At 65.1% G+C, this 57,230-nt stretch carries 52 protein-coding genes and 2 pseudogenes (1 of these 54 running past the window's edge); 28 read left to right on the forward strand and 26 right to left on the reverse strand.

Annotation, left to right across the window (positions count from 1 at the left end):
* Positions 1-94: 94 nt before the first annotated feature.
* From soxA to AC24YW_RS26730, 7 genes are all read right to left on the reverse strand, one after another.
* Entirely contained in the window at positions 95-874 is a 780-nt protein-coding gene (soxA, locus tag AC24YW_RS26700) for a sulfur oxidation c-type cytochrome SoxA (protein ID WP_487485521.1), read from the reverse strand.
* On the reverse strand, positions 871-1,188 hold the full coding sequence (soxZ, locus tag AC24YW_RS26705) for a thiosulfate oxidation carrier complex protein SoxZ (RefSeq protein ID WP_487485522.1): 318 nt from the start codon (positions 1,186-1,188) through the stop codon (positions 871-873). The genes soxA and soxZ overlap by 4 nt, the downstream gene beginning before the upstream one ends.
* On the reverse strand, positions 1,188-1,655 hold the full coding sequence (locus AC24YW_RS26710; RefSeq protein ID WP_487485523.1) for a SoxY-related AACIE arm protein: 468 nt from the start codon (positions 1,653-1,655) through the stop codon (positions 1,188-1,190). The genes soxZ and AC24YW_RS26710 overlap by 1 nt, the downstream gene beginning before the upstream one ends.
* A gap of 4 nt (positions 1,656-1,659) precedes the next feature.
* Entirely contained in the window at positions 1,660-2,100 is a 441-nt protein-coding gene (gene soxX / locus AC24YW_RS26715) for a sulfur oxidation c-type cytochrome SoxX (RefSeq protein ID WP_487485686.1), read from the reverse strand.
* A gap of 196 nt (positions 2,101-2,296) precedes the next feature.
* Positions 2,297-3,568: an FCSD flavin-binding domain-containing protein gene (locus AC24YW_RS26720; protein WP_487485524.1), complete on the reverse strand. Its 1,272-nt coding sequence runs from the start codon at positions 3,566-3,568 to the stop codon at positions 2,297-2,299.
* Positions 3,569-3,672: 104 nt separating this feature from the next.
* Positions 3,673-5,859: a xanthine dehydrogenase family protein molybdopterin-binding subunit gene (locus AC24YW_RS26725; protein ID WP_487485525.1), complete on the reverse strand. Its 2,187-nt coding sequence runs from the start codon at positions 5,857-5,859 to the stop codon at positions 3,673-3,675.
* Between the two features lie 12 nt (positions 5,860-5,871).
* A complete protein-coding gene (locus AC24YW_RS26730; RefSeq protein WP_197947510.1) occupies positions 5,872-6,321 on the reverse strand; it encodes a (2Fe-2S)-binding protein in 450 nt (149 codons plus the stop codon).
* Between the two features lie 372 nt (positions 6,322-6,693).
* On the opposite strand from AC24YW_RS26730, the gene AC24YW_RS26735 reads away from it, so the two are divergent.
* Positions 6,694-8,298: a B12-binding domain-containing radical SAM protein gene (locus tag AC24YW_RS26735; RefSeq protein ID WP_487485526.1), complete on the forward strand. Its 1,605-nt coding sequence runs from the start codon at positions 6,694-6,696 to the stop codon at positions 8,296-8,298.
* Between the two features lie 4 nt (positions 8,299-8,302).
* Here the strand turns inward: AC24YW_RS26735 and AC24YW_RS26740 are convergent, their stop codons facing one another.
* Entirely contained in the window at positions 8,303-9,691 is a 1,389-nt protein-coding gene (locus AC24YW_RS26740) for an MFS transporter (RefSeq protein ID WP_487485527.1), read from the reverse strand.
* 414 nt (positions 9,692-10,105) lie between these two features.
* Here AC24YW_RS26740 and cax point away from each other — a divergent pair, with 414 nt between their 5' ends.
* Positions 10,106-11,206, forward strand: coding sequence for a calcium/proton exchanger (gene cax, locus AC24YW_RS26745; protein ID WP_487485528.1), 1,101 nt, complete (start codon positions 10,106-10,108; stop codon positions 11,204-11,206).
* 54 nt (positions 11,207-11,260) lie between these two features.
* On the opposite strand, the gene AC24YW_RS26750 is transcribed toward cax, so the two are convergent.
* The 4 genes from AC24YW_RS26750 to AC24YW_RS26765 form a co-directional block, all read right to left on the reverse strand.
* Positions 11,261-12,172, reverse strand: a complete 912-nt coding sequence (locus tag AC24YW_RS26750; protein WP_487485529.1) for an MBL fold metallo-hydrolase — start codon at positions 12,170-12,172, stop codon at positions 11,261-11,263.
* 32 nt (positions 12,173-12,204) lie between these two features.
* Positions 12,205-13,410 (reverse strand): NAD(P)/FAD-dependent oxidoreductase, encoded by a 1,206-nt coding sequence (locus tag AC24YW_RS26755; protein ID WP_487485530.1) that lies wholly within the window; start codon positions 13,408-13,410, stop codon positions 12,205-12,207.
* A gap of 42 nt (positions 13,411-13,452) precedes the next feature.
* Positions 13,453-14,442 (reverse strand): alpha/beta fold hydrolase, encoded by a 990-nt coding sequence (locus tag AC24YW_RS26760; RefSeq protein ID WP_487485531.1) that lies wholly within the window; start codon positions 14,440-14,442, stop codon positions 13,453-13,455.
* A gap of 99 nt (positions 14,443-14,541) precedes the next feature.
* On the reverse strand, positions 14,542-15,441 hold the full coding sequence (locus AC24YW_RS26765) for a helix-turn-helix transcriptional regulator (protein ID WP_487485687.1): 900 nt from the start codon (positions 15,439-15,441) through the stop codon (positions 14,542-14,544).
* A gap of 526 nt (positions 15,442-15,967) precedes the next feature.
* Here AC24YW_RS26765 and AC24YW_RS26770 point away from each other — a divergent pair.
* Positions 15,968-16,897 carry a helix-turn-helix domain-containing protein gene (locus AC24YW_RS26770; RefSeq protein WP_487485532.1) on the forward strand — a complete coding sequence of 310 codons (930 nt, stop codon included), beginning with the start codon at positions 15,968-15,970 and terminating at the stop codon, positions 16,895-16,897.
* Between the two features lie 54 nt (positions 16,898-16,951).
* Here the strand turns inward: AC24YW_RS26770 and AC24YW_RS26775 are convergent, their stop codons facing one another.
* From AC24YW_RS26775 to AC24YW_RS26785, 3 genes and pseudogenes are all read right to left on the reverse strand, one after another.
* Positions 16,952-17,227 carry a hypothetical protein gene (locus tag AC24YW_RS26775; protein WP_487485533.1) on the reverse strand — a complete coding sequence of 92 codons (276 nt, stop codon included), beginning with the start codon at positions 17,225-17,227 and terminating at the stop codon, positions 16,952-16,954.
* Positions 17,228-17,238: 11 nt separating this feature from the next.
* Positions 17,239-17,670 carry a pyridoxamine 5'-phosphate oxidase family protein gene (locus AC24YW_RS26780; protein WP_487485534.1) on the reverse strand — a complete coding sequence of 144 codons (432 nt, stop codon included), beginning with the start codon at positions 17,668-17,670 and terminating at the stop codon, positions 17,239-17,241.
* Between the two features lie 543 nt (positions 17,671-18,213).
* Positions 18,214-18,535: pseudogene (locus AC24YW_RS26785) on the reverse strand (MBL fold metallo-hydrolase); the annotation flags it as partial.
* 882 nt (positions 18,536-19,417) lie between these two features.
* On the opposite strand from AC24YW_RS26785, the gene AC24YW_RS26790 reads away from it, so the two are divergent.
* From AC24YW_RS26790 to AC24YW_RS26820, 7 genes and pseudogenes are all read left to right on the forward strand, one after another.
* Positions 19,418-21,049 (forward strand): coiled-coil domain-containing protein, encoded by a 1,632-nt coding sequence (locus AC24YW_RS26790; RefSeq protein ID WP_487485535.1) that lies wholly within the window; start codon positions 19,418-19,420, stop codon positions 21,047-21,049.
* A 63-nt stretch (positions 21,050-21,112) separates the two neighbouring features.
* Complete coding sequence (locus AC24YW_RS26795) at positions 21,113-22,156, forward strand: TAXI family TRAP transporter solute-binding subunit (RefSeq protein WP_487485688.1); 1,044 nt, start codon at positions 21,113-21,115, stop codon at positions 22,154-22,156.
* Entirely contained in the window at positions 22,153-22,782 is a 630-nt protein-coding gene (locus AC24YW_RS26800; RefSeq protein WP_487485536.1) for a hypothetical protein, read from the forward strand. Before AC24YW_RS26795 ends, AC24YW_RS26800 begins: the two co-directional genes overlap by 4 nt.
* 38 nt (positions 22,783-22,820) lie before the next feature.
* Positions 22,821-23,423, forward strand: coding sequence for a DsrE family protein (locus AC24YW_RS26805; protein WP_487485537.1), 603 nt, complete (start codon positions 22,821-22,823; stop codon positions 23,421-23,423).
* Positions 23,424-23,555: 132 nt separating this feature from the next.
* Positions 23,556-24,326, forward strand: a complete 771-nt coding sequence (locus AC24YW_RS26810) for a methyltransferase domain-containing protein (RefSeq protein WP_487485538.1) — start codon at positions 23,556-23,558, stop codon at positions 24,324-24,326.
* Positions 24,327-24,595: 269 nt separating this feature from the next.
* Positions 24,596-25,072: pseudogene (locus AC24YW_RS26815) on the forward strand (TRAP transporter small permease); the annotation flags it as partial.
* A gap of 219 nt (positions 25,073-25,291) precedes the next feature.
* Positions 25,292-26,572: a TRAP transporter large permease gene (locus AC24YW_RS26820; RefSeq protein WP_487485689.1), complete on the forward strand. Its 1,281-nt coding sequence runs from the start codon at positions 25,292-25,294 to the stop codon at positions 26,570-26,572.
* Between the two features lie 228 nt (positions 26,573-26,800).
* Here AC24YW_RS26820 and AC24YW_RS26825 read toward each other — a convergent pair whose 3' ends face one another.
* Positions 26,801-27,871: a glycosyltransferase family 4 protein gene (locus AC24YW_RS26825; protein WP_487485539.1), complete on the reverse strand. Its 1,071-nt coding sequence runs from the start codon at positions 27,869-27,871 to the stop codon at positions 26,801-26,803.
* Positions 27,872-28,143: 272 nt separating this feature from the next.
* On the opposite strand from AC24YW_RS26825, the gene AC24YW_RS26830 reads away from it, so the two are divergent.
* Genes AC24YW_RS26830 through AC24YW_RS26845 form a run of 4 tightly spaced genes read left to right on the forward strand, consistent with a single transcriptional unit; the run spans position 28,144 to position 34,045 of the window.
* Positions 28,144-29,907, forward strand: a complete 1,764-nt coding sequence (locus AC24YW_RS26830) for an ABC transporter ATP-binding protein (RefSeq protein WP_487485540.1) — start codon at positions 28,144-28,146, stop codon at positions 29,905-29,907.
* Between the two features lie 58 nt (positions 29,908-29,965).
* Complete coding sequence (locus AC24YW_RS26835) at positions 29,966-32,170, forward strand: amylo-alpha-1,6-glucosidase (RefSeq protein WP_487485541.1); 2,205 nt, start codon at positions 29,966-29,968, stop codon at positions 32,168-32,170.
* Positions 32,171-32,186: 16 nt separating this feature from the next.
* On the forward strand, positions 32,187-32,708 hold the full coding sequence (locus AC24YW_RS26840) for a PRC-barrel domain-containing protein (RefSeq protein WP_487485542.1): 522 nt from the start codon (positions 32,187-32,189) through the stop codon (positions 32,706-32,708).
* Positions 32,709-32,731: 23 nt separating this feature from the next.
* Entirely contained in the window at positions 32,732-34,045 is a 1,314-nt protein-coding gene (locus AC24YW_RS26845; RefSeq protein WP_487485543.1) for an MFS transporter, read from the forward strand.
* A 44-nt stretch (positions 34,046-34,089) separates the two neighbouring features.
* On the opposite strand, the gene AC24YW_RS26850 is transcribed toward AC24YW_RS26845, so the two are convergent.
* The 4 genes from AC24YW_RS26850 to fixL all read right to left on the reverse strand — a co-directional run bounded on the left by AC24YW_RS26850 (position 34,090) and on the right by fixL (position 37,490).
* Positions 34,090-34,788 (reverse strand): helix-turn-helix domain-containing protein, encoded by a 699-nt coding sequence (locus tag AC24YW_RS26850; protein WP_487485544.1) that lies wholly within the window; start codon positions 34,786-34,788, stop codon positions 34,090-34,092.
* 103 nt (positions 34,789-34,891) lie between these two features.
* Positions 34,892-35,308, reverse strand: coding sequence for a response regulator transcription factor (locus tag AC24YW_RS26855; RefSeq protein ID WP_487485545.1), 417 nt, complete (start codon positions 35,306-35,308; stop codon positions 34,892-34,894).
* A 43-nt stretch (positions 35,309-35,351) separates the two neighbouring features.
* Positions 35,352-35,969: a response regulator FixJ gene (fixJ, locus tag AC24YW_RS26860; RefSeq protein WP_487485546.1), complete on the reverse strand. Its 618-nt coding sequence runs from the start codon at positions 35,967-35,969 to the stop codon at positions 35,352-35,354.
* A gap of 3 nt (positions 35,970-35,972) precedes the next feature.
* Positions 35,973-37,490 (reverse strand): sensor protein FixL, encoded by a 1,518-nt coding sequence (gene fixL, locus AC24YW_RS26865; protein ID WP_487485547.1) that lies wholly within the window; start codon positions 37,488-37,490, stop codon positions 35,973-35,975.
* Positions 37,491-37,710: 220 nt separating this feature from the next.
* Here fixL and AC24YW_RS26870 point away from each other — a divergent pair, with 220 nt between their 5' ends.
* The 10 genes from AC24YW_RS26870 to ccoS all read left to right on the forward strand — a co-directional run bounded on the left by AC24YW_RS26870 (position 37,711) and on the right by ccoS (position 47,239).
* Positions 37,711-38,544: a universal stress protein gene (locus AC24YW_RS26870; protein ID WP_487485548.1), complete on the forward strand. Its 834-nt coding sequence runs from the start codon at positions 37,711-37,713 to the stop codon at positions 38,542-38,544.
* Between the two features lie 40 nt (positions 38,545-38,584).
* A complete protein-coding gene (locus AC24YW_RS26875) occupies positions 38,585-39,010 on the forward strand; it encodes a CBS domain-containing protein (protein WP_487485549.1) in 426 nt (141 codons plus the stop codon).
* Between the two features lie 314 nt (positions 39,011-39,324).
* Positions 39,325-40,974, forward strand: a complete 1,650-nt coding sequence (gene ccoN / locus AC24YW_RS26880; RefSeq protein WP_487485550.1) for a cytochrome-c oxidase, cbb3-type subunit I — start codon at positions 39,325-39,327, stop codon at positions 40,972-40,974.
* Positions 40,975-40,986: 12 nt separating this feature from the next.
* On the forward strand, positions 40,987-41,721 hold the full coding sequence (gene ccoO, locus AC24YW_RS26885; protein ID WP_487485551.1) for a cytochrome-c oxidase, cbb3-type subunit II: 735 nt from the start codon (positions 40,987-40,989) through the stop codon (positions 41,719-41,721).
* A 13-nt stretch (positions 41,722-41,734) separates the two neighbouring features.
* Positions 41,735-41,899 carry a cbb3-type cytochrome oxidase subunit 3 gene (locus tag AC24YW_RS26890; RefSeq protein ID WP_025034779.1) on the forward strand — a complete coding sequence of 55 codons (165 nt, stop codon included), beginning with the start codon at positions 41,735-41,737 and terminating at the stop codon, positions 41,897-41,899.
* Between the two features lie 6 nt (positions 41,900-41,905).
* Positions 41,906-42,781, forward strand: a complete 876-nt coding sequence (gene ccoP, locus AC24YW_RS26895) for a cytochrome-c oxidase, cbb3-type subunit III (protein WP_487485552.1) — start codon at positions 41,906-41,908, stop codon at positions 42,779-42,781.
* A 122-nt stretch (positions 42,782-42,903) separates the two neighbouring features.
* Positions 42,904-44,370: a cytochrome c oxidase accessory protein CcoG gene (gene ccoG, locus AC24YW_RS26900; protein ID WP_487485553.1), complete on the forward strand. Its 1,467-nt coding sequence runs from the start codon at positions 42,904-42,906 to the stop codon at positions 44,368-44,370.
* A gap of 15 nt (positions 44,371-44,385) precedes the next feature.
* Positions 44,386-44,871, forward strand: a complete 486-nt coding sequence (locus tag AC24YW_RS26905) for a FixH family protein (protein ID WP_487485554.1) — start codon at positions 44,386-44,388, stop codon at positions 44,869-44,871.
* An 11-nt stretch (positions 44,872-44,882) separates the two neighbouring features.
* Positions 44,883-47,072 (forward strand): cation-translocating P-type ATPase, encoded by a 2,190-nt coding sequence (locus AC24YW_RS26910; RefSeq protein WP_487485555.1) that lies wholly within the window; start codon positions 44,883-44,885, stop codon positions 47,070-47,072.
* Positions 47,072-47,239, forward strand: coding sequence for a cbb3-type cytochrome oxidase assembly protein CcoS (ccoS, locus tag AC24YW_RS26915; protein ID WP_008550618.1), 168 nt, complete (start codon positions 47,072-47,074; stop codon positions 47,237-47,239). Before AC24YW_RS26910 ends, ccoS begins: the two co-directional genes overlap by 1 nt.
* Here the strand turns inward: ccoS and AC24YW_RS26920 are convergent.
* From AC24YW_RS26920 to AC24YW_RS26935, 4 genes are all read right to left on the reverse strand, one after another.
* Positions 47,236-48,438, reverse strand: coding sequence for an MFS transporter (locus AC24YW_RS26920; protein WP_487485556.1), 1,203 nt, complete (start codon positions 48,436-48,438; stop codon positions 47,236-47,238). The genes ccoS and AC24YW_RS26920 overlap by 4 nt on opposite strands.
* Before the next feature lie 130 nt (positions 48,439-48,568).
* Positions 48,569-49,051, reverse strand: a complete 483-nt coding sequence (locus tag AC24YW_RS26925; protein ID WP_487485557.1) for a cupin domain-containing protein — start codon at positions 49,049-49,051, stop codon at positions 48,569-48,571.
* A 112-nt stretch (positions 49,052-49,163) separates the two neighbouring features.
* On the reverse strand, positions 49,164-50,525 hold the full coding sequence (locus AC24YW_RS26930; protein WP_487485558.1) for a dihydrolipoyl dehydrogenase family protein: 1,362 nt from the start codon (positions 50,523-50,525) through the stop codon (positions 49,164-49,166).
* 86 nt (positions 50,526-50,611) lie between these two features.
* Entirely contained in the window at positions 50,612-50,986 is a 375-nt protein-coding gene (locus AC24YW_RS26935) for a DUF302 domain-containing protein (RefSeq protein WP_487485559.1), read from the reverse strand.
* Positions 50,987-51,352: 366 nt separating this feature from the next.
* Between AC24YW_RS26935 and AC24YW_RS26940 the strand changes: the two genes are divergently transcribed.
* On the forward strand, positions 51,353-52,069 hold the full coding sequence (locus AC24YW_RS26940) for a peroxiredoxin-like family protein (RefSeq protein ID WP_487485560.1): 717 nt from the start codon (positions 51,353-51,355) through the stop codon (positions 52,067-52,069).
* A 124-nt stretch (positions 52,070-52,193) separates the two neighbouring features.
* Here AC24YW_RS26940 and AC24YW_RS26945 read toward each other — a convergent pair whose 3' ends face one another.
* Complete coding sequence (locus AC24YW_RS26945; protein ID WP_487485561.1) at positions 52,194-53,081, reverse strand: LysR family transcriptional regulator; 888 nt, start codon at positions 53,079-53,081, stop codon at positions 52,194-52,196.
* A 177-nt stretch (positions 53,082-53,258) separates the two neighbouring features.
* On the opposite strand from AC24YW_RS26945, the gene AC24YW_RS26950 reads away from it, so the two are divergent.
* The 3 genes from AC24YW_RS26950 (at position 53,259) to AC24YW_RS26960 (ending at position 56,300) form a co-directional block, all read left to right on the forward strand.
* On the forward strand, positions 53,259-54,083 hold the full coding sequence (locus AC24YW_RS26950) for a 3-hydroxybutyrate dehydrogenase (RefSeq protein ID WP_487485562.1): 825 nt from the start codon (positions 53,259-53,261) through the stop codon (positions 54,081-54,083).
* A gap of 58 nt (positions 54,084-54,141) precedes the next feature.
* Positions 54,142-55,287: a DUF3734 domain-containing protein gene (locus AC24YW_RS26955; RefSeq protein WP_487485563.1), complete on the forward strand. Its 1,146-nt coding sequence runs from the start codon at positions 54,142-54,144 to the stop codon at positions 55,285-55,287.
* A 77-nt stretch (positions 55,288-55,364) separates the two neighbouring features.
* Entirely contained in the window at positions 55,365-56,300 is a 936-nt protein-coding gene (locus AC24YW_RS26960; RefSeq protein WP_487485564.1) for an oxygenase MpaB family protein, read from the forward strand.
* A gap of 285 nt (positions 56,301-56,585) precedes the next feature.
* Here the strand turns inward: AC24YW_RS26960 and glgA are convergent, their stop codons facing one another.
* Positions 56,586-57,230, reverse strand: partial view of a glycogen synthase GlgA gene (gene glgA, locus AC24YW_RS26965; protein WP_487485565.1) — the 3' portion only. It continues 771 nt past the right edge of the window; only the last 645 of its 1,416 coding nucleotides appear in the window; its start codon lies beyond the right edge, outside the window — the gene reads right to left on this strand; it ends in the stop codon at positions 56,586-56,588.

Consider the following 57,230-nt stretch of genomic DNA (forward strand, 5'->3'; position numbering starts at 1 on the left):
GTTCTGGTGTGGGGGGGGTTTTCTCCGGGGTGGGGGGGTGTGTTGTTTTTTCGTTGCGGGGCTTCGCTCGCCCCCCCCCCCCCCCGCTTCTGTTTCAGGGGCGTACCGCCGGCGTTTCCATCGGCAGGCCACGCGCCCGCGACATCAGATAGAGCTCGAGCGCGACCAGCTCGGGGGAGCCGTAATCATAGGCCTGGGCGCGGACGCCGCTCAGGCAGCTGCGCAGCCGCCGCTCCAGCGACCCCAGCGTCTGCCATTCCAGTCGATACAGCGGATAGCCGGTCGGCTGTCCCTGCGTGATGGGAGCGCCCGCGAGGCGCTTGTCGAAATTGTCGTCATGGCAGTTGGTGCAGGCAAGGTTGAGCTGGCCTTCGCGCTGCATGAAGAGGTCGCGGCCCTGGTCGACAAACGGCTTGAGCTGCGGATCGTCGCCGGCGGTGATCGGAATGCTGCGTGACTGGTGGCCGACGAAGGCGGACAATGCGAGCAGGTCGCGGCTCTCGTAAGGTAGCGGCGTCGCCTGCTGGTGATTGGCGCGGCAGAGATTGATGCGCTGGTCGAGCGTGACGGGGCGCGCGAGCGCCTTGTCGAAGGCGGGATAACGCGCCGCGACGCCCTTCATGCTGGCGCGCGCATCGCCATGACAAGCGGCGCATGCCCTGTCGGCGCTGCCGGTCTTTTTGTTCCACAGCTGCTCGCCGTCGAGCACGAACAGCATGCCGGGATTGGCGGTGTCGTCATCCTGCATCGCCCGGGTGTCCGGGCCCATGAAGGCATAGCCGGAGCGGCGCGCATCGGACGGGATCTCTCCGGCGAGCAAGGCGGGACCCGTGACGAGCCATATCGCCGCCGCTATCGCACGCCAGGCGATCATCCGACGGTGATCGATGCCGATGCGGTGGACGAATAGCCGTTGTCGCCGATCCACTCGAACTCGAACCTGCCGCTCTCCTTGGCCACCGTGAAGAACGACAAATATGGGTTCGCGGCGATCGCCGGAAACAGATCGGCGCGAAAGATCTCGGTGCCGTTGTAGCGGCAGACGAAGCTCGTGATGATGTCGCGTGGCACGAGCTTGCCGTCCGCGGTGTGGCGGAAACCCGTTTCCATGATGTGCGAGGTCAGCGTGCGGATCTCGATGATCTCGCCGCGTTTGGCTTTTGAGGGAACGTTGATGAGGGCGGCCATCAGTTCATCTCCTCGGTGCAGGCCGCCAGCGTCACGACGACATCGGCGGCAACCTGCCAGAACGTGTCGTCGGACAGGTGCGCGATCGCGACCACCTTCTGGGTGTCGGCGAGCCTGATCCGGGTCGAGACCTGGGCTCGACCAGCGGAAGGATTAAGATAGAAATTGCCGATGTTCGGCTGCGGGTTCTTCTCGTTGAAGACGTGGATGCTCTTGACGTGGTCGTCCGCCGTCATCGGGCTCGCAACGCTGACCGTCAGCGGCACCGTGTTGCCGTTCTCGACCAGCGGCGGAATGTCGAGCCTGATCCTGCCGCTGCGAAGCTGGGCTTCGCCGACGAGGTTACGGATCGCAGCGTTGAGCATCGCCGGCGTTGCTTGAAGCGGCCGCAGCGTCACGATCGGGACCGTGCCGGCGACTGTCACGCCTCCGGCAAGGTTCAGGAATTGTCGTCGCGTGGTCGGCATGAAGCTAGTCCCGAAGCGTTGCAAGAAAAGCCACGATGTCCTCGATCTCCGCAGCCGACAGGATCGGCTTGCCGGCGAAGCTGCGCCCGACGCGGACGAGGCCATCGTTGCGATAATAGGACGGCATGATGGTCTCCGGATTGAAGCGCGAGGCATCGACCAGTCGAAGCCGCAACTGGCTCACGGACCACCGGTTCCCGGTACCGACAAGATCAGGCGCGAGGTCGCCCTGGAACCGCGTTTCCGGAAATGGGCCGGAATGGCAGAGGATACAGGTCGTCGTGCGTGCGAGCACCAGCGCGCGCCCACGCGCGGCATCGCCGGATGAGCCTGTGAGCGAGACTGGAATGCCGTCGCCGACGATTGTGTAGGACAGGAGTTCGCTCGCTTGGGTCTGCGAGGAGAGGGTTAGGCTCGCCGCGATGAATGCGGCAATCGCAGATATCGAAGGACGTGCACGGCGCTGCCACGAGTTCCACTTACCTCTCCCGCTTGCGGGAGAGGTCGAGCCGAAGGCGAGGGTGAGGGCTGTCTCCCCTTGGGCAGTGTCGCAAGCGGAGACACCCTCTCCCCAACCCTTCCCCGCAAGCGGGGGAGGGAGCGCACTGTAGTCGTCGCGACAGGCTCGCCCCATCATTGCCCTAGCCAAAGGTGTCCGCCGTGATGGTGTGAAACCAACGTTCTGCTTCAGTCGCCTCGCGCGCCCGTAGCTCGCGCGGCGCGTCGACCGGGCTGGTGATAACGCCCTCGACCTCGGCGAAGATGTCGCCCCTGGGCTCGTAATTGCCGGCCAGCGAGAAGCCATAGCCGGGCGCGACGATGTTGTAACAGACGCCTGTCAGGCGTGGCGTGTCCGGCGCGCGGCCGGCAAGGAGATTTACGATCGCGCCTGCGCAGGCCCTGCCTTGCGCGCTCGCAGCCGATGCCGATTTGGGAATGCCGCCGCCGAGACAGGCGTCGCCGACGACGTGGACGTTCGGGACGAGTTTGGACTCGAACGTGACGGGATCGATCGGGCACCAGCCCGTCGCATCCGCAACTCCCGCGATGGCGGCGATGCGCCCCGCGCGCTGTGGCGGGATGACGTTGGCGACATCAGGGGTGTAGTTGCCAAACTCCGTGACGATGGTTCGCGTCGTCGAATCGACCGAGGTGACGCGGCCGCCTTGCGACAGTGCGACGCGCTCGATCATGTCGCCATAGAGCTCCTTCCACGCCTTCTCGAACAGGCGCTGCTGCGAGAACGCGTCCTTGGCGTCGAGGACCAGCACCTTCGAGCGCGGCTTTCTCGACTTCAGGTAATGCGCGATCAGGCTGGCGCGCTCGTAAGGCGCAGGCGGGCAGCGGGAAGGATTGGCCGGAATCGCGATGGCGACCGTGCCGCCATCCGCCATCGCTTCCAATTGCCGGCGCAGCAAAAGCGTTTGCGCGCCGGCCTTCCAGCCGTGCGGCATCGTCTCGGGCGCGGCACCGTCGTAGCCGGGCAGGGCCTCGAGGTGGAAGTCGATGCCGGGCGAAAGCACGAGGCGGTCATAGCCGAACGTGGTGCCATCGCCCGTCGTCACACGACGCGTTTGCGTGTCGATGCCCGTCGCAGCCTGGATGACGATGCTGATGCCTCCGGCGGCAAGCTTGTCATAGCCGAAATGCTGCGCCTCGATCTGGCGCAGGCCCGCGATCACCTCGTTGCTGAAGGGGCAGGAGATGTAGGTCCTGTTCGGCTCGATCAGGGTGACCTGCAATTTTGCATCGGCGCGCTTGAGCGCGCGGGCGCAAGCGGCGCCGCCAAAGCCGCCGCCGACCACGACGATGCGGCCCGCCGATTGCGCGCGCAGGATCGAAGGGGCGGCGAGCGATGTGGCCGCGATGGCGATGCCGAGAACGGCAATTCGCCGCGTCACCGGCGCATTCATGAGACCTGTCCGGAAAATGCCGCGGCGGCCGACATGGCCGCCGTGATTTGTCGTTTGAGCATGATCTTCTGGGACAACCGCTCCACGCTTCTCCGGATCATGCTTTAGGCGAAGGTGATGTTCTGGTCGCGCAGCGGCACATGGCGGATGCGCTTGCCGGTCGCGGCGAAATACGCGTTCAGCACCGCCGGCGCCGCGACGCCGATGGTCGGCTCGCCGACGCCGCCCCAGAACCCGCCGCTCGGCACCATCACGGTCTCCACCTTCGGCATCTCGTTGATTCGCATCGAATTGTAGGTGTCGAAGTTGGTCTGCTCGATCTTGCCGTCCTTCACCGTGCAGCCGCCATAGAACAGCGCTGAGAGGCCATAGACGAAGGAGCCGGCGACCTGCCGTTCCACCTGCGCCGGATTGACGACGTAGCCGGGATCCGTGGAGGCGACGATGCGATGTACCTTGATCTTGCTGCCCTCTGTCACCGAGATCTCGGCGGCGCCGGCGACATAGCTGCCATAGCCCATGACCTGCGCGATGCCGCGATAGACGCCTTGCGGCGCCGGCGTGTTCCAACCGATCTTCTCGGCAACCGCATTGAGCACCGCGAGGTGCTTGGGATGGTTGCCCATCAGCTTGCGGCGGAATTCGAGCGGGTCCTGGCCTGCGGCATGGGCAAGCTCGTCCATGAAGCATTCCATGTAGATCGCGTTGTGATTGACGTTGACGCCGCGCCAGAAGCCGGGCGGGACGTGCGGGTTGCGCATCGCGTGCTCGACCAGAAGGTTGGGCACCGAATAGCCGAAGGCGGCTTCGCCGGATTGGGCGACGCCCTGGAATGCCGCGGGATCCATCCCGTTCTGCAACGCTTCGGGGCGGAGCGAGAACAGGATCGATTGCCCGGACAGGCGGTAGTGCAGCGCGATCAGGTTGTTGTTGGCATCGAACGCGCCGGTCATCTTGCACTGGGTGATCGGGTGATACCTGCCGTGCGCCATGTCCTCTTCGCGCGACCACAGCAGCTTGATCGGCGTGCCCGGCATCTGCTTGGCAATCATGACCGCCTGGCGGACATAGTCGGTCTGGCCGCGCCGGCCGAAGCCGCCGCCTAACATCACCTTGTGCACGTCGCACTTCTCGGCCGGCAGGCCGGAGGCTTCCAGCACCGCTGCAAACGCGGCCTCACCATTCTGCGTGCCGCACCAGACCTCGCATTTGTCGGCCGTGTAGAGCGCGGTGGCGTTCATCGGCTCCATCGTGGCGTGGTTCTGGTAGGGATAGGAGTAGACGGCCTCGACCTTCTTGGCGGCGCCGGCAATCGCGGCCTTCGCGTCGCCATTCCTGTTGCCGACATAGGCCGGCTGCGCATTGTCGAGGCCCTCGGCCAGCCATTTCGCAATCGACTCGCTGGAGACTTTCGCGTTGTCACCTTCGTCCCAGACGATCGGCAGCGCCTCCAGCGCGGTCTTGGCGTGCCACCAGGTGTCGGCGACGACTGCGACCGCGGTATCGCCGACCCGGACGACCTTTTTGACGCCTTTCATGTTGGCGATCTTGGCTTCGTCAAAGCTCTTCAGCTTGCCGCCGAACACCGGGCAGTCCTTGATCGCGGCGTTCAGCATGCCCGGCAGCTTGACGTCGACGCCGTAGATCATCGCGCCGGTGGTCTTGTCGGCGGTGTCGAGCCGATTGACGCCCTTGCCGATCAGCTTCCAGTCCTTCGGATCCTTCAGCTTGACGTCGGCCGGCGGCGTCAGCTTCGCCGCAGCCTCGGCGACCTTGCCGTAGGTCGTGGTCCGGCCCGACGGCGTATGGGTGATGACGCTGTTCTCGGCCCTGCATTCGGAGGCCGGCACTTTCCATGCGTCGGCTGCGGCCTGGATCAGCATCACGCGCGCGGTGGCGCCGCCCTTGCGGACATAATCCTGCGAGGAGCGGATGCCGCGGCTGCCGCCGGTGGAGAAATCGCCCCAGACGCGCTTGCGAGCGACGCTCTGGCCGGGGGTCGGATATTCGGTCGTGACCTTGGTCCAGTCGCATTCGAGCTCCTCGGCAACGAGCTGGGCGAGGCCGGTCAGCGAGCCCTGGCCCATCTCCGAGCGGGCGATGCGGATCACCACGGTGTCGTCGGGCCTGACCACGACCCAGGCGCCGATCTCGGGCGAGCCGTCGGCGGCGCGGACTACGGCGGGGCCGCCAAAGGGCAGGTCGAGGCCGATGGCGAGGCCGGCACCGACCGCAGCAGTGCCGATGACGAAGGCGCGGCGATTGAGCCGCGGCGAGATATGCTTGTTCATGTGGGGATTTCCTTATGCGCTCGCGATCGTGTGGATCGCCTCGCGCACCTGCTGGAAGGTGCCGCAGCGACAGATATTGGTGATGGCCTCGTCGATGTCGGCGTCGGTCGGCTTCGGCTTCTCGTTCAAGAGCGCGGCCACCGCCATGATCATGCCGCTCTGGCAATAGCCGCATTGCGGCACGTCCTGGGCGATCCAGGCCTCCTGCACCTTGTGCAGCGTGTCGCCCGAGGCGAGCCCCTCGATGGTGGTGATCTGCTTGCCCTCGGCCTCGCTGACCGAGATCCCGCAGGAGCGCATCGCGACGCCGTCGAGGTGAACCGTGCAGGCACCGCATTGTGCAATGCCGCAACCGTATTTGGTGCCGGTCAGGCCGGCATTCTCGCGGATCGCCCAGAGCAGCGGCGTATCCGGTTCGACGTCGAGCGTGAAGGTTTTTCCGTTGATTGTTAGGTTTGCCATCGCAAGTCCCCTGATTGGCCCAATCCACCGATTGAACTCAGGGGCGCAATGTGTCCGGCAAACTGGAACGGTTCAAATCAACAGTCCGAGGTTCAAATCAACAGTCCGAGGGGTGGCCGGGACGCATGGCCCTGGCGCTCTGGGACGGCCGTGCCGCTCAGGACTATGGACCGGGACGCCGTTTTGGCTCATCCCTTCGCCATCGATTCGGGTTGATGCCTTGTTCCGGGGGCGCCAATCCGCGGCTTGAGGCGACGTCCGGCTGTGAATGCCGGTTCCAGGTCCCCGTGCCCAGCGGCGACAGTTTGTCCCTATTGCCGGGGTGCAAGTCGCGGGCGCTTTGGTACACTGCGCCGACGCAAAAGGAGTTCCATGAACGTGCCGAGTCCCTGCAACGTGCTGATGCTCTACCCGCTGTTCTCGGCAGAGTCCTTCTGGACCTTCGGCGAATCCTGCAAAGTGATGGGCGTCAAGCGCCCGGCCGCCCCCCTGGGCCTGATCACCGTCGCCGCGATGCTGCCCGAGAGCTGGACCGTCCGGCTGATCGATTGCAACACGGCACCCTTCGGCGAGGAGGATCTCGCCTGGGCCGACGTCGTCTTCACCGGCGGAATGTTGCCCCAGCAGGCCGACACCTTGCGTCTGATCGAGCTCTGCCGCGCCGCCGGCAAGCCGGTCGTGGTCGGCGGTCCCGACCCCACCTCGAGCCCCCACATCTATGAGCGGGCCGATTTCCGGGTGCTCGGCGAGGCCGAGAGCGTCATGCACGAATTCATCGCGGCCTGGGAGAGCGGCGCGCGGTCCGGCGTCTTCACCGCGCCGAAGTTCCAGGCCGACGTCACCAAGACGCCGGTGCCGCGCTTCGATCTGCTCAAGTTCGAGGACTATCTCTATCTCGGTGTGCAATATTCGCGCGGGTGTCCCTTCACCTGCGAGTTCTGCGACATCATCGAGCTCTATGGCCGCGTGCCGCGGACCAAGACGATCGAGCAGATGTTCGTCGAGCTCGAGACGCTCTACAAGATGGGCTATCGCGGCCATCTCGACTTCGTCGACGACAATTTCATCGGCAACAAGAAGTCGCTGCGGCAATTCCTGCCGAAGCTCGCCGAATGGCAGCGCACGCACGGCTATCCCTTCGAATTCTCAACGGAAGCCTCGGTCAACCTCGCCGACGATCCGGAGCTCCTGGAGCTGATGGGGGCGGCGAACTTCTTCGGCATCTTCGTCGGCATCGAAAGCCCGGATCCCGAGACGCTGGTCGCGATGCGCAAGAAGCAGAACACGCGGCGCAACATCGCCGAGAGCATCCACAAGATCTACGCCGCCGGCATGCTTGTCACCGCGGGCTTCATCGTCGGCTTCGACAACGAGAAGGTCTCGATGGCGGACTCGATGATCGACTTCATCGAGGAGGCGGCAATTCCCGTGGCCATGGTCGGCCTGCTCTATGCCTTGCCGAACACGCAGCTCACGCGCCGGCTGGAGCGCGAAGGCCGGCTGCATACGGGCCACGACGTGGCGCCGACCATCGGCGCCGACCAATGCACGGCGGGCATCAACTTCGATCCGGTCCGCCCGTTGCGCGACATCCTGACGGACTACAAGCGGGTGCTGGAGCACATCTACAGCCCGGCCGCCTATGCGGCGCGCGTCGATCGCCTGATGACCCTGCTCGACCGGTCCAGGCAGCGTTCCGAGCTTGCCGAAGGCGATATCCGCTCCAAGCTCGGGGCCATGGAGACCGTGCACAAGGTGGTGTCCGCCCTTCCCGAGGCGCGGGGGCCGCTCTGGCAGACCTTCATGAGCTGCGCCAAGCGCGACACGTCGTCGGCGCGCATCGCCGTGCAGATGATCGCCGCCTATGCCCATCTCGGCCCGTACTCGCGCAAGGTCATCGCGGCGATCGACCAGCGCCTTGCCGCGCTGGACAACGAGACCGTCGCTCCGGTGGCCGTCGGCGTGACGGCGGCCTGACGGCTTACTTCACCGCGAGCCGCAGGAAGCTCATCACGCTGCCGAGCGCGGCAAAGCCCGCGCCGAGCGCCAGCGCCAGCGTCGCGCCGTTATGGCCGGCAGTTGCGAAGCAGGCGGCGGCGAGCGCCGCGCCGGTGGTCTGGCCGGTCAGGCGCGCGGTGGCGACGATGCCGGAGGCGCTGCCGCTGCGGTGCGGCGGCGCGCTTGCCATCACCGCCTTCATGTTCGGCGCCTGGAAGAAGCCGAACCCCATGCCGCAGATCACCATCCGCCAGATGATGTCGGCAATGGCGGGATTGGCCGGCAATGTCGCCAGCAGCGCCATGCCGAGACCGAGCAGGACGAGCCCGATGCCGCCGAGCAGGCCGACGGCATGGCGGTCGGAGAGGCGGCCGGCGATCGGCGCCATGATGCCGACCACCAGCGGCCAGGGCGTCATGAAGAAGCCGGTCTCGACCTGCGAGCGGCCAAGCACGTCCTCGAAATAGAACGGCAGCGAGACGAAGGCGAGGCCCTGCACGGCGAAGGCGCACACGGCGGTTGCCGCCGACAGCGCGAACATCGGCCTGGCGAACAGGTCGATCGGCAGCATCGGTGCGGGATGGTCGGCGTGGCGGCGGGTCAGGACCACGCCAAGCACGAGGGCGGTGACCAACTCGATGCCGACCACGACGGGCGACAGATTGTGCGCGGCGCTGCCGATGCCGGTAATGAACAGGCCGAGGCAGGCGGTGGCCAGGATCGCGCCGAGCAAGTCGAAGCCGTGCTCGGCGCGCGGGGTCTTCGGCAGCATCGCAAAGCCGATGCCGATGGCGAGGAGGCCGAACGGGATGTTGACGGCGAACAGCCAAGGCCACGGTCCGAGCGCGAGGATGGCGGAGGCGATCGAGGGCCCGAAGGTGAAGGCGGTCGCGACCACCAGCGCGTTGTGACCGAAACCGCGGCCGAGCATGCGGCCGGGATAGACGAAGCGCACCAGCGCCGTGTTGACGCTCATGATGCCGCTCGCTCCCAACCCTTGCAGGGTCCGCGCCAGCAATAGGCTGTCCAGCGACCATGCCACCGCGCAGAACAGCGAGGCGATGGTGAACAGGATCAGGCCGCCGAGATAGATGCGCTGGTGCCCGACGATCTCGCCGAGCGCCCCGAGCGGCAAGAGCGTCGCCACCAGCGCGATCTGGTAGACGTTGACGACCCAGACCGACTGCTCCGGCGTGACGTGGAGGTCGGCGGCGATGGCGGGCAGGGCGATGTTGGCGATCGCGGTGTCGAGCGAGGCCATTGCGAGCGCGGTGAAGATCGCCGCGACCGCCCAGCGCCGCTGCGTCGGCGGAAGGCCGTCGGCGGTGGGATGAGCGGGCTCGCGCGCGGCGGTAGGTAACGTGATCGTCATTTTCGTTGGCGCGCTGCTCCGGCGGCGGGACGTTCGGCATGTACTACGGCGGCACCGGCTTCCACAGGCGCAAGCTTGCATGCTGTGTATGCGCGAAGGTCAGGCGATGCGGCGGCGCCGCGAGTGCAGGGCGAGGCCAAAACAAAATTCGAAAAACAACCCCATGCACAGTAGGAGGCCCTTTGATCGATAAGGCATTTTCCCACCGGGTCGCAACGTCGGGCGCGGTCGCAATCAAATTGACACGTCGGGCAAAACACTGGCAGGATTCCAACGTGCCAGCGATCGGCCGGCAGCAGGCCGCATGCGCCCTTGCGCGCGCCGTCTCCACTACGCCGACGTTGAGACAGATCAACACTCGACCTGTGCGGCCGCCCGACCTTTCCATCAGCGCATCGTTGGAAGGGCGGCCACATGCAGACTCTGCTCAGGGACATCCGCAATACCCCTTTGCTCTGGATGCTGGCCTTCGTGCCCATCGTGCTGGTGGCCGAGGCCGTGGCGCCGCATTCCCACACGCTGCTGTTCGTGCTCGCGGTGCTGGCCATCGTGCCGCTGGCGGCGCTGCTCAGCCACGCCACCGAGGCGGTCGCCGCCAAGACCGGCGATGCCGTGGGCGGCTTGCTCAATGCTACCCTCGGCAATCTGACCGAGCTGATCATTGCCGTCACGGCACTGCGCGCCGGCCAGTACATGCTGGTGAAGGCCTCGATCGCGGGTGCGATCGTCACCAACGCGGTGTTCATGCTGGGCGCCTGCCTGCTGCTCGGCGGCCTGCGCTATCACGTGCAGGAGTACAACCGCGCCGGCGCGCGGCTTTCGTCCGGCCTGCTGCTGATGGCGACCGTCGCCCTGCTGGCGCCGTCGGCGGTCGCCGATCTCGACCACCTGCCGCAGGGCGGGCACATCCTCGACAAGCTCAGCCTCGGCATTTCGGTCCTGCTCATCACAGCTTACGGGCTCGGCCTGTTGTTCTCGCTTCGAACGCACAAGGAATTGTTCGCAAGCGCCGGTCATGGCGACGACGAGGAGGCGCACTGGCCGATCGGAACAGCCGTCGCCACGTTGCTGGTCGTCACCGTGCTGGTCGCGCTGGTCAGCGAGATCTTCGTGGAGTCGGTGCAGAAGGCGGCGGAAACCTTCGGAATGAGCCCGGCCTTCGTCGGCTTCATCGTCGTCTCGCTGGTCGGCGCCGCCGCCGAATTCGCGGTGGCCTTCGCCGCGGCGCGCAAGGACCGGCTCGACATGGCCGTCAGCATCGCGCTCGGCAGCGCCTCGCAGATCGCGCTGTTCGTCGCACCCGCTTTGGTGCTGCTCAGCTATGTCGTGGGGCCGAAGCCGATGGACCTGCAGTTCTGGCCGGGGGCCGTCACCATGATGATGATCGCGACGGTGACGTCGGCCTTCATCACCGCCAGCGGGCGCTCGGCCTGGTTCGTCGGTGCGCTGATGATCTTCATCTATGCGGTGTTCGCGCTGACGCTGTACGTGGTCCCGCCGGCGGGCCAGGGGTGAAGTTGGGATGCCCGTCGGCGGGAACGGCTGGGCCGGAAAGGGTCGTTCCGGCGGTCAGTAGTCCCAGAACACCGGTACCCAGCGGAAGGCATCGCCGGCGGCCGCGACATGACCGACCGATGGGAACGGCATGTGCGTGGCCACCAACAGCTCGCCGCTCTGCGCGAGCTCCCGCAAGAGCCGGATACGAACGCGCGCCGCCTCCTCAGGGTCGTGCTCGAAACCGTTGTGCCATTCGGGTTGGTCGAACCCGACCGCAAACACGGCATCGCCGGCAAAGGTCAGCGCTTCGCCGCCGGACGCCACGCGGACCACGCTATGTCCGGGCGTGTGACCGCCGGTGCGGCGGACGACGACACCGGGTGCAACCTCGTGCTGCTCCTCGAACGGCCGGATCTGGCTGCCGTACATCTTCACGAATTGCTTGGCAGTCGCCCGAAGCGCATCGGGAAATCCCTGCGGCATGTTGGTATGGGTGAAATCGGGCGACTCCCAGAACTTGACCTCGGCAGCGGCCACGTGGATCCGCAGGTCCTTGCGCAGCCGCTCCTTCACGCCGTCGACCAGCAAGCCACCGACGTGATCCATGTGCATGTGGGTCAACACGAGATCGGTCACGGACGAGAGGTCGATCCCGGCGGCCTCCAGGCGCTTGATCAGCTGTCCGGCCCGCGGCAGATGCAGATCGGGATCGGACCCAAGTCCGGCGTCGATGAGGATAGTCTGGGCGCCGCTGCGAACCATCACAGCATTCAGGGCCCAGTCGAACGCATCCTGAGGCAGGAACATCTCGCTCAACCAGTTGGCCCGTACGGCGGGGTCGGCGTTGTGCGCCAGCATGGTGGTCGGGAGCGGCAGCACGCCGTCGCTGACCACCAGCACGTCAATGTCGCCAATGCGCACCGCGTAGCGCGACGGCACGAGCTCTTCGGGTTTCGCGGCGATGGAGGCGTTGTGCAGATTCATGTTGGTCTCCTTTTCGAGGTTGGGGTTGCTTGCTAGAGTGCGGTGACGCGCTCGGGATCGGCGGAGGCGAGCGCTGCGGCACGCTCGGCCTTGGGTGGATAGATCCAGACCGTGTTGATCTCCTGCTTAGTCTTCTTGGCGGCGTCGCCGACCATCTCGACCGTGCGCTCCCAGCCGCGGGTGAACAGCGCGCCGGCTTCGCCGAGGTCGAGGCAGGTGACATAGGCTTTCTGGTGATAGGGTCTGGTCGGAACGCCCAGCAGCTCGGCGGCGGCGTTGTTGCCGGCGAAGGCGCCCATCCGGGTCGCGTGCTGACACGACATCAGCGCGTAATTGCCGACATCGTCACACGCGGCCCGTGCGGCATCGCCGGTGGCGAAGACGCCGCTCGCCGATGGGACGCGAAGATCTCGGTCGACGAGCAGCCGGCCAAACTGGTCGCGTTCGGCAGGGATCTGCGCCGTCAACGGAGCCGCGCGCATGCCGGCGGCCCAGATCACCGTCTCGCATTCGATCAGATCGCCGTTTGAAAGCGCGACGCTGGACTTGTCGATCGAGGCCACGCCGACACCGAGCCTGATCTCGATGCCGAGCTTGCGCAGCGCCTCCTCGATGATAGGGCGGGGGCCCGCGCCCATTTCCGGGGCGATCGCCTCGTTGCGGTCGACAATCACCACGCGCACCTGGGCGTTCTTGCCCAGAATCTCGCGCAGGCGTGACGGCAGCTCGGTCGCCGCCTCGATGCCGGTGAATCCGCCGCCGGCGACGACGACGGTATTGCGTGCCTTCGAGGTCGGCCGGCTCGACAGCCCGTGCAGGTGACGATCGAGCGCGATGGCATCATCGAGCTGGTCGACGCTAAAGCCATGCTCGGCGAGGCCAGGAACGCTCGGCCGGAACAACCGGCTGCCGGTGGCGACCACCAGCCGGTCGTAGGACAGCTTCGTCCGCGTGCCTTGCGCGGCAGCGATCTCGACCACCTTGGACTTGGTATCGATTGCCTCGGCATGGCCACGGACATAGACGACGTCAATTGCCTTGAAGACGTCCTGCAGCGGTGCGGTAAGGGTCTCGGGCTTTGGTTCGTAGAGTCGCGGGCGAACCACGAGCGTCGGTTCGGGTGCGACGAGCGCGATCTCGAGCTTGTCGGGCGAAGCGCCCCGGATGTCGCGCAGGCGGGCAGCTGAAAGGGCGGCATACATGCCGGCGAAGCCGGCGCCAATGATGATGATGCGCATGTTGACAGATCCTTGATTGATGCGATTGCGATGAGGCTGGGGCTACGTCGTCAAGAACCGGAGCATGTCGGCATTGACGATGTCGGGATGCGTCGTGCACAGGCCGTGCGGCAGCAGGTCGTAGATCTTGAGCGTGCTGTGCTTCAAGAGCCGGGCCGACAGCACTGCCGAGTCGGCAACCGGGACGATCTGGTCGTCGCCGCCGTGCAGTACGAGCGTCGGCACCGCAATGCTCTTCAGGTCTTCGCTGAAGTCGGTTTCGGAGAAGGCTTTGATGCCGTCGTAGTGGGCCTTGCTGCCGCCCGTCATGCCTTGACGCCACCAATTCCAGATGGCGGCCTGTGAGGCCTCGGCGCCCGGACGGTTGTAGCCGTAGAAGGGACCGCTTGCGAATTCGAAATAGAATTGCGACCTGTTGGCGGCGAGCCGCCGGCGCAAGCCGTCGAACACATCAATGGGCAGTCCGCCGGGATTGGACTCGGTCTTCAGCATCAGGGGCGGCACGGCGCCGATCAGCACGAGCTTGGCGACGCGACCCCGGCCATGGCGCGCCACGTATCGCGTCGCCTCGCCGCCTCCCGTGGAGTGGCCGACGTGAACGGCGTTGCGAAGGTCGAGGTGCTCGGCGAGTGCGGCGACGTCGGCGGCATAATGATCCATGTCGTGGCCGTCGCTGACCTGGCTCGAGCGGCCATGGCCGCGGCGATCGTGCGCGATCACGCGAAAGCCCTTGCCGAGGAAGAACAGCATCTGGGCGTCCCAGTCGTCGGCGCTGAGCGGCCAGCCGTGATGGAAGACGATCGGCTGCGCCGACTTCGGTCCCCAGTCCTTGTAGAAGATCTGGACACCGTCGCTGGTGGTGACGAAGGTCGCACGGTCGTCCTTGCCGATCGAGAGGGCGTCGCTCTTGGCGTCGCGGCCTATTGCCGAGGTGGAGCGAAGGGTCAATGACGCGCTGTACAGAAGCGTCGTCGCCAGGATGTTTCGTCGCGAGGTGCTCGCGAGTCGACTGACGGTCGTGATGAAGGGCATTGGCTGCTTCCCTTGCAGGTGTGGGGGCACGATGAATATCTAGCGAACTGGATTTGCTCGTGCCCCAGCGCGATTGCCGCGATTGCATCGCGATTGCTGCTATCGACCGCGCCGCCGCCAATCGCTCGGTGATTCCCCGGTCAGCTTTCGAAACGCCGCGGCAAAGGCGGTCTGCGAGGAGTAGCCGAGGGCGGCGGCGATCGAGACGACGGACTCGTCGGTGTCGCGCAGCATGTTCATGGCTTGCTCGAGCCGGTGCTGGCGCAGCCAGGCATGCGGAGAAAGCCCGGTACTGTCCTTGAAGGCGCGGCAGAAGTGAAAGCGCGATAAGCCGGCTTCGGCGGCAAGCGCTGCGAGCGAGACGTCGGAATCGCTGTCGGAGCGCAACCGCTCGATCGCCCGAAGCAAAGTCTTCGGCGCCAACCCGCCCCTGGCCGGAGCGATCGTGCCCGGCGAGCCGGTGTGCGCAGCCAGAAGACGCGTCGCCAGCAGGTCCATGAGTTGTTGCCTGAAAAGAGTATCCAGCGCCTCGTTTCCTTCCAGCACGTCGCCGGCGCTCAGCAGCAGCCGGGACGTCACCGGATCGGGGTGCGCGGTTCGCTCCAGCAGTTCGGAAGGCGCGCCAGCATCGGCTTCATCCGCAACGCGCTGCAGCGTTGTTTGCGGAAGGTAGAGCTGAACGACGTCGACGGGTTTTGGAATGTCCCATCGGGAGGTCGATCCCTCCGGAATAATGATCACGACGCCCGGGCGAAACGTCCCGATTGCCACGGATCGCCCGGAGCGTCGCTCCATGCGCTGCACCGTGCCGTTGTAAGCCATGATGACGTGGTGGCTCATCGGCGCGACGACGTCATGCAACGGCTCGTGCTTCCAGTGAGCGATCCCGGCGCCGGAGGAGTCCAGCGCCATGCGGAAAGGCATCGTTCCGAGAACGCGCGCCATCTCCACATCGGCAGCAGGCCGATCGCCTGGCAGTTCGCGATGCACTTGAGACATGCCGCGGGTTGCGTTCGCAGATTGATGCAAGACGACTTTGCTCATGGCTTCGCTCGTGTGAGGCCGCGTCGCTGACGCGCGACCAATTGATCATCGCCGCCGCAGAGCGGGGCCTAACGGCCAGTTTGGTGATCTTTGCTCGAAGGCTGGGCCGGGTCCGAAGTGCGATCCATCCAGGTTCGATGCCGTTGAGTGACGCGTTCTAGGCGGCGCGCAGACCGGTGTCTTTCCTGATGCTGCCGTGCATTGCCTGATCCTGCTTCGGGCGCGGGGCTTGCGTGCGTTCGTGAAAAGTCGTGATCCGGATCGCGGCTCGAAGCCGCCGCACGCCGTCAGGGCTCAAACCCATCGTTCTGAAATAGCTGACGAATTTCAGAGGAAGGGTCGACCAGAGAGCGATGGAGAAAGGCGGTGCCTTCCGGGGCGCGACGTCGGCGGTCGTGGACAGCGGTGGAAAAATACCGATATATGACCGTGAATGAGCAGGTCGCTGTGGGCCTGCTCGAGGTCACGGAAGAGACATGGGATGAGCAGGACAGGCGCCTACGGTGAGCGGCTCGGAGCATTCCTCCGTCTCGAAGACGTGCCGCCGACGCTGATGACCCGGTCGCTGCGCAACGCCGAGATCGCAGTCACGGAAACGCGCCACGACAATCCCGTGCCCGGCCTGTCCGGTTCGTTTGCTGCGGAAGACGCCTACCTCGTCAGCCTGAAATTGCGCGACTACCCGGAGTGCGAGATCTGGGAGCAGGGTCGTCACCTCACGAAGGCGGATGTACGCGCCGGGACGACTTATCTGTACGATCTGAAGGCCGACCCTCGCTACGTGATCGACAAGCCCTTTCACTCTCTGCATTTCTACGTGCCGCGTTCGGCGTTCGATGGTCTCGCCGATCAGTCGGGGGCGCGGCGCATCGATGCGCTCGACTGCAGACCTATCGGGCACGATGATGCCATCGTCCATCACATCGGCGCATCCTTGCGCGATGGATTGCGCCGACCGGATGAGCCCAACCAGCTCTTCATCGATCACATGATGCTGGCTCTCACCGCTCATGTCGCCGAGACCTATGGCGGCTTTCGCCGCAAGACCGAGGCCAGCCGCGGTGCGCTTGCTCCATGGCAGCTCGCGCGCGCATGCGACAAGCTTGAATCGGATCTCGGCGGCAAGCTGCCGTTGCAGGCCATCGCGGCGGAGCTTGGCCTTTCCGTCAGCCATTTCTCTCGCGCATTTCGCGCTGCGACCGGACTGCCGCCTTATCGCTGGCTTCTTCATCACCGCGTGAGAACGGCCAAGCGTCTGATGCGTGAGCACGGTCAACCATTGTCCGAGGTTGCCATTTCGGCCGGCTTTGCCAACCAGAGCCACTTCACGCGAGTCTTCTCAGCGATCGTCGGCGTCAGCCCGGGTGCGTGGCGGCGCGATGCTCGGGGAACAGCAAGCCGGGAGCGGTGATCCGCCTCCATTCAAATCCGACGGCGACTGTCGTGCGCGATCCGGTGCACGACGCTATGGCAGAAATGTCGTGAGCTGATAGACGATGACGGCGGCGCCCAGACAGCGCCGCCAGGGGTTCACGCCGCGGATGATCTCGTCGGCGCCCCAGATGACGAGCCCGCCTTTGACGACAATCGTCAAAGCCAGGCTGGCCTTGCCTGCGGACGGCCAGATCCAACCCAGAACTGCCGCGACGATCACGATCCAAAGAACGAGATTGGGCCACTGAGCGATGGTGATCGCGCCGGTTTCGCGGTTACGGAAGAACCAATCGAACAGGCGCCGCAAGCCACGGGCTGTCAGAGCCCTATCTCGCCTTCTTCGCGGCCCTTCCAATAGGTCACGCGTTTGGCTCTCACCTTGATCAGAACGATGCCTGGCGTATCGATGCCCTGATCGAACCACTTGTCGAGATCGCTGGTCCAGTGCTGCTGGAAGGCGGCCTTGTCCCGGATCAGTTCGGCAGTCCCTTCAACGGCGACATAAATTCCTTTGGAGAAAAGGCCAGCTTCCGAGGAGAATCCGAGCGCTACCTTGGGATTTCGTTGGATGTCCGATACCGTCCGCGCCTGTTCGTAGGTGAAGTAGTACGAGGTGCCGTCGTAGGCGACGTCGCCGTTGTTGCTCATGGGACGGTTGGCAATCTCGCCGTTCTCGGTGTGCGTCGAGAGAATGGCGATGTCGATGCCGGCCATTTCCTTTGAGATTGCGGCGAGCGATGTCTTGGGCATGAACTTTCCTCCGATGGAGCGGAGGCAACGACTGGATTGGGCCCATGTTCCCCCAAGCCGGGACGAAGTGCACGCCCGCGGTTCAGCAATGACTCGCTTGTTGCCGGCGGCTGGCGCTTGGCCGCCATGCTCGCCGAAAATGGTCGCAGGTACGGCCTGCGCTGGTTGTCGCGCTGCCCGGCTCGTCATGATCCGATGTTACGACCCTTGACCTCGTCCTCACCGCACGATCGTCGACTCCGGCCAGTTCGGTGCTTGCCACACCGTCGACCACGGCTGGTCACCCCCACAACCGCGCGCCGTGACATCCACGCGGACGAGCACGAAGCTGCTGGTGCCACTGCTAAAGCCTTCGGTCGTTCCCAGGCGGTAGACGTGACGAAGGCGAGAGCTCGGACACATGTCTTTTCCGGTTACGCCCTCGAACACGCCGGCTTCCTTTTGCCAGGTGATGAGGACCGGCCGCGGCGAGATGCCGAACCCGAATCGAAGGGCGCTCGATCATCCGTCGAAGCGCGCTCCAGTTCAGCCGGTTCTTGCCGGTCAGTAGTCCCAGAACACCGGGACCCAGCGGAAGGCATCGCCGGCGGCCGCGACGTGACCGACCGATGGGAGAACGGCATGTGCGTGGCCACCAGCAGCTCGCCGCTCTGCGCGATCTCCCGCAACAGCCGGATGCGAACGCGCGCCGGCTCCTCTGGGTCGTGCTCGAAGCCGTTGTGCCATTCGGGTTGGTCGAACCCGACGGCAAACACGGCATCGCCGGCGAATGTCAGCGCCTCACCGCCGGACGCCACGCGGACCACGCTTTTGTCCGGGCGTGATCGCCGGTGCGGCGAACGACGACAACGGGTGCAACCTTGTGTCGCGACGGCTTTTGCGGCCGCGATCAAGTTGACCCGTCGGGCAAAACACTGGCAGGACGTCAACGTGCTTGGGCTGTCGACGCTCCTACTGTCAAGACCGGCGCCGCGTCGCCGAGGTACCAGTGACTTTTGAACGTCTGCGGATTCGTCTTTCCTCAGCCTTTTCCAGGCGGATACGAAGGTCCTGAAGCTCTGCCAGTTGAGAGCTGAGAGACCAAACACGTTGACGCAGAATTGCAATACGGTCGCACTGACCAAGAGTACTCATGACGCGCCCTAAACTGTGGCTGTTGAGAAATGACCGACTTGGGCGACAAAACAGTATGGCTCAAACCTATAGGTCTTATGACCATAGCACAGGTTCATTCACAAGGTGCGAACTGGGCCGATACGCGCGGGAGGAGACGAGGCCGAAGCGGTCGGACAAGCAAAAGGTCGAACCGCCGTCGGACCGGTAATTTCGGCGACCGCCCCAAGTCGATTCCGAACTCGTTCGGAAAACCGCCGCTAGAGCACAAGCCCCACGGCCAACCAAGTAGCAACAGACAAACAGACGCCAATTCCCAAATACGGCAATGCAATGCGCATGGTCGCTCCTCCATGCCTAGACGCGACGAGAACATGGTCAGATACGCAGATTCGGGGCGCCAGCCCTATATTCCATGCGTTGTATGAGCTGTGTAACGGCATGTGGCGAGCATATTTAATTTGACTTTTTAACATACTCAAAATTATATGCATTTTGAGTTAATTATTCTATTTAATTTGGACGCGCCGCTCGCCGCAACATCCTTATCGACGCGTGTTCTGATCGGATGCCGACCATGCAAACAGGCTGGGCGATCGCTCCATTGGAGTTGCTCTTGAGAGAGGCGTGATGCATGCGCCGATCAATCGATACTGCACCCAGGAACAGAGAAACCACCCGGATAGAAGATGGGGCGGGGGAGCTCGGTCACGGGCCGCCCGAGGCGGGCAGATGGGTAGCAAAGGACGGCTCGCTGATCTGCTCTTCACCGACCGATGGGTGTGGTGAGACCGAGGATGTCGATCCCGAGGAGGCAACATCGGGCAGTTCGCTCCTTGCGGCTGTCGTTCTGGTGCCCCTCATCTTCATTGGGGTGGGCCTGCTCGGTGAGTTCGGCCCGTTCAAGGCACAAACGACTCTGGAGAGGATGCGCATCGACGGAGGGAGCGCCGCCGCCGGCCTCGACCAGCGGTCTGACATCGGGACCGGATCGCTAGCACGCCTTCAGAGCGAAACGTCCGAGTCCCTGATGCAGGCGGTCTCGGCAAGTCCGGCGGGACCTCGACAACGGCCCGACGCCGACGCTCCGCGCAGTGACGCGCTCTCCGGTGAACTGGCCAGCGCGCGCAGGGAGCTTGAAGAGGCGGTCCAGCGCACGCACGCAGCGGAAATTGCCGCGGAAGAGCTGCGGCAGTCTCTTCAACACGAGCAGGCCCGCAGCGCCGCGTTCGCGGACGAACTTGCCGGAGCCCGCCGCGAAATCGAGGCCCATATCGCGCAGGCGCGCGAGGCGGACAAGACGGCCACGCAGCAGAGGGATGCGGCCGCGTGGGAGGTCGCTGAACTGCGGCAGTCCCTGCAGCAGGAGCGGGAAAAGAGCGCCGTGCTGGCCAAGCGAGTGAGCGCCGCGCAGGCGATGGCGGCAAGCGCCGAGCAAGAACGTTACGAGGCGCAGTCACGCGCCGCGGCCCTCGCGAGCGAGCTTGCCGGCATGTCTCGCGGATCGGCCACGGCCGACAATGCGGCGGCGGAGCAAGGGGAGGCGGCGGGGCGCGAGATCGCGGAATTGCGGCAATCCTTGCAGCAGGAACGCGAAAAGAACGCAGCCCTCGCACAACAGGAGGACGCCGCGCGGGCGGCAACGGCGAACGCTGAGCAACAACGCCGTGCCCTCGAAGAGGCCCAGGCTCACGCTGCCGCGCTGGAGAGCAAGCTTGCGCAAACGCGCGGCGACATCGAATCCCTGAACGGGCATCTGCGCGAGGCGAACGATGCAGCCTCGCAGCAGAAACAGGCAGCGAACCGGGAGATCGCCGAACTGCGACAGTCGCTGGAACGGGAGCGGAGCAGGACTGAAGCCAGGGAGGGAGAGATCGCCTCGGTATCGCGCCTTACCGGTCAGCGCGCCCCGGCGGCGCAAAGAAACGACGGTCCGATCTTGTCGACGGCGCAAAACGTGACCGCAGCGGAGCCGCCGACGAGGCCAGGTCAGGACGAGGTGGAGGCCCGATTGATCCCGCGTGCCAGAGCCTTGCTCGATCAGGGCAATATCGGTGCAGCGCGGATCGTGCTCGAGCTGGCTGCCGAGAAGAACATTGCGCAGGCGACCTTCATGCTCGCGGAGACATATGATCCGGCGGTTCTGGCCGCTTGGGGTGCCTATGGAACGCGCGGCGAGGCGGCCAAAGCGCGAGAGCTCTACGCGAAGGCACAGAGGAGTGGCGTTCGCGGAGCCAAGGAACGACTGGATGCATTGCATCACTGAGCGTGGGCTTTGCAATTCATGCCGGGACGAGTGGTTGCAATGGGTCATCCGGAAAGGAACGACATGAACAAGCTGCCAAGGTCGCTCTCGTCGCTCCTGCTCGCCGCGCTGGTGCCGATTGCCGTGCTACTTCAACCGGCTTGCGTGGAAGCGCAAACCGCAAGATCCGCCAAGGCGGATGTGCAAATAAGCCGAGGGCCGCTCCCTCAGGAGAGAGAAAAGGACCGGATGAACGCCTGGACCGTCGGGCTCGCCGGCGGCCTGCTCGAGGGCGCGCCGATTCGCCTCGCGGCAGAAATGGCCCGTGTCGTCGACGACGGAGCAGAGCTGCACCTCTTGCCGATCGTCACCCGGGGCGCCACCGACAATCTGAACGCGCTGCTCTACCTGCGTGGTGTCGATACCGCAATCATCAATTCCGACGCCCTCGACGAGTACAAGCTTCAGGTTCCCCAGATCCAAAGCCGCATCACCTACTTGCTCAATCTGTTCCCGTCCGAATTGCACATCTTCGTGCGGCCGGAGATCACGAGCCTGCAGGACCTTGTCGGCAAGAAAGTGAACTTCAATACCCAGGGCACCGCAGCCGCCTATTCCGGACCGCTGATCTTCAGCCGCCTCGGCATCGACGTCGACAAGACGTTCATTCCGCATCAGCTTGCCCTGGAACAGATGCGCAAGGGTGAGATGTCGGCCGTGGTGTTCATCACGTCGAAGCCCGTCGACGCCTTCGTACGCGGTCGTTGGGAAGCGGGATTCAAGTTTCTCCCGGTCCATTACGACCGGAGATTCGAGGACTATTATCTACCCGCGACGTTGGACGCGGCCGAGTATCCCAATCTGATCAAGCAGGGCGATCGGATCTCGACCATCGCGGTGCCGACAGCGCTCGTTGCGTTCAACTGGCGGCCAGGCTCCAATCGCTATCAACGTGTGGCGCGCCTCGTTGATTACCTGTTCTCGCGCATCGACCGCCTGCAGGCACCAGGTTTTGATCCGAAATGGCGATCGATCAATCTCGCCGCGACCATCCCGGGGCTAACCCGCTTCCAGGCAGCGCAGGAATGGCTGGATCGCCAGGCGCGCAGCGCCCAGGCGAAGCCATGAATGCTGCCGTTGCTCCGCTCGCCATCGCCTTCAACGTTGCCTGCGGAATCGCTTACGCGCAAAACACGAACGATGCCATCGAAACACTTCGTGCTTGTTCAACAATGGAAGGACAGGGCCGGCTGGAATGTCTGCAGGATCTGTCGCGTAAGATTCCGCCGCCCGGGCGGCGGGCGTCTGACGATGGCTGGCTGATCAGCGAGACCACCTCGCCGGTCGACTATTCGCCGATCGTCACCGCCACCACATCGTCTGTCAGCGGCTCCGATGGAGCCGCGATGCAGCTCGCAATCCACTGCCGCAAAGGCCGCACCGAAGTCACGGTCGCCGGACCGGCGCTGTCACGGAGCGCCAACGAATACGTCATCTCCTTTCGGCTGAATGCGGACACGCCGATGCAACTCGCGGCAGCATCGCCGTCATTCGGCTCCGGCGTTGCTTTCGGGGGCGACGTCGTAAAGTTGCTGAACGCGCTACCCGAGGACGGTCACATCGTCGTGCGCCTTTTCGCCCGCACCGGTCAGGTGCAAGACGGACAGTTCCTGCTCGGCGGATTCGAGAAGGTGCGTAAGAGAATGGCGGCTGCATGCAAATGGCCACATAGCGTCGCCAGACCAGGAAGGTGATGGTCAGGAAAGGGAGACACGAGATGATCAATTCGAAGTTGGCGACGGCAGTCATCAGCGGCTTTGCGATGCTGCTTCTGGTCGAACCGAGCGCGCAGGCGCAGCAGGACAACCTGCTGATTCCGCAGTCAACCGCGAAGAGCCAGGCGAGCTATCCGAAGCATTCCGTCAGACAGAAGCAGGCGATCAAACCGGGGCAGGGTCACGCGACCAAGCAGACGGCTGCGAACGACACGGGGGTGGCCCAGGCGACAAAAGCCGGGACTGCGAAGCAGCCGCACCGACTGATCCTTCAGGTCAACGCCAACGAACCTGCGATGATGAACCTCACCCTCAACAATGCCACCAACGTCGCGCAGTATTACCGCGACCTCGGTGAGCCGGTGTCGATCGAGATTGTCACCTTTGGTCCCGGGCTTCACATGCTCCGCGACGACACCTCGCCGGTAAAGCCACGCATCGAGGTGCTCGCGATGAGCAATCCCGAAATCTCCTTCAAAGCCTGCGGCAACACCCAGGACAATATGCGGAAGGTGGAGAACAAGGACATCAATCTGATTCCGCAGGCGACGGTTGTCAAATCGGGTGTCGTCCGCGTCATGGAGCTGCAGGAACAGGGCTGGAGCTACGTCAAGCCGTGAGGTTGGCGGCAACGGGGCCGGATGCACAGCGAGCAGAACATGTCGCTACCTGTGCCGTGGTCTTGCGATTGCCCGATCGGAACGAGCAGTGGTAACCAAGAGTCCGGGCGAAGAAAGAGAAGGGCTCGAAGCATGGTCTGGGATCCGCAGCAATATCTGAAGTTCTCCGGCCATCGGCTCCGGCCCGCCGTCGACCTGTTGATGCGGATTCCGGATTTTGCCCCGCGCGCGATCGCCGATCTCGGCGCCGGCGCCGGCAACGTCACCAAATTGATCAGGGAGCGCTGGCCGGCGGCACCCGTGACCGGCATCGAGGGCTCGGCGGAGATGGTCGCGGCGGGGCGCAAGGCCGCGCCTGACGTGGAATGGTCACATGAGGATCTCGGTCACTGGCGTCCCGACGGGCATTACGACCTGATCTATTCCAATGCCGCACTGCACTGGCTGCCCAATCATGCGGCACTGTTTCCGTCGCTGATGGAGAAGGTGACGCCGGGAGGCATGCTCGCGGTGCAGATGCCGCGCAATTTCCTCGCGCCGTCGCATGTGCTGATCGGCGAGACCGCGCTCGATGGCCCATGGCGCTCCAAGCTGGAGCATCTCGTCAGCCCGCCGCCGGTGGAAGCGCCGGCCTTCTATCACGACCTACTTGCGCCGCTGTCGGCCAACATCGACATCTGGGAGACCGAATATCTGCAGGTGCTCGAAGGCGACAATCCCGTGAAGGAATGGACCAAGGGCACCTGGTTGACGCGCTATCTCGACGTGTTGCAGGGCGAGGAGAAGGCCGCCTTCGAGGCCGCTTATGGAGCGCGCGTCGCAGTGGAGTATCCGAAGAATGCCACGGGCCAGACGCTATTCCCCTTTCGGCGCCTTTTCATCGTCGCGCAGCGCCACGGCTGACGGTCTGCCGCAATGCGGCATGAGCGCCGTTCCATCGGGACAGGCCTGGACGCCGGTTGCACAGACGGCACTCGCCAAGTTAGCTTGGCAGCGCGCGGGGAATAAGATCGCGACGAACTGACGGCTGCGGCCCAACAAGAACATCAGCAACGGTCGGGGGTGATCGCGCTCCCGGCCGTTGCGCTTGAACGATCCAATCGGGGGGACACAAGTTGCTGCGTGTGCTGAATCGTTTTCTCGATCATCTCGAGGAATGGCTGATCGCGACGATGATCGCGGCTGCGACGTCGCTCATCTTCGTCGCGGTGCTGCACCGTTACGGCGCCGGGCTGTCGATCGACCTGGCCAAATGGGCGGAAGCCCGCAACCTGGCCTTCCTCGCCGTGCCCGCGCGCGCGACGTTCGCCTGGCTTGCCGCGCTCGATTTGTCCTGGGCGCAGGAGCTCTGCATCTACATGTTCATCTGGATGGCGAAGTTCGGCGCCGCCTACGGCGTGCGGACCGGCATCCATGTCGGCGTCGACGTGCTCGTCAACCGGCTTCCCGGCGGATCGCGCCGGCGCGTCATCACTTTCGGTCTGCTGTGCGGTGCTCTGTTCACCGCCATCATCGGCTATTTCGGCGCCGCCTTCGTCAGCCACATGTGGCACAGCGGCCAGCAATCCAACGACCTCGAAGCGCCGATGTGGATGGTCTATCTCACCATCCCGGTCGGTTCGGGGCTGATGTGCTTTCGCTTCCTCCAGGTTGCCTGGTCGTTCCATCGCACCGGCGAACTGCCGCATCACGACATGGCGGGCGTCGAGGGCGTCGAGGCGGATCCGGTGCATCCGGCTCCGGTGACGCGCAGCCAGGTCATCCGGGACGAGCGCAGCCCGCTCGGCTGGATCCTGATGCTGCTGCCGGTCCTGATCGTCGCCTTGTGCGTCGCTCATGCGGCTCATGTCATCACCCTGCCGCAGGGCCTGCGCGTCTTCATCGTGTTCGCGCTGCTGCTCTCCTTGATGCTCACGGGCATGCCGATCTCGATCGCGCTCGGTCTCACCGTGCTCAGCTTCATGTTCACGCTGACCGACGTGCGGACCGAATCGGTGGCGCTGAAGCTCTTTACCGGCATCGAGAATTTCGAGATCATGGCGATCCCGTTCTTCATCCTCGCCGGCAACTTCCTGACCCATGGCGGCGTGGCGCGGCGGATGATCGCCTTCGCAACCTCGCTGGTCGGCCATTGGTACGGCGGCCTTGCGCTGTCGGGCGTGGTCGCCTGCGCGCTGTTCGCCGCAATCTCCGGCTCCTCGCCGGCGACCGTGGTGGCGATCGGCTCGGTGATCCTGCCCGCGATGGTCGCGCAAGGCTTTCCGAAGCGCTTCGGGGCGGGCGTGATCACGACGTCGGGCTCGCTCGGCATTCTCATTCCGCCGTCGATCCCGATGGTGCTCTACGCCGTCTCGACCAACAGCTCCGTCGGCAAGCTGTTCATCGCCGGCATCGTGCCGGGGCTGGCGCTGGCCTCGCTGCTCGGCGCCACGACGTTCTACCGCGCCTGGCGCAACGATTATCCGCGGATGCCGAAGGCGACCTTCATGGAGCGTCTCGATGCGTTCCGCAAGTCGATCTGGGGCATCCTCCTGATCGTGATCGTGATCGGCGGCATCTACAGCGGCCTGTTCACGCCGACGGAAGCCGCCGCCGTCAGCGCAGTCTACGCCTTCATCGTCGCGGTGTTCATCTACAAGGACCTGAAGCTGCGCGACGTGCCGCGCGTGCTGCTGTCATCTGCCAACCTCTCGGCGATGCTGCTCTACATCATCACCAACGCCGTGCTGTTCTCGTTCCTGATGACCTACGAGAACGTGCCGCAGGCGCTGGCGCAATGGATGATCGACCAGGGCCTGGGCTGGATCGGCTTCCTGCTGCTCGTCAACATCCTGCTGCTGCTGGCCGGCAACGTGATGGAGCCGTCCTCGATCATCCTGATCATGGCGCCGATCCTGTTTCCGGTCGCGGTCAAGCTCGGCATCGACCCGATTCATTTCGGCATCCTGATGACGGTCAACATGGAGGTCGGGCTGTGCCATCCGCCGGTCGGCCTCAACCTCTACGTCGCCTCCGGCATCGCCAAGATGGGGATCACCGAGCTCACGGTCGCGGTGTGGCCGTGGCTGCTGACGATGCTGGGCTTCCTCGTGGTGGTGACCTATTGGCCCGGCCTGTCGCTGTGGCTGCCGCGGCTGCTCGGGATGTAGCGGGGCGAGCGTGTACCTCTCCCCCTTGTGGGGGCGAGGGTGGGATAGGGGCGCGCTGTCCCAAAGTTCCCGTCATTGCGAGCGCAGCGAAGCAATCCAAAAGTCCCTCCGCGGAAAGATCCTGGATTGCTTCGCTGCGCTCGCAATGACGAATTGACAGGGCCGGACGCATACACAAACCATGGCCGGTACCAGCCCGGCCATGACGCTTGCGCTTAAGTTGCCTTCCTACTCCGCGCTGCTCACCAGCTTGATCCGCGGTGCTTGCGCCTCGGTCAGGCTGCGATAAGCGGCGAGGTAGTCCAGGGCCATGCGGCGCGCGGTGAAGCGGGTCTCGAACTGCTTGCGGATCGCGGTGCGGTCGAGTTGCGGAAGCCGGCTCACCACGCCCGCGGCGCTGATGACGTCCTCGACGATGAAGCCGGTGAGGCCCTCGTCGATGATCTCCGGCACCGAGCCGCGGTTGAAGGCGACGACCGGCGTTCCGCACGCCATGGCCTCGATCATGACGAGGCCGAACGGCTCCGGCCAGTCGATCGGCAGCAAGAGGCCGAGCGCGCCGCTGAGGAAATCCGATTTCTCGTGATCGCTGATCTCGCCGATGAACTCCACCAATGGGTTGTTCTCGATCATCGGCCGGATCAGCTCGTCGTAATAATCCTGGTCGGCACGGTCGACCTTGGCCGCGATCTTGAGCGGAATGCCGCAATGGGTCGCGATCTTGATGGCGCGGTCGACGCCCTTCTCGGGCGCGATGCGGCCGAGCACGGCGAGGTATTCCTGTTTCGCCGGCTTCGGCGTCAGCAGATTCTCCGGCAGGCCATGGTGGATCGTCGTCACCCAGTTCGCCTGCGGCACCGGACGCCGCTGCGCATTGGAGATCGAGATGACGGGCATCTTGGCGAAGGTGTTGAAGACCGGCTGATGCTCCGGCAGATCGAGCCGGCCGTGCAGCGTGGTCACGAACGGGGTCGGCTGGCGGTGGAACAACGACCAGGGATAATAGTCGAGATGGAAGTGGAGGAAGTCGAACTCCTCGTCGTCACATTTCTGCCGCACCCGCTCCAGCAGCACCATGTGCAGCGCGTTGGGATCGCGCACGGAACCGTCGAGCCGAAGCGCCCGCGGCCATAATGCATCGAGCTTGGCCGATGTCTGCGAGTCGCCACTGGCGAAAAGCGTCACGTCGTGGCCCAGGGCCACCAGCTCTTCCGTCAACCAATGCACCACCCGCTCGGTGCCGCCATACAGCTTGGGTGGAACAGCCTCCGTCAACGGAGCTACCTGCGCGATGCGCATCTCACCATCTCCTCTGCGATCATGAATGTGAAACCCCCGCCTTTACGGCACCGGCAATGCCAGACGAGGGAACGTTCCCGCACCTGCGAAGTTCCTTCCCGCAAACGTTACATATTCGACAGTCGGGGAAGCGTCGCGATGCTGCCACCACATCTTCGCAGATCGTCCGCATCCGCATGTCGTGATGGAGTTGCCCGGGAACCGAGGCGAAGCGGTCGATGTTCACTCGACCAGTAACGAAACGAAAAACAGCATAACGGGGCGATAGCCATATGGATCAGCTTTCTGGATACGCGCGCAGGCCATTTGCCTTTGTCTTGCGCTATCTCCGGCGTCGTCTCGCGTCGCATTTGGTGATCCTGATCGCGGTCGTGGGGGCCGTTGCCTGCTCCGTAGGCACCCAGTATGGCGTCAAGGCCCTGGTCGACGCCTTGTCTGCCGGTCCCTCGTATGGCGGCGGCGTATGGCTGGCATTCATTCTGCTCATGTCACTGATTGCCGCCGACAACTTCCTGTGGCGGATCGCGAGCTGGACGGCGAGCTTCACCTTCGTCCGGGTCACGGGCGATTTACGGCGCGACATCTTTCGTCATCTGACCGGACACGCGCCGAGCTACTTCTCGGACCGGATGCCCGGCATGCTGACGAGCCGCATCACCGCGACCTCCAACGCGGTGTTCACCGTCGAGAACATGTTCGTCTGGAATGTGTTGCCGCCCTGCATTGCCACAATTGCGGCGATCATCCTGATTGGAACCGTCAGCCCCTATATGGCGCTCGGCCTGATCGCGATCGCGGGCGGCATGGTGGTTGCGATGTTTCGTCTGGCCGCGGCCGGCAAGCCGCTGCACGACGATTTCGCCGACAAGGCCGCATTGGTCGACGGCGAGATGATCGACGTCATCAGCAACATGCCGCTGGTGCGCGCCTTCTGCGGCATCAGCCACGAGCATGAGCGGTTCGACGCGACGGTCAACCAGGAGCTGACCGCGCGAAGCCGCAGCCTGCGTTACCTGGAGAAGCTGCGGCTGTTGCATGCCGTCATCACCGTGCTTCTGACCATTGCCCTGATGGCCTGGGCGATCTCGCTCTGGCAGAAGGGCGAAGCGACGACGGGCGACGTCGTGCTGGTCTGTACGCTCGGCATCTCCATCCTGAGCGCCACGCGCGATCTCGCGGTGGCGCTGGTCGACGTCACCCAGCACGTCGCGCGTCTGACCGAGGCGATCGCCACGCTGCTGGTGCCGCACGAGCTCCGCGACCACCCCGAGGCCGAGCCCCTGGTCAAGAGCGGCGCGGCCATCGCGTACAACAACGTCACCTTCGGCTATCCCGGCGGCGACAAGATCTTCGAGCGCTTCAGCCTGCGCCTGCAGCCCGGCCAGCGCGTCGGACTGGTCGGCCAGTCCGGCGGCGGCAAGTCGACGCTGTTCACGCTGCTGCAGCGTTTCTACGACGTCGACGAGGGCAGCATCACCATCGACGGCCAGGACATCTCGAAGGTGACGCAGTTGAGCCTGCGCGAGGCGATTTCCGTCGTGCCGCAGGACATTTCCCTGTTTCATCGCTCCATTCGCGAGAACATCCGCTACGGCCGGCCGAGCGCGACCGACGACGAGGTGCTGCGCGCGGCGATCGCGGCGCGCTGCGACTTCGTCGAGAGCCTGCCGGAGGGGCTCGACACCATGGTCGGCGACCGCGGCGTCAAGATGTCGGGCGGCCAGCGCCAGCGCATCGCCATCGCGCGCGCCTTCCTGAAGGACGCGCCGATCCTGCTGCTGGACGAGGCGACCGCCGCGCTCGACAGCGAATCCGAGGAGGCGATCCGCGAGGCGCTGTCGCGCCTGATGCGCGGCCGCACCGTGATCGCGATCGCCCATCGCCTCGCGACGCTGCGCAATTTCGACCGCGTCGTGGTGTTGAGAAATGGTAAGATCATCGAGGACGGCTCGCCCGAGCGTCTGATGCAGGGCCACGGGCCGTATCGTGAGCTGGTCACGCAGGAAATGAGCCGGCTCGCGCAAGCCGCCGCGTGAACCAACAGTCGCGTTGTCGAGTCGGTCGCGTTTCGAAACCAGCGCAGGGGAGCAGCTCATGTCGGCCGAAGCCGTAACCAAGTTCGTCTCCGTGACGCGGACCCCGGAACAGGTCGCGGAACAGCCCTTCTACATTCCGATGACCGGGCCCTCGGCCCGGCCGCGGCGTTCGCTCAAGCACGACGATACCTTCATCGTGCTCGACAGCCACGGCGACATCGGCGCGTCGGCCGGCGGGCCGGACGGGCTGTTCCATCATGATACGCGCTACCTCGCGCGCCTCGAGCTCGTGCTCGACGATCTCCAGCCGCTCCTGCTCGGATCGAATCTGCGCGACGACAATTCGGCGTTGACCGTCGACCTCACCAATCCGGACATCTACCGGCAGGGCAACCTCGTCCTGCAGAAGGACCTGTTGCACGTCGTGCGCACGATCTTCCTGTGGCGTGGCACCGCCTACCAGCGCATCGGCGTGCAGAACCACGGCGACCGGCGCACCAGCTTCAACCTGACGCTGCTGTTCGGCAACGACTTCGCCGATCTGTTCGAGGTCCGCGGCGAGCGGCGACCGCGCCGCGGGATCGGAACGAGCCGGCTGCTCGGACCGACCGACGTCCTGTTCGAATATCGCGGTCTCGACGACGCCGAGCGGACCACCGGGCTGCATTTCGATCCGCGCCCGACGCGGCTCTCGGTCGATGCCGCAACCTGGGAGCTTGACCTGGAGCCGCACCAGGCCAAATCGCTGTTCGTCGCCGTGTCCTGCAACCGGCCGGTGACGGAAAAGCCGGTGCGGTTCTTCCCGGGCCTGCTGGCGCACCGCCGCGAGATGCGGCACCAGACGGCCGGGGCCGCCAGCATCGAGACCTCCAACAACATCTTCAACGAGGTGCTGTGCCAGGCGATGGCCGACCTCAACATGCTGATGACCGAGACGCCGCAGGGACGCTATCCCTATGCCGGCATTCCCTGGTACTCGACGACGTTCGGGCGCGACGGCCTCATCACCGCGCTGCAGATGCTCTGGGTCGATCCGCGCATTGCCAAGGGCGTCCTGCGTCGGCTCGCGCATTTCCAGGCCGCAGCGGTCGATCCGCTCGCCGACGCCGCGCCCGGCAAGATCCTGCACGAGATGCGCGGCGGCGAGATGGCTGCGCTCGGAGAGGTTCCGTTCGCGCATTATTACGGCAGCGTCGATTCGACCGCGCTGTTCGTGCTGCTCGCAGGCAGCTATTTCGAGCGCACCGGCGACGAGGCCACGTTGATCGAGCTGTGGCCCGCGATCGAGGCGGGGCTGGCCTGGATCGACGGTCCCGGCGATCCCGATCAGGACGGCTTCGTCGAATACCAGCGCGCGACCGAGAAGGGGCTGGCGAACCAGGGCTGGAAGGATTCCTATGACGCGATCTTCCATGCCGACGGCCGGCTTGCCGAGGGCAATATCGCGCTCGCGGAGGTGCAAGGCTACGTCTTTGCCGCCAAGCAGCTCGCCGCACGCTGCGCGCTGCGGCTCGGCAAGCCGGACCGCGTGCGCAAGCTCGAGGCTGAAGCCAGGGCGCTGGCCGAGCGCTTCGAGCAGGCGTTCTGGTGCGAGGAGCTCGGCACCTATGCGCTCGCGCTCGACGGCAAGAAGCGGCCCTGCAAGGTCAGGACCTCGAACGCCGGACAGATCCTGTTCAGCGGCATGGTCCGGGAGGACCGCGCGCGTCTCGTCGCCGCCGATCTGATGCGGCCGCATTTCTTCTCGGGCTGGGGCATCCGCACCGTCGCGCAAGGCGAGGTGCGTTACAACCCGATGTCCTATCATGACGGATCGATCTGGCCGCACGACAATGCGCTGATCGCGCTGGGGCTGGCGCGCTACGGCCTCAAGCATTCGGTGGCGCATGTCTTCAAGGGGTTGTTCGACGCCGCGACCTACATGGATCTGCGCCGGTTGCCCGAATTGTTCTGCGGCTTCCGGCGCGAGAAGCGGCGCGGGCCGACGCTCTACCCGGTCGCCTGCGCGCCGCAGGCCTGGGCCAGCGCGACGCCGTTCACGCTGCTGGAAGCGGCGCTCGGCCTCGAATTCGACGTCGCGCGCGGCGAGATTCGCCTGCGCAACCCGCATCTGCCGGCGTTCCTCAACGAGGTGATCCTGCGCGATCTGCGCCTCGGCGAATCCAGCGTCGATCTTCGCGTCAGCCGTCACGGCGACGACGTGGCGCTGGAAGTGTTGCGCACGCGCGGTCAGATCCAGGTCTCGATCGTGCTGGCGCGCTAGAGGCGAGGAGGAGTTCATGCGTGCGATCGGAAGGTGGGTCCTGGGCGTGGCGATCGTCGCGGGCTTGACGGCCGCCGTATCGCGCGCGGCCGAGGAGCCGCCTGCATCCTCGAGCGAAGCAAAGGCACCGGCAAATGTGCAATCGCCGGCATCCGCAGTGCCCGTCACGCCCAAGGACGCCGCGCCGCCGCCCTCGGTGACCATCATCGGCGCGAGCGAGGCCCACGGCGTTCTCGGCCGCGACGTTCGCAGCGCCGCCGGCGAGGACATGGGGCGCATCGTCGACGTCATCGTCGATCGCACCGGCCATGTCCGCGCTGCGGCGATCGATTTCGGCGGCTTCCTCGGCGTCGGCAGCCGCAAGATAGTCGTGGATTGGAACGCGCTGCGCTTCGGCAAGATCGCCAACAAGAAGGACAGCATCACGCTGGAATTGACCAAGGCGCAGGTCGCGGCCGCACCGGAATACAAGGAGGACACGCCGATCGTCGTGCTCGGCGCGTCCGGCAGCCTTCAGCCGCTGCAGGCGATCCAGTGAGGTGCAGGGAGGGCTGACCGCCCGTGCTGTTGTCGAGGAAGCCGAACCATGCAGATCGCGGCGGCGTCGTCGAGCAGGACAACGTCGCGGAGCCGGCGGCTGGGGGCATTCCGGCGCCGTCGCGCCAGAGCCTGCGCGGCCTCGACTGGTTCATCTTCTTCCTCGCCGACGTGCAGACCGGATTCGGTCCCTTCATCGCCGTCTATCTAACGACGCAGAAATGGACCCAGGTCGAGATCGGGCTCGTGCTGTCGATCGGCGGCATCGTCGCCCTGATCGGCCAGATGCCGGGCGGCGCGATCATCGATGCCGCGAAATCGGAGCGCCTCGTCGCCGCCCTCGCGATCGCGACCATCGGCGCCTGCGCGCTGGCCTATGCGGTAATGCCGATCTTCCCCGTCGTGGTCACCGCCGCCACGCTGCATGCGATGGCGAGCTGCGTGCTCGGGCCCGCGATCGCCGCGATCAGCCTCGGCCTCGTCGGCCCGCTCGCGATCGGCGAACGGCTCGGCCGCAACGCGCGCTTCGCCTCGCTCGGCAACGGCGTCGCGGCGGCGGTGATGGGCACCGCGGGCTATCTGCTGTCGAGCCACTCGGTCTTCCTGGTCACCTTCCTGCTGGTGATCCCGACCCTGATCGCGCTGTCGCGCATCCGCGAGAACGAGATCGATATCAGGCGCTGTCACGGCGAGATGCCGCCTGAAGCCGCCGACCGCGGCGATCCCAATATCTGGCACCTGATCCGGCAGCGCCCGCTCATCGTGTTCGCGCTCAGCGTGCTGCTGCTGCAGCTCGCGAATGCCGCGATGATGCCGCTGATGGCGAGCGCGGTGACGGCGCGGTCGAGCCAATGGGCGACCGTGCTCGTGGCCTTCTGCATCGTCGTTCCGCAAGCGATCGTGGCGCTGCTGTCGCCGACGGTCGGGCGCAAGGCGCAAGCCTGGGGCCGGCGGCCGCTGCTGCTGATCGGATTTGGCGCATTGGCTATACGCGGCCTGTTGTTTGCGACCGTGCGCGATCCGTATCTCTTGGTGCTGGTGCAGGTGTTTGACGGCATCACCGCAGCTGTCTTCGCGGTGATGATCCCGCTGATCGTCGCCGATGTCGCCTTCGGCAGCGGGCATTTCAACCTGGCGCAGGGGATCGTCGGCACCGCCACAGGCATCGGCGCGTCGCTGAGCACGGTGCTCGGCGGCTACGTCAGTGACAAGTTCGGCAATGCCACCGCATTCATCGGGCTGTCCGGCGTTGCCGCGATGGGACTCCTGCTGATCCTCTTTGTGATGCCGGAGACGCGGCGCACGGGTCTGACCGCCACCAAAGAATTGGCCGGCTGAACGAATTCAGCCGGCCCAAAGTGGGTGGGGAAGAAGGTTGAGGATCAAGCGTCGAGATTGTGCAGGCGCTGGCGGTTGCGCAGCACGATCTGGCGGGCACCGGAGAAACCGAGAATGCCCTGAGCGTGCAGTTGCGACAGCGCGCGCGACACGGTCTCCAAGGTGAGGCCGAGATAGTCGCCGATGTCGCGGCGGCACATCGGCAACGCCATCATGCCGGCGACGGCGAGGCGGCGGTCCATTTCGAGCAGGAAGGTCGCAACGCGCTCCATCGCAGTCTTGCGGCCCAGCAGCAGCATGTGGTCCTCGGCATGGCGCAGCTCGCCGGCGGTCATGGCCCAGAGCTTGCGGGCGACCTGAACGTCGGTGCCGGCGGCCTTTTCGAGGCTGGCGCGCTTCACGAGGCGAACGGTGGTGTCGATGATGGCTTCAGCGGCGAGGCGGTGAGTGGGACCGGATTCGAGGCCGAACACGTCGCCCGGAAGATGGAAGGCGCCGATCTGGCGGCGGCCGTCGGAGAGAAGCTTGTAGCTGCGCACCGCGCCGGTGATGACCTGATAGACATATTCGGCCGTCTCGTCCTCGCCGTAGATCTCCTCGTCCTTGCCGTAGGAGAACTCGGTGGCGACCACACCGACACGGCCCGCGATCGCGCCGAACTGGTCGGTAACGGGGTGGGCAGGGGCAATCTTGCCACCGATTTGGGTGTTGATCGCCTGGGTGTTGAGCGTCTGGGTCAGCATCTGCGCCATCTCCGTTGTGATGACGCTTTCCTACGCGGTATCGGGTGCTTCGAAAATTTCGCGAGATATCTTAAGGAGGGTGCCTTACGTAGAATCCCGTAGGTCAGGCGCAGGGGCGGTCCTCGATCGCGTGGCGGATGCATTTGACGAGGTTTTCGTCCAGAAGCGGCTTCAAAACCACGTCCTTGATGCCAGCCGTCGCGGCGCGGGCCGAGATGTTCTCGTCGGGGTAGCCGGTGATCAGGATCACGGGGGCGTCGCGGTGGGATTTGCGCAGCCGGCCGGTCAGGTCGATGCCGTTGATGTCGGGCATCTTGTAGTCGATGACGTAGCAGTCCGGCCCGGGCGCGGCGCCGAGATTGAGCAGCGCCGTGCCGCTCCGGAAGGTCCGCACGGCGAAGCCGTCGGTCTCCAGCAGGAAGCGCAGGGATCCGAGGACTGCGGCATCATCGTCGACCACAAAGACGGTGGGCTGTGGGTAGGACGACGGCCGCGCATGATGTGGGCTGACCTCAACCATGCTGTCTGGCTAGCACGGCGCCGTGAAGCCGCCTTGACCTGCCTCAATCGTTGAGCATGCCGGCGCGCATCGCGAGGCGAACCAGCTCCGAAAGGCTGCTCGCCTGCATCTTGGTCATGACGTTGGCACGGTAGACCTCGATGGTCCGCGGGCTGATGTCGTATTCGCGGGCGATCAGCTTGTTGGAAAGGCCCGCGACCAGCCCCTCCATGACCTGGCGCTCCCGCGGGCTCAAGGACGCGACGCGAGCAGCGATGTCCTGTGCGACGGCCTCGTTCTTGGCGGCGGGCTCGGCCTGGCGGAGTGCCGACTCGATCATGGCGGTGAGCCGGTCGTCGTCGAACGGCTTCTCCAGGAAATCGACGGCCCCGAGCTTCATCGCCTCGACCGCCAGCGGCACGTCGCCATGACCGGTCATGATCACGATCGGGAACCGGCTTTGCTGCGCCTTCATCCGCTTCAAGAGCTCGATGCCGTCGAGGCCGGGCATGCGCACGTCGGAGACGACGCAGCCGAAATCGAGGCCGGGCAGGGCTTCGAGAAAGGCGAGCGCGTCGTCGAACAGGGTGACGGCGAAGCCGGCGGAATCCAGCAGGAAGTTCAGCGAGTCCCGCATCGCCGCGTCGTCGTCGATGACGTAAACTTTTCCATTGGTCGTCATGAATCAGCTCTCGTCGGTTGCCGGCAGGGTGAAGCGGAACGTCGCTCCGCCCGCTGCATTGCTCTCGGCCCACATGCGGCCGCCATGGGCCTCGATGATCGAGCGGCTGATGGAGAGTCCCACGCCCATGCCGGTGTCTTTGGTGGTGAAGAAGGTCTGAAACAGGTTTGGAATGACGTCTTCGCGGAAGCCGATGCCGGTGTCGGAGACCTCCACCTCGATCATGCCGTCGCCGACACGGGTGTTGGCGACGACCAGCTCGCGCCGCTGCGACTGCGACATCGCCTCGAGCGCGTTTCGGAACAGGTTGACCAGCACCTGCTGAATCTGCACCCGGTCGGCGAGAACGAGGTCGGCGTCGGGATCGAGGCTGAAGCGGAGCTGCACGTTCTGCTCGCGCGCGCCGGCGAGCCCGAGCGCGCCCGCTTCCTCGATCAGCTTGGACAGGCTCTCGACCCGCTTCTCCGATTCGCCGCGGGAGACGAAGTCGCGCAGGCGGCGGATGATCTGGCCGGCGCGCAGGGCCTGCTCCGCCGCCCGGTCCAGCGCGCTCTCGACCTTCGGCAAGTTGGGATCGGTGCTGCCGGCGAGGAGGCGCCGCGATCCCTTCATGTAATTGCTGATCGCCGCCAGCGGCTGGTTGAGCTCGTGGGCGAGCGCGGAAGCCATCTCGCCCATCGCGGTCAACCGCGACACGTGCACGAGCTCGGCTTGCAGCTCCTGGAGCCGCGCCTGGGTCTTCTGATGCTCGGTGAGGTCGCGCACGAAGCCGGTGAAATGAGGCTCGCCCGCGCGTTGCGTCTTGCCGACGGACAGGTGCATCGGGAACGTCGTGCCGTCGCGGCGTTTTCCCGTCACGATCCGGCCGATGCCGATGATGTGCGGGTCATTGGTCCTGAGGTAGCGCGTGAGATAGCCGTCGTGACGCGACTGATCGGGCTCCGGCATGAGAATGCTCACGTTCCGCCCGATGGCTTCCTGCTTGCTGTAGCCGAACAGCCGCTCCGCAGCGGTGCTGAAGAGCTGCATGATGCCGCGTGAATCGATGACGATCATGGCATCGGGCACAGTCTCGAGAATCGAACGAAGATGATTCTCCTGAGACCGCAGGGCTTCCTCGAGCTGTTTCTCCTCGTTGATGTCGAGGAATATCCCGCTGAGGTGACGCGGCGTGCCCGCATCGTCCCGGATCACGCCGGCCCTGGCGCGGATCCATTGGCCGTTTCCGGATGCACCGCCGATCTTGAAGGACAGGTCAAGGCCCCCGCCGCCTTCCGATGTGCGCCCGATCGCCTTCAGCAGGTGGTCCCGATCGCCTGGCTCCAACAGGGAAAGAAAAAGATCGTAGCTGACGACCTGGTCCGGCTTCAGTCCAAACAGCCGCCTCGCCGTGTCCGACCATTCGAGCTCGCGGGTCTGCAGGTCGAGGTCCCAGGTCCCGACCCCGAATCCCTCGATGCGAGCTCGGAAGGGCTCGCCCCGACCGTCGTCGGCCGGATGGATCACGCGGGTCGGCGCCAAGCTCTGCTCCTCTTCTCGGCGGGTCAGCAGGATGCCTTTACCGCTCCGGCAATGTCGCCCAAGGCTTGGCCGGAGGCAAGCGCGGACGTTGAATCCACTGGCGGATTCCCCATCGCAGGGAGAGCGGGCCACCAGGGGTGTTGGATTTGATCTATCTCAGCCTGTTGCGCGGCAACAGGTCTAAGATTCGAAAAAATTTCTGTAATGCTGGAGATCCCTGATGACATACGCGACCGTCATGGTCAGCCTGGCGCTCGATCAGCCCAACGAAGCCCGTCTTCAGGTCGCGGGCGAGCTTGCCGAACGATTCGATGCGGCCATCGTCGGGGTCGCTGCGGCGCAGTTCGCCCCGCCGCTCTACTTCACCGACGGTGCAGAGGCGCAAGCGCTGATCGACGAGGGCGAAGCTTCGGTCAAGCGGCGGCTCGCCGGCCTCGAAGCGCAATTCCGCGCGGCCGTGAAAAATCGCGGCGGGCATGCGGAGTGGCGCAGTGCCATGGATTATCCGGCCCGCTTCGTCACGGCGCAGGCACGTTGCGCCGACATCGTCGTCAGCGGTGGGCAGAGCCCGGCCTTCTCCGACGCTTTCTCGCTGGCGAGTCCCAAGGACCTGGTGATGCAGGCCGGCCGCCCGCTGCTCGTCGTTCCCGACCGGGCCAACTGGCTCGACCTGCGCAACGTGCTGGTGGCGTGGAAGGACTCGCCGGAGGCGCGGCGGGCAGTGGCCGGCGCGCTGCCGATGCTGCACAAGGCCAAGGACGTCACCATCGTGGAAATCCCGGAGCGGGGCGACGACCGTTCGGCCGTGATGGCCGGTGTCAGCGACGTTGCCGCCTGGCTCGGCCGTCACGGCATCACCGCGACCGCGCGGGTCCTCGAGGCCGCAGGAAACGAAACCCCTGCTGCGCAGTTGGAGAAGGTCGCCGCCGACACCGGCGCGGGCCTGATCGTCGCGGGCGCCTATGGTCATTCGAGATTTCGCGAACTGATCCTCGGCGGCGTCACCCAATATCTGGTGACGCAGACCGTCCGCAGCGTGCTGCTGTCGCACTGACATGCGGCCGGTCAGTTGAGGAATCGAGGGAGGACGCGCCGTGTATCAATTTCTCGAACAGACCGTCGACCGCTACATGACGCGCAACGTCAAGACGGTGCAGCGCGGCCTCGACCTGTTCCAGCTCAGCGAGATGTTCGAGACCGACGATTTCAATTCCTACCCGGTCGAAGACGACGGGCAGGTGGTCGGCATCGTCACCAAGTTCGACATCCTGAAGTGCTTCGCCTTCACGCCTAGCCAGATGTTGCCGCGCTACGACGACCTGATGAGCCGCAAGATCGGCGACGTCATGACGCCCGAGTTCATCTATGTCAGCCCCGACACGCGGCTGACACGCGTGCTCCAGATCATGGTCGAGCACCGCATCAGGAGCATCATCGTGCTCGACGGCACGCAGAAGCTGGTCGGCATCATCGCGCGCGAGGACGTCATCGCGGCGCTCAAGGCGACGGCGCGCGAGTGACGTCTGGATGCTTGGGTTCCAACCTCCGTGATTTCACGGAGGTGGTTACTTCCTTCTCCCCTTGTGGGAGAAGGTGGCGCGAAGCGCCGGATGAGGGGTCTGTTTCAACGGAAAAACTTTTCGTGCGGACCCAACCCCTCACCCAAGTGAGTTTGCTGAACTGTCCTCGCTGCCCTCTCCCACAAGGGGAGAGGGCGCTTCAACTGGCACTGCATCGGCTCACATTAACAGAAATCCATCCAGCTTGATTTCAATCAATTCCCCGCGAGGGTGAATGTGGTTTCTGGCAGCGTGTTCTTTCAGAGAGAATCCGCATGAGCCAGCCCTCCATCTCAAAATCCATGACCATCGGTGAAAGCGGCCTGGCTGTCGTATTCGCAGTCACCGCTTTCCTCTGCGTGATCGCCTCGGCCAAGGCGCTCGATGCGCCCTTCGCATTCCACGCCGCGCTCAGCGCGGCGGCGAGCCTGGCCGCGGTGTTCTTCATCGTCAACCGCTACTTCGAGCGGCCGGCGGCGTTGCCGCCGCAGGAAATCAACGGCCGCCCGAACTACAACATGGGGCCGATCAAGTTCGCCTCCTTCATGGCGATGTTCTGGGGCATTGCCGGATTCCTCGTCGGCCTCATCATCGCCTCGCAGCTGGCCTGGCCCGCGCTGAATTTCGATCTGCCATGGACCAGCTTCGGCCGCCTGCGGCCGCTGCACACCTCCGCCGTGATCTTCGCCTTCGGCGGCAACGTGCTGATCGCGACCTCGTTCTACGTGGTGCAGAAGTCCTGCCGCGCGCGCCTTGCCGGCGATCTCGCGCCGTGGTTCGTCGTGCTCGGCTACAACTTCTTCATCCTGATCGCGGGCACCGGCTATCTGCTCGGCGTCACGCAGGGGAAGGAATACGCCGAGCCCGAATGGTACTCGGACCTCTGGCTGACCATCGTCTGGGTGGTCTATCTGCTGGTCTTCCTCGTCACCGTCATCAAGCGCAAGGAACCGCACATCTTCGTCGCGAACTGGTTCTATCTCGCCTTCATCGTGACGATCGCGGTGCTTCATCTCGGCAACAACCCGGCGCTGCCCGTCTCCGTGTTCGGCTCCAAGTCCTACGTCGCCTGGGGCGGCATCCAGGACGCCATGTTCCAGTGGTGGTACGGCCACAACGCGGTCGGCTTCTTCCTGACGGCCGGCTTCCTCGCGATCATGTACTACTTCATCCCGAAGCGCGCCGAGCGGCCGATCTATTCCTATCGGCTCTCGATCATCCACTTCTGGGCGCTGATCTTCCTCTATATCTGGGCCGGCCCGCACCATCTGCACTACACGGCGCTGCCGGACTGGACGCAGACGCTCGGCATGACCTTCTCGATCATGCTGTGGATGCCCTCCTGGGGCGGCATGATCAACGGCCTGATGACGCTGTCGGGCGCCTGGGACAAGCTGCGTACCGATCCCGTGCTGCGCATGCTCGTGGTCTCCGTCGCCTTCTACGGCATGTCGACCTTCGAAGGCCCGATGATGTCGATCAAGGTGGTCAACTCGCTCAGCCACTACACCGACTGGACCATCGGCCACGTGCATTCCGGTGCGCTCGGCTGGGTCGGCTTCGTCTCCTTCGGCGCGCTGTACTGCCTGGTGCCGTGGGCCTGGAATCGCAAAGGCCTCTACAGCCTCAAGCTCGTCAACTGGCACTTCTGGATCGCCACCCTCGGCATCGTTCTCTACATCTCGGCGATGTGGGTGTCCGGCATCCTGCAGGGCCTGATGTGGCGCGCCTACACCTCGCTCGGCTTCCTCGAATATTCCTTCATCGAGACCGTCGAGGCGATGCATCCCTTCTACATCATCCGCGCCGCAGGCGGCGGCCTGTTCCTGATCGGCTCGCTGATCATGGCCTACAATCTCTGGATGACGGTTCGCGTCGGCGAACAGGAAGTCCAGATGCCCGTCGCTCTTCAGCCGGCGGAATGAGGAGCTCAAGCAATGTCGTTCTGGACACGCCACCAAGTCTTCGAAAAGAACTCGATCATCCTGATCGTCGGCATCCTGCTGGTGATCGCGGTCGGTGGTCTCGTCGAGATCACCCCGCTGTTCTACCTCAAGAGCACGATCGAGAAGGTCGACGGGGTGAGGCCCTACACGCCGCTCGAGCTCGCCGGACGCAACGTCTACGTCCGCGAGGGCTGCTATCTCTGCCACTCGCAGATGGTCCGCCCCCTGCGCGACGAGGTCGAGCGCTACGGCCACTTCTCGCTCGCCGCCGAGAGCATGTACGATCACCCGTTCCAGTGGGGCTCCAAGCGCACCGGACCTGATCTCGCCCGCGTCGGCGCCAAATATTCCGACGACTGGCACGTCACCCATCTGACCAACCCGCGCGCGATCGTGCCGCAGTCGGTGATGCCCGGCTATCCGTTCCTCAGCAAGGCCGAGGTCGACCCGGATGCGATCGCCGGCGACATGCGCGCGCTGAAGACCGTCGGGGTGCCCTATAGCGACGAGCAGCTCGCCAACGCCGCCGCCGACCTGAAGGCCCAGGCCGATCCGGACAATGCCGGCACCGACGCCTTCACCAAGCGCTACGCCAAGGCCGTCGTACGCAATTTCGACGGCAAGACCGGGACGCCGACCGAGATGGACGCGCTGGTTGCGTACCTGCAGATGCTGGGCACCCTGGTCGACTTCAAGATCTACAACGAGAAAGCCAATCTTCGCTGAGAAGGCATGAACGATGAAAGCCATCCTGACCGTCCATAATCTTGCGTCCGATCTCGTGACCACGATCTGGACACCGGTGTTCGTCGCGATCTTTCTCGCGATCATCGCCTACGCATTTTGGCCCCGTAACAAGGCTGCGTTCGACAAGGCAGCGCACCTGCCCTTGCGGGAGGAGTGAGAAACCATGACCGATCATTCTAGCGACATCGATTCTGTCTCCGGCAAGTCCACGACCGGGCACGAGTGGGACGGCATCAAGGAGCTCAACACGCCGCTGCCGCGATGGTGGGTGATCACCTTCTATCTCACCATCGTCTGGTCGATCGGCTACTGGATCGTCTATCCGGCCTGGCCGCTGATCCAAAGCAACACCACCGGCCTGTTCGGCTACTCCTCGCGCGCCGACGTCGCCGTCGAGCTCGCCAACCTCGAGAAGATCCGGGGTGACAAGATGGCGGCGCTGGGTACGGCCTCGCTCGTCGACATCGAGAAGGATCCGGCTCTGCTGGCGCTTGCGCGCGCCAAGGGCAAGACCGTGTTCGGCGACAATTGCGCGCCGTGCCACGGCACGGGTGCGACGGGGTCCAAGGGCTATCCCAACCTGAACGACGACGAATGGCTGTGGGGCGGCTCGCTCGACCAGATCATGCAGACCATCCAGTTCGGCGTGCGGTCGGGCCATGCCAAGACCCATGAGGGTCAGATGCTCGCCTTCGGCAAGGACGGCGTGCTGAAGAGCGACGAGATCGTCACGGTCGCCAATTACGTGCGGTCGCTGGCGGGCCTGTCCACCCGCAACGGCTACGACGCCGCCAAGGGCCAGAAGATCTTCGCGGAGAATTGCGCCGCCTGCCACGGCGATGCCGGCAAGGGCAACCAGGAGATGGGCGCACCCAACCTGACCGACAAGATCTGGCTCTACGGTTCCGACGAGGCCAGCCTGATCGAGACCATCGCCCAAGGCCGCGCCGGCGTGATGCCGGCCTGGGAAGGCCGGCTCGATCCCGCCACCATCAAGGCGATGGCGGTCTACGTGCACTCGCTCGGCGGCGGCAAATAGGCCGATCGGCGACCGACGACTTGCGGCGGGGGCGAAGAAAAGCGCCCCCGTTTGCGTTGGATCAACCCCGCGCGGCGGTGCCGGATCTAGGTTCAATCGCACCTTTGAAGAAGCTCGAGGCGATGAACAAGACCGTCAATCCGAACGAACTGAAGCCCGCGGACGACGTAGGGCCGCTCTATGCGGCCCGCAAGAAGGTCTATCCCCAGAGCGTCTCGGGCACGTTCCGCCGGATCAAATGGGGCCTGATGGCATTCTGCCTCGGCGTCTACTATTTCCTGCCCTTCGTGCGCTGGAATCGCGGCCTCGGCGCGCCGAGCCAGGCGGTGCTGATCGATCTTCCCAACAGTCGCTTCTATTTCTTCTTCATCGAGCTGTGGCCGCAAGAGGTCTATTACTTCACCGGCCTGTTGATCGTCGCCGCGGTGGCGCTGTTCCTGATGAACTCCATCGGCGGCCGGATCTGGTGCGGCTATTTGTGTCCGCAGACGGTGTGGACCGACCTGTTCTACGCGGTCGAACGCCTGATCGAGGGCGACCGGCGCGAGCGCATGAAGAAGGATGCATCCGCCGATCCGATGAAGCTCGAGCGCATCTCCGAGATCGTGCTCAAGCATTCGATCTGGCTCATGATCGCCTGGTGGACCGGCGGCGCCTGGGTGCTCTACTTCAACGACGCGCCGACCCTGGTGAAGGAGCTCGTCACCTTCCAGGCGCCGATGATCGCCTATATCTGGATCGGCATCCTTACCGCGACGACCTATCTGCTCGCCGGCTTCATGCGCGAGCAGGTCTGTACCTATATGTGCCCGTGGCCGCGCATCCAGGCCGCGCTCACCGACGAATGGGCGCTCAACGTCACCTATCGCTATGACCGCGGCGAGAAGCGCACGTCGGTGAAGAAGGCCGCCGAGCTGCGCGCCCTCGGCCAGCAGGTCGGTGATTGCGTCGACTGCTACCAGTGCGTGGCGGTCTGCCCGACCGGCATCGACATCCGCAACGGACCGCAGATGGAATGCATCCAGTGCGGGCTCTGCATCGACGCCTGCGACAACGTGATGACGAAGATCGGCCGGCCGAAGCGGCTGATCGGCTACGACAACGACATCAACATCCACCGCCGCCAGGAAGGCAAGGCGCCGATCTACCGGATCGTCCGCGCCCGCACCATCGCCTACAGCGCGATCATCGCCGCGGTCGGCGGCATCATGATCTACACGCTGGCGACCCGCAGCCTGCTCGACGTCAACGTGCTGCACGACCGCAATCCGGTCGCGGTCAAGCTCAGCGACGGCTCGATCCGCAACGCCTATACGGTGCGGCTCCTGAACAAGAGCGGCTACGACCGCGCCATCGCCATCGACGTCGAGGGGCCCGTGAACCCCACGATGCACGTCGTCGGCGTCGATTCGGTGACGCCGGACCGGCCGATCATCGTGATCCCGCGCGATGCGACCAGCGAGCTGCGGCTGCTGGTCACCGCGCCGGCCGAAAGCAATCCGGAGAAGTCCATACCGGTCCGCTTCCACGTCATGGACATCGGGCTCGGCGTCGCCGCGACCGCGACCGACAATTTCGTCGCGCCGTAAATCCAGGAGACCGTCATGTCACCCAAGCCGCTGACCGGAACCAAAGTCTTCCTGATGCTGGTCGCGTTCTTCGGTCTCGTGATCGGCGTCAACGCGACCATGATGAAGCTCGCGATCGCGACGCTGCCCGGCACCGACGTCGACAGCCCCTATGCCGCGGGCCTCGTCTACGAGCGCGAGATCTCGGCGGCGCAGGACCAGGCCGCGCGCAAATGGAAGGTCAATGCCCATATCGAGCGCCGGAGCGACGGCGGCGCCTCGGTCCAGGTCGAAGCCCGCGATGCCGGCGGCCAGCCGATCTCCGGGCTGAAGTTCGGCGGCCGGCTGGAGCGGCCGACCGACAAGCGCGCCGACCTCGCGGTCGAGCTCACCGAAGCCGGCATCGGCCTCTATCGCGGCAATACCGCGTCCGTCGCGCCGGGCCAATGGGACCTCGTGATCGAGGGCGAGGCGCGGGGGACGCGCGTGTTCATGTCGCGCAACCGCGTGATCCTGAACTGAAGGATTTCGTCATGCAGGTCACGCGCGATTTCTCTCATTACGTCCGCGATGCGGGCGAGGGCCTCCGGCACATCGATCTCGCCGTCGAGGGCGTTCACTGCGCCGGCTGCATGGCCAAGATCGAGCGCGGGCTGTCGGCCATCCCCGACGTCACGATGGCGCGCGTCAACCTCACCGACCGCCGCGTCGCGCTGGAATGGAAGACGGGCACGCTCGATCCCGGCCGCTTCATCGATCGGCTCGAGGAGCTCGGCTACAAGGCCTATCCGTTCGAGACCGAGAGCGCGGAGCTCGCGGAGGTCGCCGAATCCCGCTTCCTGCTGCGCTGCCTCGGCGTTGCGGCCTTCGCCACCATGAACGTGATGATGCTGTCGATCCCGGTGTGGTCGGGCAACGTCTCGGACATGCTGCCGGAGCAGCGCGATTTCTTCCACTGGCTGTCGGCGCTGATCGCGCTGCCGGCGGCAGCCTATGCCGGCCAGCCGTTCTTCCGCTCGGCCTGGCGCGCGTTGTCGGCGAAGACCACCAACATGGACGTGCCGATCTCGATCGGCGTGATCCTGGCGCTCGGCATGTCCGTGGTCGAGACCATCCACCACGCCGAGCATGCCTATTTCGACGCGGCGATCATGCTGCTGACCTTCCTCCTGGTCGGCCGCTTCCTCGACCAGAACATGCGGCGGCGGACCCGCGCGGTCGCCGGCAATCTCGCCGCGCTGAAGGCGGAGACGGCGGCGAAGTTCATCGGGTCCGACGAGATCTCGCAGGTGCCGGTGGCGGCGATCAATCCCGGCGACATTGTGCTGCTCCGGCCCGGCGAGCGCTGTGCGGTCGATGGCACCGTGATCGAAGGGCGTTCCGAGATCGACCAGAGCCTGATCACCGGCGAGACGCTCTATGTCATGGCCGAGCTGGGCACGCCGGTCTATGCGGGATCGATGAACATCTCCGGCAGCTTGCGGGTGCGGGTCTCGGCAGCCTCCGAGGCGACGCTGCTCGCCGAGATCACGCGGCTGCTCGACAACGCGCTCCAGGCGCGCTCGCGCTACATGCGCCTTGCCGATAGGGCGTCGCGGCTCTATGCGCCGGTGGTGCATGCGACCGCGCTTCTGACAATTCTCGGCTGGGTCGTCGCCGGTGCGAGCTGGCACGATGCGATCGTGACCGGCGTCGCCGTGCTGATCATCACCTGTCCCTGCGCGCTCGGGCTCGCAATCCCGACGGTGCAGACGGTGGCTTCGGGTGCGATGTTCAAGGCCGGTGTGCTGCTCAATGCGGGCGATGCGATCGAGCGGCTGGCCGAAGCCGACCATGTGATCTTCGACAAGACCGGCACGCTGACGCTGCCCGAGCTCGAAGTGATGAACGCTGCCGACATCCCCGCCGATGCCTTCGAGCTCGCCGGCCGGCTCGCGCTGTCGAGCCATCATCCGGTCGCGGCCGCGGTGGCGCAGGCTGCCGGTGCAAAGTCTCCGATCGTCGGTGCGGTGGAGGAGGCCGGGCAGGGCGTTCGCGCGACCGTCGACGGTGTCGAGCTTCGCCTCGGCCGTCCCTCCTTCTGCGGTGCCGAGACGCTGGTCGGCAGCGCCATGCTCGATCCCGAAGCTTCCATCGTCGCGTTCAGCAGGGGCAGCGGCAGGTTCATCCTCTCGGTTCGCCAGGGCCTGCGACCCGATGCCAAGGCGGTGATTGCGGCGTTGAAGGCGCGCGACATCGGCATCGAGATCCTGTCAGGCGATCGCGAGCCGGCGGTGAAGGCCGCGGCTCATGCGCTCGACATCCCCGAATGGCGTGCCGGCGTCACCCCGGCGGACAAGATCGCGCGGATCGAAGAACTGAAACGGCGCGGCGCGAAAGTGCTGATGGTCGGCGACGGCATGAACGATGCGCCCTCGCTCGCGGCGGCCCATGTCTCGATGTCGCCGATCTCGGCCGCGCATCTCAGCCAGGCCACCGCCGATCTCGTCTTCCTCGGCCGGCCGCTGGCTCCGGTCGTCGCCGCCATCGACGCCTCGCGCAAGGCGCTGCATTTGATGCGGCAGAACCTCTGGCTTGCGATCGGCTACAATGTGCTCGCGGTGCCGGTCGCGATCAGCGGCGTCGTGACGCCCCTGATCGCCGCTGCCGCCATGAGCGGATCGTCGATCCTGGTGATGCTGAATTCGCTGCGCGCCCGCAGCGCCTCGCGGGAGCTCGTGTGATGGAGATCCTGGTCATCCTGGTCCCGCTGGCCCTGATGCTCGGAGGTGCCGGCCTCGTCGCTTTCCTCTGGTCGCTCAGGAGCGGCCAGTACGACGATCTCGACGGCGCCGCCTGGCGCGCCATCGCCGATGACGAGCCGCCGCAGGAAGCGCCGGCGAAGCGCTAGCGTTTCAGGGCGAAGGTGAGCAGGGCTGCGGCCGCGAGCGCCGCGCCCACGCCAAATATGCACGCCTGCCAGCCGAAAGCGTCGAACAGGCGGCCGAGCACGGCCGTGCCGACCAGCCCGCCGCAGAAGTAACACGCAAGATAGATCCCGCTGGCGATGCCGCGATTGTCGGCTGCGGCCTGACCGATGAAACCCGTCGCGACGGCCTGCGCGAAGAATGTGCCGACGCCGACCAGGACCATGCCGGTGAGCACCTCCCACAGACGCGGCGCCAGCATCAAGGGCAGGCCGAGCGCGGCAACGGCGAGCGCGCCCCAGATCGTGGGCCGCGTTCCCAGCCGCGCGGCCACCTTGCCGGCGAAGAGCGTCGTGACGACCGACGGCAGGAAGACGAAATAGACGAGGCCGAGATCCATCATGCCGAGCGACAGCGGCGGCCGCACCAGCACGAAATTGACGTAGGTGAAGGTGCCGATGAAGGCGAACAGGATGCAGAAGCCGATGCCGTAAGCGGCGCGCAGCTGCGGATTGCGCCAATGCGCGATGGTGGCGGCAAGCGGCGAAGCCGCCGGCAACATCGCATGCATCGGCCGCACGCGGCCCACGGTGAAATAGACCAGCGCCGCGCCGGCAAGATTGAGCGCCGCAAAGACATAGAAGTTCCAGGCAAGGCCGAGGCCATCGGCCAATGCGGCCGAGATCAGCCGGCCGACCAGGTTGCTGGCGACATTGCCGGTGATGTAGGCGGCAAAGGCGCCGCCGGCGTCCATCGCGCTGCATTGCTCGCCGAGATAGGCGAGGGTGAGTGCGAAGGCGGAGGCCATGCACAGGCCCTGCGCGACGCGCAGGGCGGTGAAGGCGGCAAGATTGGGCGCAACGGCAAGCAGGCTGGTGGGGACCGCAAGCAGGGCCAGGCTCAGCAGGATGCCGGTTCGCCGGTCGATACGCGGGCTGAAGAAGCCGACAACGAGGCTGGCCGCGGCCATGCCGAAGGTGCTGGCGTTGACGGCAAAGCCCATCGCCGCGGGCGTGACGCCGTAGTGCCGTGTCAGCGAGGGCAGGATCGCCTGCGTCGCGAACAGGTCGACGACGGTCAGGAATGCGGTGAGGCCGATCACGAGCGAGCGAAACGCGAGGCCCGGGGAGTGCGCGTCCATCGTCATCGCGGCCGGTTTGATGGGCGTGGAAAGATCGGCCATGGCGTGCATTCCCTTCTGTCATTCCGGGCTGGTGCGGACGGGACCTTGAAGCGGCCCGGAGCACCAGACCCGGAATCTCGAGATTCCGGGTTCGCATCGCGCCCCGGAACGACAGCACACTCGGCGCTCGTTACATGTGATTGTCGTTGGGATCCTTGCGGACGTCGCCGACATAGAGAATGACGGTCTCCTTGCCGAGATTCTTCCACCAATGCGAGGTGCCGTAGACTTCGGGGCGGATGTCGCCGGCCTTGTGCACGATCGGGTCGACGCAGTTGGAGGCGTATTCGACGATCTCGCCCTGCTGCACGAAGATCAGGGCAGGACGGTCGTCATGGCTGTGCCAGGGCACGATGCCGCCGGGCGCGATGGTCAGCTTGCGGAAGCGCAGCTCGCGGCCCTCGATGCGGGCGGGCTGCTTGCCGAGATCGATCGCGCCGAGCGTCACGTCGGTGACGCCGACGGCCTTGTGGTCGACCATCTGCTGCGCGTTCGGCTTGGTCTTGCCGGCCGGACATTCGCCGGCGAAGACCGGCTGTGCCGAGAGACCGAGAGCGCCGACAAGGGCAAGTCCGGGCCAGATGCTATGCGAAAATTTGAAGGTCTTTGGCATGAGGATCTCCTGTGTTGGCCGTAACCTCGTTGGGCGCCGGCAATGACGGAAGCTTCGTCGAAATCGAATGCTCTCTGAAATGCCGTCTATCTTTCGACACCATAGCGGCGCGCTATGCATGTCCCAGCATGTGCTTGATGTCGGACGAAAACGTCGGATAAGCGTAGACCGTGTCACGCAGGTGCCTTGCGGTGATGCCGAATTTGATCGCGAGGCCAAAGACGTTGATCAGCTCCTGACCAGCGTGGCCGACGAAGTGCGCGCCGAGGATCCCGTCCGTTGCCTGATCGACGATCACTTTCGACCAGGAAACGGTCTCTGCATATGATCGCGACGAGAACCACTCGCGCATGTCGTTCACGTGAACATCGACCTGCAAACCGGCTTGCCGCGCCGCCGTTTCGGTGAGCCCGACGGCAGCGAGGGCCGGCACTGTGTAGACGGCTGTCGCCAGTCCAGCGTAGTCGGGCGCGTGGCGCGGCCCATCGACGATATTGCGGCCGACCATGTCGCCTTCATAGGTCGCCACAGGGGACAGCTGCGGCGAGATCGGAACCGCGTCTCCGCAAACGTAGACCCGGGGGTTCGAAGCTGAGCGCAAATGTCGGTCGACGACGATCCGGCCGTTGACGTGCTCGACCCGACCTCTGGTCAGATCGAGCCCTTCGACATCGGCCACTCGACCAGCACCGTTTACGACGCGATCCGCTTCAAGCGCCTGCTCGATGCCGTCATGGATGAAGACGACCCGAAGCCGGCCGCCCGTCGGCTCGATCCGCTGGACGACGACGCCCGTCCTGATCTCGATGCCGATGCGTTCGCTTTCGATGTTCAGTTGCGCGACGGCATCGACGTCCATTGAAGGAAGAAGCTGCGGAAGCACTTCAAGGATCGCTACGGCAGCGCCGGCCCGCGCATAAATGTGACCAAATTCCAGCGAGATGACGCCGCCGCCAATGAAGATGACGGAGGCCGGCAACTGGCGCTCGCTCAGTATATCGTCCGAGGTGATCATATGCTCCGCCCCCGGGATCGGCAGCGGTCGTGCCCTGGATCCCGTGGCGATCACGACGTGCTTGGCCTCGAGTAGGCGATCCCCGACGCCGATCGCGTTAGGGGCGACGAAGGCGCCCCTGCCCCTGATCACCTCGACGTTCCGGCGCGCCATGGCGCGTGCGAGATCGCTCGGAATATCCTTGATCATCGCCTTCTCGCGCTCCATCAGCGCCGCCCAGTCAAGCCTGGGTTTGCCGACGGTGACATGATGAGCAGACGCGCGCTCGATGTCGTGCAGCGACTGGCTTGCCGCGACCAGGATTTTTTTCGGCGTGCAGCCGCGGTTTGGGCAGGTGCCACCGAGATCGCGGGGCTCGATCATTGCGACCGAGAGCCCAGCGCGGCGGACCGGTCCGGTCACGCCGATCCCGGCGTTGCCGCCGCCCAGGATCACGACGTCGAATGTTTCGGTGGTCATCGGTCGTGCCTCCAGGTCCGTAGCAGAGTGCAGCCGAGCGCCGGATCGCGCCATCGACGCAGGCCGGCCGGGGGACGCTCCAGTCGTTACTTCGACGTGATGGTGGAACTGATGGACCGAACCACCATCGTTGCCATCTTGAATTGTGCTTCGCGGTTGCTGATGTTGTGGCGCCTCGCAATCCAGTCGAAGTCGGTCCATACGGCCCAGACGTCGCCATTGTCATCCTGCGTAAGCAGCAGGCGGACCGGCCAGTCGAGACCAGCGTCGGGGTTTGCCGTGATGAACTGGGTCCCGAGGGGCGGATTGCCGAAGATGAGCAAGGTGGAAGGCCTGAGCGCGATCCCGGCTTCCGCGGCGAGCTTCGATTGATCGACTTCCAGGAAGAACTTGATGCCCTTGGCGGCAAGGTCCGCCTTGATGCGGCTGATCGCTTCCGACATCGGCACGGCGCTCTTCACGCGCACGATCCCGTTATCGCTATCGCCGCGGGCAACCGACGTCCTGCCGAAAGCACGAGGAACAGAAGTAGAAGAGAGGTGGCAAGATTCGCAGCGTGCAGGGTGATGCGACGTCCCATGGCATTCTTCTCCGGCGGTGGTAGCTTTGGACTGCGGGAAGGATGGACGCTCGATTCAAGCAGATGAAATGCCGTCTGGCTCTTGAGCCGATAGCTCCGGGCTATCGCGGATGCGATAGGCGGCAGCTATCAAACCGATTGTGGGTCGGCATTTCCATTTGAGACGGATCAAGCATTCGATCACCGGCGGCCCTTGCGGGGCGGCTGAAATGCCAAATAATAGGCCTCACCAATGCCGGAGCGGAAAATGACAGCCCTTTCCCCAATCGATGCCGAGCGGCTCAAGCTTGCCTTCCAGCGCTGCCGTGACATGGAGGGCACCCTGAACGATCAGCTTCGAGCGTACGCGAATGCAGGTCGTGAGATCTTTCCGGCTTACGGCGAGGCAGTCGACCGCCTTGTGGCAAGGCTGACCGAAAATGGGGGTGGAGAAAGCGCACCGCGTCCGGGCGAGGTGATGCCGTCCTTCATCCTGCCGGACGAGGACGGGCATCTGGTCACACTGCCTTCGCTGATCGCACGTGGCCCCGTAGCAGTCATGTTCTTTCGAGGCCATTGGTGCCCTTACTGCCGACTGAACGTGCGCGCGGTGATCCAGGCGCTGGACCGCATCAAGGCGATGGGGGCGCAGGTCGTCGCGATCATGCCGGAGACGCAGGAATATACCGGGCAGATCAAGGCCGAATCCGGCGCGCCGTTCCCGATCCTGACCGATCTCGACAACGGCTATGCGCTGTCGCTCAACCTCGCGATCTGGCTCGGCGCCGAGATCCAGCAATTGCTGTCCTATCAGGACATGGCGAAATTCCACGGCAATGACGGCTGGATGCTGCCGATCCCGGCCGTGTTCGTGGTCGGACGCGACGGCATCGTGAAGGCTCGTTTCGTCGACCCGGATTTCCGCAAGCGCATGGAGATCGACGATCTGATCGAAGCGCTGGAGCGCGCGAGCCGGGAGAATTGAGCGGCGCTTTCTTCCCTTCTCCCCCTGGGGGAGAAGGTGGCGCGAAGCGCCGGATGAGAAGTGTCTATCCGCGTGCACTGATGCTCGCAGTGCGCATCTCACCACGGAGAAGGCGCTGGCTCTGCTATCCCGCGATCTCGCGCCAGTCTGCGCCGCGCAGCATGCGCATCACGGCGTTGCCCACCGCGGTGCGTTGCCGGCCGGCGACCCCGTAGAGATTGACGGTGCGGCGGGCGTCCAGCCCGGTGACCGCGGCGCGGGTCAGCCGCTCCGGCACGGGCGAGGTGTGCGGCACCATGGCGACGCCCATCTCGGCCGCGACCAGCTCGATCAAATCGCGCTCGTTCGAGACCTCATGACCCTGTTCGATCTCGATGCCGTGCTCGCGCAGGCTCGCGGAGATGCGGCGCGCGTGCTCGCAGAAGGTTCGGCTCAGCAGCAGCTCCGATCGCAGATCGTCCAGTTCGACCGAGCTGCGGCCGGCCAGCCGGTGCCCATCGCCGACGACGAGCTCGAAGCTCTCGGTGAACAGCGGCCAGACATCCAGCCGGTCCCAGGCCTCGTCGATCTCGGCCGCAATGCCGAGCTCGGCTTCGCCTTTCTTCAGGAACTCGCCGACCTCGCGAGCCGAGCCGCGCAGGAAGCGGAATTCGAGCCGGTTGAACTGCCGCCTGATCTCGTTGAGATGCGGAATCAGCAAAGCGAGGTCGATCGAATGCGTCAGCGCAATGCGGAGCGCGCCGATCTCTCCGCTCCTGAACGAGGAGGCGAGCGAGCGCGCGCCGATGGCCGCGTCATAGCACTGCTTCAGCAGCGGATGCATGCGCTGGCCGAGCTCGGTCAATTGTGCGGCGGGGCGTTCGCGGCGGAACAAATCGCCGCCAAGCTCGGCCTCGAGCTGCTTGATCGCGCGCGTCAGCGACGGCTGCGTGACGTTGCACTCCTCGGCCGCGCGCGTGAAGTTCAAGAGCTGCGCCACCGCGAGGAAATAGCGGACCTGGTGCATTTCCATGGATCGGCTCCCAGCGAAATCGACCGGAAATCTATCCGATCGGGGCAGGAAATGACATCCCGCCTGCGATAGCGCGGACGTATGGACTCGGAAGCCAGCCGGCATTTCCGCAAGTCCCGGAGATCCCGCACATTTCGCTCCAGCCTGGCGCGGTGTCGCCGAGAAGAGGTCTGGATCATGAATATCCCCATCAAGACGCAGACGTCCGCTTCGTCACGCGTGCTGGCCGGCAAGGTAGCGCTGGTCACTGGATCGACCAGCGGCATCGGTCTCGGCATCGCACGGGCGCTGGCCGCCTCCGGCGCCGACATCGTGCTCAACGGCCTCGGTGTCGCCAGCGAGATCGGCCGGACGCGCGAGCAGATCGCCGCCGAGTTCGGCGTCAAGGCCAGCTATTCGCCGGCGGACATGACGAGGCCGAAATCGATCGCCGAGATGATCGCGGCGACGGTGGCCCAATCCGGCCGGCTGGACATTCTCGTGAACAATGCGGGCGTCCAGCATGTCGCGCCACTCGACCAGTTTCCGGTCGAGAAGTGGGACCAGATCCTCGCGATCAACCTGTCCTCGGCCTTCCACACCACGCGGCTCGCATTGCCGGCGATGCGGCAGAACGGCTTCGGCAGGATCATCAACATTGCCTCGGCGCACGGCCTGGTCGGCTCGCCGTTCAAGGCGGCCTATGTGGCGGCCAAGCACGGCATCGTCGGCTTGACGAAAGTGACGGCGCTGGAAACTGCGGAGGAAGGCATCACCTGCAACGCGGTGTGCCCCGGCTATGTCTATACCCCGCTTGTCGAGGCACAGATCGACGGGCAGGCGAAGGCGCACGGCATATCGCGCGATCAGGTGATCCGCGACGTTCTGCTGGCGCAGCAGCCCAACAAGCGCTTTGCCACGGTGGAAGAGCTCGGCGCGCTCGCGGTGTTTCTGTCGACGGACGCGGCGACTTCGATCACCGGCGTTGCGCTGCCGGTCGACGGCGGTTGGACCGCGCATTGACATGGGCCGGCGCAGCAAGTCGAATATTCGAACGGTGCAAGCTCACCAGGAGCGAGACATGGGCACGCAGGACAATTTGCAGCACAGGAAGTTCGACCTGCCGGGTCAGGTCGTTCTCGTGCTTCAGGGCGGCGGCGCGCTGGGTTCGTACCAGGCCGGGGTCTACCAGGCCTTGCACGAAGCCGGCATCGAGCCGGACTGGATCATCGGCACCTCGATCGGCGCCATCAATGCGAGCCTCATCGCCGGCAACGCGCCCGAGCACCGCCTCGCGCGCTTGCGGGAGTTCTGGAAACGGATGGAGCAGCAGCCGGTCTGGGACTGGCGAGCCGCGTTTCCCGGCTTCAACGAAAAGCTGGCCTATTGGTCCACCGTGACCCACGGCATTGCCGGCTTCTTCCGGCCCAATGCGCTGGCCCATGCCGGCGATTCCTATCCGCTGGGCGCCGATCACGCCGGCTATTATTCGACCGCGCCGCTGGAGAAGACGCTGAGCGAGCTCGTCGATTTCGATCTCGCCAACCGCTGCGCGCCGCGCCTGACGGTCGGTGCGGCGCATGTCGGCACCAGCCAAATGCGCTATTTCGACAGCCGCGACGGCGAGCTGACGGTGAAGCACGTGATGGCCTCGGGCGCGCTGCCGCCGGCTTTCCCCGCCGTGCGCATCGACGGCGAACTCTATTGGGACGGCGGCATCCTGTCGAACACGCCGACCGAAGCGGTGTTCGACGACAATCCACGCAGGAACTCGCTGATCTTCTCCGTGCATCTGTGGAATCCGGTCGGGCCGGAGCCGACCACGATGGCGGAGGTGCTGAACCGGCACAAGGACGTGCAATATTCCAGCCGCATCGCCAGCCAGATCGTGCGACAGCAGCAGGCCCATCGGCTGCGCCATGTCATCAACCAGCTCGCAGCGCGGCTGCCCGAGAGCGAGCGCAACGATCCAGCGGTGAGGGAGCTGACGAGCTACGGCTGTCCGACCCGCATGCATGTGGTGCGGCTGCTGGCGCCGCAGCTCGAGCACGAGACCCACACCAAGGATATCGACTTCAGTCCGTCCGGGATCACGCGGCGCTGGCACGCCGGCTATGCGCATACGAAATCGGTGCTGGCGCGCAAGCCCTGGATCGGCGAATTCGATCCGCTCGCCGGCGTCGTGCTGCACGAGCATATGGACGAGATGCCGATGGCGGCGGAATAGGGCGCCTCGTCGCTCTTCATCGAATCGCCACAGGCCTTGCGGATCGTCGGCCGTCCGCCACTCGCCAAGGCCTCGACATGGTATCGGAGAACGATCTTGAAGCCGCTCTCGATCAGGTCCGCGCTCACGCGGCGGGGCCGGTTGCGGGCGTGTTCGGCCCCGACACGGTCACCTGGCGGATCGACCGTGAGGCCGTGATCTTTCTCGGCGCCGGCCGCGCGCTGCTCCTGCAACTGGCCCATCCCTGGGTCGCCGCCGCCATCGCCGAGCATTCCAGGACCTTCGCCGATCCGGTCGGCCGCTTCCATCGCACCTTCGACATCGTCTTCGCGATGGTGTTCGGCTCGCTCGACCGGGCGCTGTCGTCGTCGCGGCAATTGCATCGGCGCCACGGCATGATCGTCGGCGAGATGCCCGAGACCGTGGGGCCGTTCGCGGCCGGCTCGCACTACTCAGCCAACGACATTGCCGCGCTGCGCTGGGTTCACGCCACGCTGGTCGAGACCGCGCTGCTGGCGCATGACCTCGTTCTGCCAAAGCTCTCGGCCGATGAGCGCGAGCGTTACTGGGCCGAGAGCCGGACGTTCGGCGCGCTGTTCGGGCTGACGGGGGATGACCTGCCGGCGGACTGGGCCGGCTTCGCCGCCTACACCGCGGCGATGGCGCAGTCGGAGACGCTGACCGTCAGCAGCGCGGCACGCGAGATCGCGGCGCAGATCTTCACGGGCGCGCGCCCGTGGTTGCGGCCGCCGCGCTGGTATCGCGCGCTCACCGCGAGCATGCTGCCGGAGCGCTTGCGCGCAGGCTTCGGCTTCGAGCTCGACGCCCGATCCGCCGACAACGCGCTGCGATGGATCAGGCGCGCCTACCCGAAACTGCCTGATCGGCTGCGCTATGTCGGTCCCTACCAGGAGGCGCATGCGCGGCTGCGGGGCGAAGCGCAGCCCGACTGGATGACACGGTGCCTCAACCGCGCCTGGATCGGCCGGCCGCAGATGGATGTGCGCCATTGAGCGCGTGTCCCGGACAAGCTGCAACGCATAGGCGTTGCAGCGCAGAGCCGGGACCCAGAGGCCGCGAGCCCCGGCGCACTATGGGCCCCGGCTCAGCAGCGCACCACGTCGCAAGGCGACGCGCTGCGCTGCGTCCGGGGCACGAGAGGGGAGTGGGGCGCGCAACCTTCTCCTCCTCGTCACTGCGAGCGCAGCGAAGCAATCCAGACTGCCGCCGCTGAGGGATTCTGGATTGCTTCGTCGCTTCGCTCCTCGCAATGACGGAGTATGCGGAAACGCCTCGGCTCACACCGACGCCAGCTTGCGGTACAGCGCGCTGTAGCTGCCGGCCGAGATGCTCCAGGAGAACGAGCGCCCCATGGCGCTGCGGCGCATCGTATCGAGCTGGTCGTGGGCCATGAAGGCCGAGAAGGCGCGCCGCACACCGCCGAGGAACGACTCGCGCGACGGCCTGGAGAACAGGAAGCCGGTCTCGCCGTCGCTGATGGTCTCGGCGAGGCCGCCGGTCTGGTGCCCGATTGGCAGCGAGCCGAAGCGCTGGGCGTACATCTGGCTCAGTCCGCACGGCTCGAACCGCGACGGCATCAAGGTGAAGTCGCTGCCGGCGAAGATGCGCCGCGCCTGGGCGTCGTTGAAGCCGATCGCAACTCCTATTGCGTCGGGACGGCGGCGGTGCGCGTCGATCAGGGCCTGCTCGAGCGCCGGCTCGCCGGAGCCGGTGACCACGATCTGCCCGCCGGCGTCGACGATCTCGTCCGCCGCCGACAGAACGAGGTCGATGCCCTTCTGGTGCACGAGACGCGCGACGATGCCGAACATCGGCCCGCGCGATACCGCCAGCCCGAACTGCTTGCGGACGTAGTCCGCGTTGGCCTTCTTGCCGACCCAATCGCCGGCGCCGAATTGCTGGGCGAGCTGGGCGCAGGAGCG

It is taken from the genome of Bradyrhizobium sp. USDA3516, from assembly GCF_057651995.1.

Coding starts and splice junctions, on each gene's coding strand:
- AC24YW_RS26840 (WP_487485542.1), top strand. CDS start 32,187: ATGCGTGCGATCGGAAGGTGGGTCCTGGGCGTGGCGATCGTCGCGGGC.
- ccoO (WP_487485551.1), top strand. CDS start 40,987: ATGTCGTTCTGGACACGCCACCAAGTCTTCGAAAAGAACTCGATCATC.
- AC24YW_RS26955 (WP_487485563.1), top strand. CDS start 54,142: ATGGGCACGCAGGACAATTTGCAGCACAGGAAGTTCGACCTGCCGGGT.
- fixJ (WP_487485546.1), bottom strand. CDS start 35,969: ATGACGACCAATGGAAAAGTTTACGTCATCGACGACGACGCGGCGATG.
- AC24YW_RS26720 (WP_487485524.1), bottom strand. CDS start 3,568: ATGAATGCGCCGGTGACGCGGCGAATTGCCGTTCTCGGCATCGCCATC.
- AC24YW_RS26800 (WP_487485536.1), top strand. CDS start 22,153: ATGAATGCTGCCGTTGCTCCGCTCGCCATCGCCTTCAACGTTGCCTGC.
- AC24YW_RS26870 (WP_487485548.1), top strand. CDS start 37,711: ATGACATACGCGACCGTCATGGTCAGCCTGGCGCTCGATCAGCCCAAC.
- AC24YW_RS26855 (WP_487485545.1), bottom strand. CDS start 35,308: ATGGTTGAGGTCAGCCCACATCATGCGCGGCCGTCGTCCTACCCACAG.
- AC24YW_RS26835 (WP_487485541.1), top strand. CDS start 29,966: ATGTCGGCCGAAGCCGTAACCAAGTTCGTCTCCGTGACGCGGACCCCG.
- AC24YW_RS26710 (WP_487485523.1), bottom strand. CDS start 1,655: ATGCCGACCACGCGACGACAATTCCTGAACCTTGCCGGAGGCGTGACA.
- soxA (WP_487485521.1), bottom strand. CDS start 874: ATGATCGCCTGGCGTGCGATAGCGGCGGCGATATGGCTCGTCACGGGT.
- AC24YW_RS26750 (WP_487485529.1), bottom strand. CDS start 12,172: ATGAATCTGCACAACGCCTCCATCGCCGCGAAACCCGAAGAGCTCGTG.
- AC24YW_RS26730 (WP_197947510.1), bottom strand. CDS start 6,321: ATGGCAAACCTAACAATCAACGGAAAAACCTTCACGCTCGACGTCGAA.
- AC24YW_RS26920 (WP_487485556.1), bottom strand. CDS start 48,438: ATGGCCGATCTTTCCACGCCCATCAAACCGGCCGCGATGACGATGGAC.
- cax (WP_487485528.1), top strand. CDS start 10,106: ATGCAGACTCTGCTCAGGGACATCCGCAATACCCCTTTGCTCTGGATG.
- ccoN (WP_487485550.1), top strand. CDS start 39,325: ATGAGCCAGCCCTCCATCTCAAAATCCATGACCATCGGTGAAAGCGGC.
- AC24YW_RS26910 (WP_487485555.1), top strand. CDS start 44,883: ATGCAGGTCACGCGCGATTTCTCTCATTACGTCCGCGATGCGGGCGAG.
- ccoG (WP_487485553.1), top strand. CDS start 42,904: ATGAACAAGACCGTCAATCCGAACGAACTGAAGCCCGCGGACGACGTA.
- ccoS (WP_008550618.1), top strand. CDS start 47,072: ATGGAGATCCTGGTCATCCTGGTCCCGCTGGCCCTGATGCTCGGAGGT.
- AC24YW_RS26930 (WP_487485558.1), bottom strand. CDS start 50,525: ATGACCACCGAAACATTCGACGTCGTGATCCTGGGCGGCGGCAACGCC.
- AC24YW_RS26830 (WP_487485540.1), top strand. CDS start 28,144: ATGGATCAGCTTTCTGGATACGCGCGCAGGCCATTTGCCTTTGTCTTG.
- AC24YW_RS26780 (WP_487485534.1), bottom strand. CDS start 17,670: ATGCCCAAGACATCGCTCGCCGCAATCTCAAAGGAAATGGCCGGCATC.
- AC24YW_RS26950 (WP_487485562.1), top strand. CDS start 53,259: ATGAATATCCCCATCAAGACGCAGACGTCCGCTTCGTCACGCGTGCTG.
- AC24YW_RS26890 (WP_025034779.1), top strand. CDS start 41,735: ATGAAAGCCATCCTGACCGTCCATAATCTTGCGTCCGATCTCGTGACC.
- AC24YW_RS26850 (WP_487485544.1), bottom strand. CDS start 34,788: ATGCTGACCCAGACGCTCAACACCCAGGCGATCAACACCCAAATCGGT.
- AC24YW_RS26760 (WP_487485531.1), bottom strand. CDS start 14,442: ATGCCCTTCATCACGACCGTCAGTCGACTCGCGAGCACCTCGCGACGA.
- AC24YW_RS26905 (WP_487485554.1), top strand. CDS start 44,386: ATGTCACCCAAGCCGCTGACCGGAACCAAAGTCTTCCTGATGCTGGTC.
- AC24YW_RS26810 (WP_487485538.1), top strand. CDS start 23,556: ATGGTCTGGGATCCGCAGCAATATCTGAAGTTCTCCGGCCATCGGCTC.
- AC24YW_RS26825 (WP_487485539.1), bottom strand. CDS start 27,871: ATGCGCATCGCGCAGGTAGCTCCGTTGACGGAGGCTGTTCCACCCAAG.
- AC24YW_RS26960 (WP_487485564.1), top strand. CDS start 55,365: ATGGTATCGGAGAACGATCTTGAAGCCGCTCTCGATCAGGTCCGCGCT.
- AC24YW_RS26755 (WP_487485530.1), bottom strand. CDS start 13,410: ATGCGCATCATCATCATTGGCGCCGGCTTCGCCGGCATGTATGCCGCC.
- AC24YW_RS26945 (WP_487485561.1), bottom strand. CDS start 53,081: ATGGAAATGCACCAGGTCCGCTATTTCCTCGCGGTGGCGCAGCTCTTG.
- AC24YW_RS26735 (WP_487485526.1), top strand. CDS start 6,694: ATGAACGTGCCGAGTCCCTGCAACGTGCTGATGCTCTACCCGCTGTTC.
- AC24YW_RS26940 (WP_487485560.1), top strand. CDS start 51,353: ATGACAGCCCTTTCCCCAATCGATGCCGAGCGGCTCAAGCTTGCCTTC.
- AC24YW_RS26790 (WP_487485535.1), top strand. CDS start 19,418: ATGCGCCGATCAATCGATACTGCACCCAGGAACAGAGAAACCACCCGG.
- AC24YW_RS26795 (WP_487485688.1), top strand. CDS start 21,113: ATGAACAAGCTGCCAAGGTCGCTCTCGTCGCTCCTGCTCGCCGCGCTG.
- AC24YW_RS26740 (WP_487485527.1), bottom strand. CDS start 9,691: ATGACGATCACGTTACCTACCGCCGCGCGCGAGCCCGCTCATCCCACC.
- ccoP (WP_487485552.1), top strand. CDS start 41,906: ATGACCGATCATTCTAGCGACATCGATTCTGTCTCCGGCAAGTCCACG.
- AC24YW_RS26725 (WP_487485525.1), bottom strand. CDS start 5,859: ATGAACAAGCATATCTCGCCGCGGCTCAATCGCCGCGCCTTCGTCATC.
- soxZ (WP_487485522.1), bottom strand. CDS start 1,188: ATGGCCGCCCTCATCAACGTTCCCTCAAAAGCCAAACGCGGCGAGATC.
- AC24YW_RS26925 (WP_487485557.1), bottom strand. CDS start 49,051: ATGCCAAAGACCTTCAAATTTTCGCATAGCATCTGGCCCGGACTTGCC.
- AC24YW_RS26765 (WP_487485687.1), bottom strand. CDS start 15,441: ATGTCTCAAGTGCATCGCGAACTGCCAGGCGATCGGCCTGCTGCCGAT.
- AC24YW_RS26770 (WP_487485532.1), top strand. CDS start 15,968: ATGAGCAGGACAGGCGCCTACGGTGAGCGGCTCGGAGCATTCCTCCGT.